Source organism: Bradyrhizobium iriomotense, from assembly GCF_018130765.1.
GTDB lineage: Bacteria > Pseudomonadota > Alphaproteobacteria > Rhizobiales > Xanthobacteraceae > Bradyrhizobium > Bradyrhizobium iriomotense_A.
The window spans coordinates 1-57671 of sequence record NZ_JAFCJZ010000030.1; the positions used below are offsets into that span (position 1 = coordinate 1).

Here is a 57671-nt window from a genome sequence, read left to right on the forward strand (position 1 = left end):
GCGACCGACTGCATGTTGGAGGAAGCCTGCTCGGAGACGCCGGCGACCTGGCTCGACAGGCTCTGCGTGGTCTCGGCAGTGCGGGTCAGGGTGGATGCCGCCGATTCCAGCTGCACGGCGGAAGCCGAGACATTGGAGACGATGGCGCCGACCGCGCTCTCGAAATCATCGGCAAAGCGGATCAGCTCAGCGCGGCGGCTGGCGGCCTGTTCGCGGTTCTGGACTTCGCTGGCGGCGGCATCGCGCTCGGCTTTGGCGACGGCCTGAACCTTGAACTCCTCGACAGCGCCGGCCATCTCGCCGATCTCGTCCTTGCGCCCCAAGCCGGGCAGCACGACGTCGAAATTGCCCGAGGCGAGCTCGCGCATCGCCTTGCACATCGCGATCATCGGACGCGAGATGCCGGTGCCGAGCAGGAAGGCGAGCAGCGCACCGAGCAGCGTGCCGCCGACGGCCAGCATCAGCACGAGCTGCTCGGTCTTTCCGATGGTCGCTTCCGACTCCGAATCCAGCCGCTGCTGCTCGGCGACGAGGTCCGCCTTCATGGCGGTCGCGCCTTGCAGGATCGCGCCGGCCGAGCCGCTCATCTCGGTCACGAGCTCATCGACCATCTTGGCATTGGCGATCAGCTTCTCCAGCGCTTCGCGATAGGCCACCAGGATGGTCTTGGCGTCCTTCAGGCCGGCGACGATCTTGTCGTCCATGGAATAGACCGCGCCGAGCGAGTTCTCGACGAATTTCAGCCGCGCCAGCGCGCTGGTGGCAATCGTCTGGTCGGACGTCAGCACGAAGTTGGTCGCCGCCGCGCTCGCGGTCTGGAACTGGGCGTTGACCTGCTTGGTGCCGAACTCGATCGCCTGCGCCTCGGAATCGGAGGCATTGTTGCCGATATCGTCGAGCTTGTATTTCAGGAGATTGGCCTGGCGCGTCAGCTGGTTCTGCACCAGCAGCGCGCTGTCGCGCTTGGCCTGGAGCACCTTTGCGAAGGTCGCGGAGAAATTGGAAAACTCCTTGGCGAGCTTGCCGAGGCTCTCCTGCCGCGCCGGCTTCTTGGCGCTCTTGACGGCATGGTCGATGGCGCTCTTCAGGCTGGCCTCGGCGTCCAGCGCTACCTTGGCATCGTCTTCCTTGCCGGTGGCGACGAAATATTTGACGGCCGAACGGTAGGCGAGCAGCTCGCGGTCGATGGTACGGGCGAGGTCGGCTTCGGAGACGCTGGCGCGGTAGGATCCGACCCCCAACGACACCCGCTCGAAACCGAAATAGGCGAAAGCCATGCTGCCGGCCGAGATCACCAGTACTGCGGCAAAGCCGAGAATGATCTTGGCGCGGAACCGGAGGGTCGGAAATAGTGTACGCTTCGATGGCGACGCGATACGCCCGGACATTCCCAACCCCCAGTCTATGTTCTTGCGACGATTCTGCGGCCCGGGAAGCAGCCCCTTCCGAACCGTGCGGAAAATTAAGGCAGAATCGTCAAGGGGTGGTAAATCCGTCCGGTCTGCATCCTGGCCGGGGAAAGTTCGTCCGGCCGTGCGCGCCCAGGCGCCGTGTTGCGGCTATCGGGAAAACGCCTTACTCTCGAACACTTATCAGGCACTTGGCGTTAGACCGAGCTGGTCCTCGAGGGGAGAAACGGAGTGGGGCAAACCGATTTTCGGTTTGGCGGTGCGTCTGGCGTTGCCGTGGCCAAGTCGAAGGCTGCGAGCGTCGATGAAGCCGTGGCTGAACTGGCGGCCCAGCTCCCCTCCGACGAGCTGGCACTGATCCTGGTGTTCCTCTCCCCCAGCTACGACCCCCATCACTTCATCGCCGAGATCACCCGGCAATTCGATGAGACCCAGGTCTGCGGTTGCACCACTGCGGGCGAGCTTGCCCCTGATGGCTGGGACGAGAACAGCGTCGTGGCGCTGGCGTTCAGCCGTGCCGACTTCTCCGCGGCGGTGCGGCCCATTTTCAACCTCGACAGTTTCCGCGTCGAGGACGGCCGCAGGATCGGCGGCGAGCTCCGGCACGAGCTGTTGCGCGCCACCCCGCAGGTCGACCGCGGCAGTCCCTTCGGCCTGGTCCTGATCGACGGCCTGTGCCGCCGCGAGGAAGCGGTGATGTCCGCGCTCTATGCATCGCTCGACGACATTCCGGTCGTCGGCGGGTCCGCAGGCGACGGCATGCGCTTCGAGAAGACCTTTGTGTTCGTCGACGGCAAGGCACACACCAATGCCGCCCTGCTGATCCTGTTGAACACATCCTTGCCGTTCCGCGTCTTCAAGTGCGACAATTTCGAGCCGCGGGCGCAGAAGATGGTCGTGACCGAGGCCGACATCGAAAATCGCATGGTCAGGGAGCTGAACGCAGAGCCTGCCGCACTGGAATATTCGCGCGTGGTCGGCATCCTGGACGCCAAGCTCGATCCGTTCTCCTTTGCGTCGCACCCGGTCCTGGTGCGCGTCGGCGGCTCCTATTACGCGCGCTCGATCCAGCGCGTCGAACCAGACGGCTCGCTGCACTTCTTCTGCGCCATCGATGAGGGCATGGTGCTGACGGCGGCGACGTCGCGAAGCCTGGTTGGCGCGACCCGCGAGACGTTTGCCGACATCCGCGACCAGATTGGAGACGTCTCGCTCTATATCGGTTTCGAGTGCCTGCTCCGCCGGCTCGATGCCGAGCAGCATCAGCTCACCCGCGACATGTCCGAATTGTACCGGCAGAACCGGGTCGTCGGCTTTCACACCTATGGAGAGCAGTTCGGCTCCATGCATGTGAACCAGACCTTCACCGGCGTCGCGATCGGAAGGCGTCCGTCGTGACGGACATGTGGCAGGGCCCCGATGCGGTCGACCAGCTGCGGCGCGAGGCCGCCAAGCTGAAGAAGATCAATGCCGCGCTGATGTCGCGCGTCGAGCGCTCGATGGACCAGCAGCTCAACGCCTTTTCATTGTTCGAAACCGCCATTGCGCTCGACCACAAGGTTCGCGACCGGACGCACCAGTTGCGCGAGGCGCTGCATTCGGTCGAGCGCGCCAATGAGGGGCTCTACCGCGCCAAGCAGCAGGCCGAAGCCGCAAGCTCGCTGAAATCCTCGGTGCTGATCTCGGTCACCCACGACCTGTTGCAGCCGCTCAACGCGGCGCGCCTGACCCTGTCCGCGCTGACCGAGATGATGGAATCGCAGGAGGCGGGCCTGCTCATCGACCAGGCCGACCGCTCGCTGCTGATGCTGGAGGACCTGCTGCGGTCGCTGCTGGAGATCGCCAAGCTCGACGCCGGCGCGCTCAAGCCCGACGTGCACGCGATCGCGCTGGCGCCCTTGTTCGAGCAGCTCCGCAACGAGTTCGAGCCGATCGCCGCGCGGCAAGGCCTGTCCTTGCGCATCCGCACCTCGCCGCTGGCGGTGATGTCGGATGCGATGATGCTGCGACGAATCCTGCAGAACCTGCTTGCCAATGCCATTCGCTACACCCGCAGCGGCGGCGTCGTCATGGGATGCCGGCCGCGGGGCGACCAGATCTGCGTCCAGGTGTCCGACACCGGACCCGGAATTGCGCAAGCCCAGCAGGAGGCGATCTTCCGCGAATTCCAGCGCGGGGAGGCCATTGCGACCGACCAGGCCGGCTTCGGGCTTGGCCTCTCCATCGTCCGCCGCTTCGCCACCGTGCTCGGGCACGAGGTGCGGCTGTCGTCGCAGCTCGGCAGGGGATCGACCTTCACCCTGGAGCTGGAGCCGGCCGACCTCTCCGACGTCGGCGACGAGGTGCAAGAGGTCAGGCTCGCCGAGCGGCACTACAACTATAGCGGGCTCGAAGGCGCCAAGATCCTGCTGATCGAGAACGATCCGAACGGCTCGGAGGCGATGGCCGCGCTGCTGGAGGGATGGGGCTGCGACGTCGCGACCACGCGATCGGGCGCGGACGCACTCGTGCGCCTGAGCGAGCTCGGCGGCGCGCCCGATGCCGTGATTGCCGACCTCCATCTCGACCACGGCGAGAGCGGCCTGTCGGCCATCGCCGCCGTCCGGGAGCAGTTGAAGCTCGACACTCCCGCCATGATCATCACGGCCGACTATTCCGAAAAGGCGGCGAAGGAGGCGAGCCTCTACGGCCTCGAAGTGCTGAAGAAGCCAATCAAGCCCGCCGAGATGCGGGCGCTGCTGTCGTTCCTGCTGAGCTAGCCGGCGCGGACGGTCTTCGCCTCGTTCCGCTTGCGGGCGGGGCTATCGGGCATAGCCAAATAGCCAAGACAAAAATGTCGAAAACAACCCCATGCACAGTAGGCAGGGCCGGTCACTCTTCCTCCATCGCCTTGATTAAATTGTCGCGGAGCCTGACGACGCTTTTCTGCAGCCGGGCGAACTCATCCGGCTTGAGTCCGCTCGACTTCACGAGATTCATGTGCATGCCTTTCTCGCGAAGGCGTCGGCCGGCGTCGGTGAGACTGACGCGCACCTGCCGCTCGTCGGCGGGATCGCGCTGGCGGCGCAAATAGCCCATCGCCTCGAGCTTTTTGAGGATCGGCGTCAGGGTGTTGGATTCCAGGAACATCTTGTCGCCGAGTTCGCTCACGGTTTGGTCGTCCTGCTCCCACAGCGCCACAATCGCGATCCACTGCGGGTAGGTCAGGCCGAGTTCATCGAGGCCCGGCTTGTAGGCTCGTCCGTAGGCGAGGTTGGCCGAATAGATCGCGAAGCACAGGAAATCGTCGAGGCGCCGGTCGCCCGCGGCCGGTTTCGGCTCCTGATTGGTCATTGAATCGTCTCTGGAATCGGCCCTGGGACCGTTGTTCAGGCTCATTGGGGCGCCCTTTCCGACACGGACATGTGAAGTTCCGCATGCATATATATCGTGTCCGATTAAATCGGAAGGGTTGACATTGAGGCCTGGCGGCACTTTATACAGCGCACGCGAATATATCGGATACGATCTAATTTAGGAGAGTGCCATGACTGCCCAGAATGCAAACAAGACCACCCGAGCGCCAACGATCGACATGAAGCTCGAGGTCGTCGTCATCCCTGTTTCCGACGTCGATCGCGCCAAGAAGTTCTATGCGAACCTCGGATGGAGGCTCGATGCCGATTTCGCGGGGCCTGACGACTACCGCGTCATCCAGTTCACACCGCCCGGCTCCCCCTCCTCGGTCATCTTCGGCAAGAACGTGACCGCGGCGGTACCCGGCTCCGCCCAGGGCCTGTACCTGATCGTCTCCGACATTGAAGCCGCGCGAGACGATCTGCGCGTTCGCGGCGTCGAGGTCAGCGAGGTCTTCCACGCTGCAGGCGACGTGCACACCGGACAGGACGAGCCTTATCTGTTCGGGCGCCGCCGGATTGCTGGTCTGGATCCCGCGCGCACCAGCTATCGCTCGTACGTCTCGTTCAACGATCCCGACGGCAACGGCTGGCTGTTCCAGGAGATCACCGCCCGATTGCCGGGACGCGTGGAGACAGCAGGCACGACATTCACCTCCTCGACCGAGCTCGCGAGCGCGCTCCGGCGTGCCTCCGCGGCACATGGTGAGCACGAGAAGCGGAACGGCGGTCAGCACGATGCGAACTGGCCGGACTGGTACGCCGACTACATCGCCCGCGAGCAGGCCGGCCAGCCGCTGCCGGTCTGAGCCGCGGCTGCAACGTCACCCAGTTGAACGAGTGAGGGAGAGTCCCAATGCGTGCGCAATCAGTTTCGGAAATCATCAACCCGGACCGGCGCCAGCTCATGCTTACCGCTGCGATGGGAATTGCCGCCGCGGCGGCCGCAAGTGTTCTTTCCACGCACCCGGCGACGGCGGCCACAAGTGACGAAATCCGGCCTTTCCGGATCAATATTCCGGAAGAGGCGCTGATCGATCTGCGCAGCCGCATCAACGCGACGAGGTGGCCGGAACAGGAAACCGTCGCCGACGAGTCGCAGGGCGTACAGCTTGCGATCCTTCGGGACCTCGCGCGCTACTGGGCGACGGACTACGACTGGCGGAAGATCGAGGCAAAGTTGAACGTCCTGCCCCAGTTCATCACCGAGATCGATGGGCTGGACATTCATTTCCTTCACGTTCGTTCGAAGCATGAAAATGCCCTGCCGCTCATCGTCACGCATGGATGGCCCGGTTCGATCATCGAGCAGTTGAAGATCATCGATCCTCTCACCAATCCCACGGCGCACGGCGCGAGCGCATCGGACGCTTTCCATATCGTGATCCCGTCCGTTCCCGGCTACGGGTTTTCGGGCAAACCGACCACCAGCGGCTGGGGCCCCCCTCGCGTCGCGCGCGCATGGGTCGAACTGATGAAGCGCCTTGGCTACACCCGCTTTGTCGCGCAAGGCGGGGACATCGGTGCTCTCATTTCCAATGCGATGGCCGAACAGGCGCCGCCGGAACTGCTGGGCATCCACACCAACTTCCCCGGCACGATTCCGCCGGAGATCACCAAGGCGTTGCAGAGCGGTGAGGCACCATCCGGTCTCTCTGCCGACGAGCAACGCGCCTTCGACCAGGTGAAGGATTTTCGCGCCAGGCATTTTGCCTACGCCGCGATGATGGCGACGCGGCCGCAGACGCTCTACGGCTTGGCGGATTCGCCGGTCGGCCTTGCCGCTTGGATTCTCGACCACGGTGACGGTGATGCGCAGCCGGCGGCGGCGATCACTTCGGCCGTGCTCGGGCGCACCATCAATGGGCACTCCGCAGGCGACGTCACGCGCGACGACGTCCTCGACGACATCACACTCTACTGGCTGACGAACACCGCGATCTCGGCGGCCCGCTTCTATTGGGAAAACAAGGGAATGAGCGCACTGAACGCGGTCGGCATCTCGATTCCCGCCGCCGTGAGCGTCTTTCCAGGCGAAATCTACCAGGCTCCGCGCAGCTGGACCGAGCGCGCCTATCACAAGCTCATTCACTACAACAAGGTCGACCAAGGCGGACACTTTGCAGCCTGGGAACAGCCGCGACTTTTTGCGGAAGAGGTCCGCACAGGCTTCCGGTCGCTGCGCAAATCGATCTGAACATTCTGCCCAAGGGAGCACGAAATGAGCGAGCATCAAGTGAAGAAGAAAATCCTGGCGATCGCGGCGCTTGTCGTCGGAAGCGTTCTGGCTTCCAGCGCGGCACAGGCTCAGCAGGCGGGCGTGACGCGCACCGATCTGCAGCGGCACGATCTCTCTGCCCCCGGTCGCGAAGCCGTCCAGGTACGCGTCGACCTCGCCCCGGGAGTGGCCTTCGGCAAGCACACGCATCCCGGCGAAGAGATCATCTATGTCCTCGAGGGTTCGCTCGAGTACCAGATCGAGGACAAGCCGCCGATCACGCTGAAGGCCGGCGACGTCCTGTTCATTCCGGCCGGAACGGTTCATGCGGCAAGGAACGTCGGCAGCGTCACCGGCAGCGAACTCGCCACCTATATCGTCGAAAAAGGCAAGCCGCTGCTCGCATTGGTGAAGTGACAGCGGCGAGCGACGAAAAAGACCTGGCCACTTCCGTTCATCAAGGAGCTAAAATGAGCAAGCGCCTCGACTACAATCAGATCGCACCGGCAGGCGTGAAAGCGCTGGGCGGCGTCTACGGCTACGTCATGCAGAGCAGCCTTTCCCCTGCGTTGGTCGACCTGGTCTATCTGCGAATTTCCCAGATCAACAGCTGCGCGTACTGTCTCGACTCGCACACGCGCGACTTGCTCAAGAAGGGAGTGAAGATCGAAAAGATCGCGCTGGTACAGGCGTGGAGGGAGGGCGGCAACCTCTTCGATGAGCGCGAACGCGGCGCCCTGGCATGGGCCGAAACGGTGACGCGCGTCGCGGAGACCAACGTGCCGGACGAAGCGTATCAGGCCGCCCGTGCCGTGTTCAACGAACGGGAGCTCGTGGATCTCACGATCGCGATTGGCTTGATGAACGCCTACAATCGCATGGCCATCAGCTTTCGGAACACGCCGCAGGCCGTACTCGAGCATCAGGCGTAGCAGCAGGCCCGAACTCTTCTCCGCCGGGCCTCCTTGGCCTCCAGATCACCTCGACCTGCACGCCGATCTCGCAACGGGATGAAAGGACACTGACCATGTCACAGCGGATCAACGACAACCCTATCGGTTTCTTCGAGATCAGCAAAGACATCACGCTCAGAAGGATGGTTCTGCGCAGCGCGAGACCGAGGGGGACCGTTCTCTTTCTGCACGGCTTTCCAGAGACCCTGTATGCCTGGAAGGATATCGGCGCGGCCCTCGCCGATGACTACGAAGTCCATGCCTTCGATTGGCCGGGCTACGGTCTTTCATCGAGGCCCGCGGTCGACAGGTTCTCCTACGCGCCGAAGGACTACGCGCATGTTCTGGACCAGTACATCGCGAAAGCAGGCATCGACGCATCCAGGCTCACGATCTACGCAACGGACATCGGAGCCCTGCCGGCACTCCTGCTGGCGGTGGAAAAACCTGATATCGCAAGGGCCATCATCGTTGGCGACTTCGCCCCGTTCAACAGGCCGCAGTTCATGTCCGAGAATCTGCAAAATCTGAAGGCGGGACCTGCCATGGAGCAGGTCCGCGCTAACATGAACAGGAATCGCGACGAGATCCTGGAAAACGTCTTCACAAGAGGCTTGCCCAAGGAAGCGCAGTTCGAAGTTGCGCGGGAATTCAGGGACGACATGTCCCACGGATGGAGCCACGGCGCCATGACGACCGTAGACGCTTTCTCCCATTACTACTCGCACTTCACGCGAGACCAAGACCACTTCGAATCGCAACTCGCTCGGCTCAAAACTCCGTTGAAGGTGGTTTGGGGTGAGAAAGATCTCTACATCAAGAAGGAGATGGGAGCAGAACTCGCTGAAAGGGTCCGCGCGGAATTCGCGCTTCTCCCCGGCATTGGACACTACCCTCACCTCCAAAATCCGGAGGGAACCGTCGATGAGGTTCGCGCCTCGTTCCGATGACTGACGCCTGGCTATCCCGAGGGCGGATCGGCCTGCGAACGCTCCCGCTTCGGGCCGGTGCCCTCGGCTGCCAGCGTCGCGAAATCGATCCGAGACATTTCGACGATCGCCTTGGTGCGGCTCAGCACGTTGAGCTTGCGCAGGATGTCGGAGACGTGGACCTTCACCGTGGTCTCGGAAATCTTCAGCTCATAGGCGATCTGCTTGTTCTGCAGGCCGCGCTTGAGCATCTCGAGCACGCGCAATTGCTGCGGCGTCAGATCGTGCAGGCGCCTGATGAGATCCTGCGCGGGCCCGGCCGCGCGTTGCGGGCGGACAAGTCCGCGATAGGCGGAGGGGACACAGACCGAGCCGCGCAGCACCTCGCCGATCGACTGCGCCAGATCCTGCTTGGACGACGATTTGAGGATGTAGCCGGAGACGCCGAGCGACAAGGCGCCGGACATGATCTGCGGATCCTGATGCCCGGATACGATGACGACGGGGATCCTGGGAAATGCCTTGCGGATGCGGATGATGCCCGAAAGACCCGTGGTGCCCGGCATCGACAGATCGAGCAGGATGAGATCGAGCCCGGTGGTCACTGCTCCCTGCTCGAGCGCACCGTCGATCGACGTCGCCTGAAGGATCTCGGCCGCCGGCGCCACCATCTGGAGCGCGCCCTCGAGGGCTTCGCGAAACAGCGGATGATCTTCGACAATCAGAAATCGCATCACGGATGCGCCATTCCCTGATTATTGCCCAAATTATTGCCGGGTTCGAGGTCGAAACGAGAATGTCCCAGCCGGGTCAAACCGACTTGATCCAGGTCAAGCACGACGTCAAGCACGACATCGCGCGTCATTGCGGCCGCCCGCGGTCGGCGCGCGCATAGGGCCGGGCCTTGGGATCGGGCAAGTCCATCTTGCCGATCTCGATGATCGCCTTGTTGCGGCTGAACAGACCGAGCTTGCGCAGGATCTCGGTGATATGCGCCTTCACCGTGGATTCGGCGAGCTGAAGCTCCTGCGCGATCTGCCGGTTCGGATAGCCGCGCCGCAGCAGATCGAGCACGCGAAGCTGCTGCGGTGTGAGCTCGCGCAGCTTGACCTCGAGCGCCTTGCTGGCCTCGGCCCGCCGCCGCTGCGGCGCCGCCACGAAGTCCTTGGGCACCGACACCGATCCCTTCAGCACGCCCTCGATCGATTGCGCCAGTTCGCGCTTCGACATCGACTTCGGCAGATAACCGGCGGCCCCCAGCTCCAGCGCCTCGCGGACGACGCGCTGGTCCTCGTCGCTCGACACGATGGCGACGGGCAGGCGCGGATAGGCCTCGCGCAACCGCAGAAAGCCGGAGAAGCCGGTCGAATCCGGCAGCAGGAGGTCGAGCAGCGCGAGGTCGATGCCCTCGCCCTGCTCGGCCGTCAGGATATGAAGGGCATCCTCGATCGACATCGCCTCGAAGATCCGCGCCTCCGGCAAGGCCAGTCGCACCGCATTGCCGAGCGCCTCGCGAAACAGCGGATGATCGTCGATGATCAGGAAACTGGTCATGGCGCCTTCACAGGACTGCACCGCCGAATAATGCACCGTACAGGCATCCACCGCCGGAGCGGAAGAGGCCGAACCATGCGGCACCCGTCCGGCACCGGGATGGCACCGGATGGACGCTAGCACATCCTCCCGATCGGGCTCGGTCAAGATCGTTCAGTCGTTCGATTCGGACTGGACCGTCAGCAGGAAGGAATAGATGTTGTCAAACTGGTCGTCGGTGAAGACCTCCTTCCAGGCCGGCATGCCCTTGGCCGGCCGGCCCTCATGCACGGTCGTCCAGAACTTCTCGCGCATCTCGTCGCCGTAACGGTGACGCAGCAGCCGTAGATCGATCTTCCGCTCGCTCTGGATCGCGTCGGGACCGTGGCAATGCGCACAGGTTCCGTTGAAGATCTCCTTGCCCGCGCCGACAGCCTCCGCGCCTGGCGCGGCCGCGTCGCCCTTGGTCTCGGTCGCCACCACATTGGCGACCTGCGCCACGCTGGTTCCGGTTCCGGTCCCCGTCGTCGTTCCCGCCGGCACCGTCCGGCCCTCGCCGAAGCGAACCGGCTCGCCAGTCGGCAGGCCGTATTTCGCTGCGAGCTCGCCGATCGTCCTCTGAAGCTGCGGCAGCACGGCATCGACGCGATCACGCAGGTCCGTCGAGGTCTTCGCAAAACCGATGGCGGCGTCCCATGACAGGCCTTCGCCTTCGGTGAGCTCGATCTGATAGCGACTGTTGTAGCTGGTCTTGTTCAGCCAGCCGGCGACCGGCCCCCAGATGAAGGCGACGTCGGCCCTGCCCTGGTCGAGCGCCTGCATGCCTTCCTCGGGCGACAGCACCGTCACCTTCTGGATGTCGTCGCGGCTCGCGAGCAGGTTTTGCGGCGTGCTGGCGAACTGCACGGCAACACGTTTGCCCTTGAGGCCGTCGATGCCGCCGAGGGCCAGCCCCTTGGCGGCGACGAGGGCATAGCCCTCCTTCGCGACGGTGCTGGAGAAGATCACGGCCGGTCCCATGAAATCCTCGGACCGCGGCAGCCCGATCATGGCGTCGCATTGCTTGCCGAGCAGGGTGACGCGCACGGTGCGCTTGCCGAAATAGGATTTGTACCAGTCGTAGGCGATCGGCCGGCCGAGCGCCTGCGCCAGCGCCTGCCCAATCTCGACATAGAAGCCCGGCTGCGACGGACTATCGCTCGAGAATGGAAGGTTGGTCGGATCGGCGCAGAGACGGAGCGGCTGTGCCTCGTCGGCGTGTAGCGGCGAGGCCGGAACGATCAGCGCCGCGGCGGCACATGCGAGCAAGGCCGAGATGGAGCGGCGTCGGCTCGCACCGATGGCAGAATGATTGGCACGCATCCTCGTCTCCCATAGCGTTGTTGGGCCGGAGTTCGTTGAGCCAGGCGCGGCGGCATCAGGCGTCGGCCGATGCCGCGACTAAAGTCTGGAAAAAGCGCGCGCGTATCCCGTCACCTCGAGAGGATACGCGCGCGAGTGGTCACTGGACGGAGAACACGAAGAGCGAACCGCCCTCGGGAGCTGCGGCCGTCATCTTCTTTCCTACCTCGCCCAGGAACGCCGGCAGCGCAGCCGTGCGGCCGACAACGATGGCGACATATTGCTTGCCGTCGACCTGGTAAGTCACCGGACCCGCGCCGATGCCGGAGCCGAGATTCTTGCTCCACAGCACCTTGCCGGACTTCGCATCGATGGCACGGAAGTCGCCATGGATGTTGCCGGCAAACACGAGGCCGCCGCCGGTGGTCAGCGTGCCGCCGTTGAACGGCAGGTCTTCCTTGATCGACCAGACCTTCTTCTGCGCGACCGGATCCCAGGCCACGAGCTCGCCGAGGAAGCCGCCGGGGCCTTCCTTGGTCGGGAATTCGGCGCCGAGATAGAACACGCCGCGCTTGTAGGCGACATCGGAGACCGACCAGTCCATGCAGACATTGTTGGACGGGATGTAGACGAGTCCGGTCTGCGGATTGAACGACATCGGCTGCCAGTTCTTGCCGCCGATCAGGTTCGGGCAGATGTCCTTGGCGGGATGATTCGGCCCGGGCCGCTTGTCGGGATCCTCGACCGCGCGCATCGTGGCGACGTCCCATTTCTTGGCCCAGTTGGAGAACACGTATTTCTCCGCCGACAACACCTTACCGGTCTCGCGGTTGGCGACGAAGAAGTAGCCATTGCGATCCGCCTTCATCAGCGCCGGAACTGTGCTGCCGCCGATCTTCAGATCCGCGAGCACGGCTTCATTGACGCCGTCATAGTCCCAGGCATCGGCCGGCGTGGTCTGGATGTGCCACTTGATCTTGCCGGTGTTGGGATCGAACGCCACCGTCGAGGCGGTGTAGAGGTTGGTCAGCTTGCCGAAATTGCCGTCGCCGGTCGACCGCACCGCGGTGTTCCACGGGCCGGGATTGCTGGTGCCCCAATATACCGTGTCGCTCTTCGGATCGTAGGAGCCGACCAGCCAGGCCGCGCCGCCGCCATGCTGGGCGGAGTCGCCCTTCCAGGAGTCGCCACCGGGCTCATCCGGCGAAGGAACGGTGAAGGTCTGCCACAGCTGCTTGCCGGTGTTGATGTCGAAGGCCTGCAGCGAGCCGCGCACGCCGTATTCGCCGCCGCCGAAGCCGGTGATGACCTTGTCGCGCACGACAAGCGGCGGCGAGGTGATGACCGACCCCTGCTTGTAGTCGACCACCTTCGCCGTCCACAGCGCCTTGCCGGTCGCGGCATCCAGCGCCGTCAGCTTGCCGTCGAGGCGGCCGACGAAGATCTTGCCGTCGGCATAGGTGACGCCGCGATTGTTCACGTCGCAGCAGGCGTATTGCAGCACGTCCTCGGGAATGTCGGGCTCCCAGGTCCATTTGCGCGCACCGGTGGCCGCATCGAGCGCATAGACGTATTTCGGGCCCCAGGAGCTCGAAACGTAGAGCGTGTTGCCGATGACGATCGGCGAGGATTCGTTCGAGCGCAGCGACGCCAGCGAGAACGAATAGGCGAGCGTCAGCTTGCCGGCGTTCTCGGTGTTGATCTGCTTCAGCGGGCTGAAGCGCGTGTTGCCGTAGTCGTGGCCGGCGACGGCCCACTGGTTCGCATCCGATTGCGCCTTGAGCACGGTCTCGTTGGCGCGAGTGCCGGATGTAACGGCGGCGAGCATCGCAATCATCGAGATGCCAGCCAAGAAGCCCTTCGTTCCAAAGGTCATGTATTCCCTCCGCGATGTTGTTGTGCACGCCTCGTTGGGCGCCTGAGCGCGCTGCGCTCGTGATGTGCAGTTTGCCTGCGAGCCATCGTTCGAAATTACAGCATCGCCTTTTCGCGCTTAGTATAGGCGGAAGGTAGTAGTGCATATCATCGGCAGCTTTCGCCGCTCATCTCGTTGTCCTGACTTGCGTCTTGCCCGTATTTTTCAGCCCGAAATGCGGCATCGGATTACGGCAAGACCAAGACTCAACCGTCGTCCCGGACAAACCGAGCGAAGCGACGTGCAGATCCGGGACGACGACTGAGGTGAGAGGGTACCGCGCGCATCGGTCAGGATGATGGCGCTACCACCGCCGCAAAACTTTCGAAGAAGTTCGCGGCGAGTTTTCGCGACGTCGAGTCGATCAGCCGCGAGCCGAGCTGTGCGAGCTTGCCGCCGATCTGCGCGTCGGCCTCGTAATGCAGGATGGTGACATCGGGCGATTCTTCTTCCAGCCTGACCTTCGCGCCGCCCTTGGCAAAGCCCGCGACGCCGCCGGCGCCTTCGCCGACGATGCGGTAGCCGTTGGGCGCATCGATATCGGTCAGCGTCACCTTGCCGCTGAACGTCGCCTTCACCGGGCCGACCTTCAGCACCACGGTCGCCGTCATCTCCGTCGGCGATGCCATCTCGAGCGATTGGCAGCCGGGAATGCAGCGTCTGAGAATATCGGGATCGTTGAGCGCAGCCCACACCGTGGCCTTCGACGCCGGGATCCGCTGACTGTCGTTCATCTGCATCGCTTCCACCCCTTTTGGCTGTTGCTTGTACGGTTCGACTAGGGGGGCGCCCGGCTGCGATCAATCGCCAGGAAGTACTAGTCCTGCTTTGCCGCGTCTCATTCATTCAAAGGCATTGCGGGGCGCGACCAACGGGTCCGCGCGAAGCGCGGCCCGATGACAGACTCCGTTGCGCGCCAGGAATGGCGGAATGGGGCGTCGGCGTCGCAACACCCGGACGTCCCGGCCGGCGACGTCTCGCTGCATCGCAGCGAACAAAATCAATGACTTAGATAGCTTCCGCCTACTACCAAGATCGCGATTACAAGGGCGTGAGCGCGTGCTCCTATTCGTGACAAGGAACTAGGCATCAAAGGGAGGAGCGACGCGCGAGGCGCGCGACGTCCAAGGCCAGCGCTCAAGGCCAGCGCTTCGCGCGATAGCGGTTGAGCGCAGGCCGCATCTGACGACATGGACACCGTTTTCGCAAGCTCATTGCAAGGTCGCGCCATGCGCTGGTGACGGCGCGACATGTCGTGACCGAATCGTGCGTCTGCGACAGCCGCCACGATGACCTTTCCATGACGCGCGGCCACCAAAATCCCAGTTGCAAAGTTCCGTTCGCGCTGTCTCTAATTAGAATAACTACAAACATTCGGGAGGTACTCACGTGTCTACAGTCAAACTGACGGTGAACGGCAAGGCCGTTGCTGTCGATGTCGAGGACCGCACGCTGCTGGTCCATCTGCTGCGCGATCACCTCAATCTGACCGGGACCCATGTCGGCTGCGACACCAGCCAGTGCGGCGCCTGCGTCGTGCACATGGACGGCCGCGCGGTGAAATCCTGCACCATGCTGGCGGGCCAGGCCGACGGCGCCAACGTCACCACCATCGAGGGTATCGCCAAGGGCGACGAGCTGCACCCGATGCAGGCCGCCTTCCGCGACAATCACGGTCTGCAATGCGGCTATTGCACCCCGGGCATGATCATGTCGGCGATCGACATCGTGCATCGTTACGGCGGCCAGCTCGACGAGGCCACCGTTCGTCATGAGCTCGAGGGCAATATCTGCCGCTGCACCGGCTACCACAACATCGTCAAAGCCGTGCTGGATGCAGCCGGCCGCATGAAGGTCTCGCAGGCGGCCGAGTAAGCGGCGCGCCTCGAAAGAAGAACCACCGCCGCAGCTGCCGATGGACAGCGCGGTCAAAACAATTTCCGGTCGGGAGGACCAGACATGGGTGTTGAAGGCATCGGCGCGCGCGTCGTGCGCAAGGAAGACAAGCGTTTCATCACCGGCAAGGGCCGGTATGTGGACGACATCAAATTGCTGGGCATGACCCATGCCCATTTCATCCGCAGCCCGCATGCGCATGCCAAGGTGAAGGGGATCGACTCCTCCGCCGCGCTGAAGATGCCGGGTGTGGTCGCAGTGCTCACAGGCCAGCAGCTCGTCGACGACAAGGTCGGCAACCTCATCTGCGGCTGGGCCATCACCTCCAAGGACGGCAGCCCGATGAAGATGGGCGCCTGGCCGGCGATGGCGCCGGAGACGGTGCGCTTCGTCGGTCAGGCCGTCGCGGTCGTGATCGCCGACAGCAAGAATCTGGCGCGCGACGCGGCGGAAGCCGTCGTGGTCGATTACGAGGAGCTTCCCGCGGTTGCCGACGTCCACGCCGCCATCAAGGCCGGCGCGCCGCAGCTTCATCCCGAGGCTCCCGGCAACCAGGTCTATGACTGGGTGATCGGCGACGAAGGCGCGACGGATGCCGCCTTCGCCAAGGCCGCCAATGTCGTGAAGCTCGACGTCACCAACAACCGCCTCGCGCCGAACGCGATGGAGCCGCGCGCGGCGATCGCCGACTACGACGCGGCGGAAGAGCATTTCACGCTCTACACGACGTCGCAGAACCCGCACGTCGCCCGCCTCGTGCTGTCGGCGTTCTACAACATCGCCCCCGAGCACAAGCTGCGCGTGATCGCGCCCGACGTCGGCGGCGGCTTCGGCTCGAAGATCTTCATCTACCCGGAAGAGATGGTGGCGCTGTGGGCCTCCAAGAAGGTCGGCCGTCCGGTGAAGTGGACCGGCGACCGCACCGAGGCCTTCCTCACCGACGCGCATGGCCGCGACCATGTTACCCATGCCGAGATGGCGTTCGACGCCAACAACAAGATCACCGGCTTCAAGGTGAAGACCTACGCCAATTTCGGCGCCTACATGTCGCTGTTCTCGTCCTCGGTGCCGACCTATCTCTACGCGACGCTGCTGTCGGGTCAGTACAACATCCCGGCGATCCATGCCGAGGTGATCGGCGTCTACACCAACACCACGCCGGTCGACGCCTATCGCGGCGCGGGCCGTCCCGAGGCGAGCTATCTGATTGAGCGGTTGATGGAGACGGCGGCGCGGCAGCTGAAGGTCGATCCGGCGGCGCTGCGCCGGGCCAACTTCATCACCCAGTTCCCGCACCAGACGCCCGTGATCATGGCCTATGACACCGGCGACTTTAACGCCTCGCTCGACGCCGCGATGAAGGCGATCGACTATGCCGGCTTCGCCGCGCGCAAGGCGCAAGCAAAGTCGCAAGGCAAGCTTCGCGGCATCGGCGTGTCCTGCTACATCGAGGCCTGCGGCATCGCGCCGTCGAAGGCTGTCGGTAGCCTCGGCGCCGGCGTCGGCCTGTGGGAATCGGCCGAGGTACGCGTCAACCCGGTCGGCACCATCGAGATCCTGACGGGCTCGCACAGCCACGGCCAGGGTCATGAGACGACGTTCTGCCAGCTCGTTGCCGATCGCCTGGGTGTTCCCATCAGCCAGGTCTCGATCGTCCACGGCGACACCGACAAGGTGCAGTTCGGCATGGGCACCTATGGCTCGCGCTCGGCGGCCGTCGGTCTCACCGCGATCCTGAAGGCGATGGAGAAGGTCGAATCCAAGGCCAAGAAGATCGCAGCGCATGCGCTGGAGGCGTCGGAAGCCGACATCGTCATCGAGAACGGCGAGTTCAAGGTGACCGGCACCGACAAGGCGATCGCCTTCCCGATGGTCGCTCTCGCAGCCTATACCGCGCACAATCTGCCTGACGGGATGGAGCCCGGCCTGAAGGAAAGCGCCTTCTACGATCCGACCAACTTCACCTTCCCGGCCGGCACCTATATCTGCGAGCTCGAGGTCGATCCCGGCACCGGCAAGACCTCCTTCGTCAACTTCGTCGCGGCCGACGATTTCGGCCGGCTGATCAACCCGATGATCGTCGAGGGCCAGGTCCATGGCGGCCTGGTTCAAGGCATCGGACAGGCGCTGCTCGAGCACGCGATCTACGATGTCAACGGCCAGCCGGTCACGGCCTCGTTCATGGACTACGCCATGCCGCGCGCCGACGATGTGCCCTCGTTCAACCTCTCCCACACCACGACGCTGTGCCCGGGCAATCCGCTGGGCATCAAGGGTTGCGGTGAGGCCGGCGCGATCGGGGCGTCAGCGGCCGTGATCAACGCGATCACGGATGCGATCGGCAAGAACAACCTGGAAATGCCCGCAACCCCGGATCGGGTGTGGCGCACGATCAACGCGGCTTAAGAGGGAGGAACGAAGATGTACCAGACAACCTATCATCGCGCCTCCTCGGTCGACGAAGCCGCCAGCCTGTTCGGCAAGAGCAGCGAGGCGAAATTCCTGTCCGGCGGACAGACGCTGCTGCCGGTGATGAAGCAGCGGCTCGCCAGCCCATCGGATGTGATCGATCTCGGCAAGATCAAGGAGCTGATCGGCGTCGAAGCCGCCGGCGACACGCTGACCATCAAGGCCGCAACGCCGCATTACGACGTCGCCACCAGCGACGTCGCGAAGAAGGCGATCCCGGCGGTTGCGTATCTGGCCTCGCTGATCGGCGATCCCGCCGTGCGCTATCGCGGCACGATCGGCGGCTCGCTGGCCAACAACGACCCCGCCGCGGACTATCCGGCCGCGACGCTGGCGCTGGGCGCGACGATCAAGACCAACAAGCGCTCGATTGCCGCGGACGACTACTTCAAAGGCCTGTTCTCGACGGCGCTTGAGGACGGCGAGATCATCACCGCCGTCTCGTTCCCGATTCCGGCGAAAGCGGGCTACGCAAAATTCCCACATCCCGCCTCGCGCTTTGCGCTCACCGGCGTGTTCGTTGCCCAGACCAAGTCGGGCGACGTTCGCGTGGCCGTGACCGGTGCGTCACAAAGTGGCGTGATGCGGGTTGGCGCCATCGAAGCTGCACTGAAGGCGAACTGGTCGCCTTTGGCGATCGACAGCGTCAACATTCCGGCGAGCGGACTTCTGTCCGATATCCACGGCTCGTCCGACTACCGCGCCAATCTGATCAAGGTGATGGCGCAGCGCGCGGTGGCTGCGGCGGGCTGACAATCCCGCTCCAGCGTCTCGACACAAATTTTCCGCGGCGCGCACTCCGGTGCGCGCCGTTTTATTTTGCGCATGCGGCATGAAAACCGCTTGCCTCGCTGGCGGGAAGGCGAGAAAAGTTAATCAGCCGATTAACTCGCCCCCAAGAGCAACGTGAGGCGTTTGCCGGATCACCGGCACTTGCCCGCGACCCGAGGAAACAACAACGTGCTCGATAAATCAGCTCCCACCTCCTCCGTCCGCACCTCCGGCCCGCTCTCGGGCTTCCGCATCGTCGAATTCGCCGGCATCGGGCCCGGCCCGTTCGCCTGCATGATGCTGGCCGACATGGGCGCTGATGTCGTCACGCTCGACCGCGTCGGTGCGAAGAAGAGCATGAAGTCGGTGGCGGGCCGCGGCCGCAAGGTGATCGAGCTCGATCTCAAGGACAAGGCGGCGATTGCAGAGGTGCTCGACCTGCTCGCCAGCGCCGATGCGCTGGTGGAAGGCTTCCGTCCCGGCGTGATGGAGCGGCTCGGGCTCGGGCCTGACGTGGTGCTCGCGCGCAATCCAAGACTCGTCTACGGCCGCATGACCGGCTGGGGCCAGGAAGGCCCGCTCGCCAATGCCGCCGGCCATGACATCAATTACATCTCCATCACCGGCGCGCTCGCCGCGATCGGCACGAAGGAAGCGCCGGTGCCGCCACTCAACCTCGTCGGTGATTTCGGCGGCGGCGCGCTCTATCTCGTCGTCGGCGTGCTCGCGGCGCTGCTGGAAGCATCGAAGTCCGGCAAGGGGCAGGTGGTCGATGCCGCGATGTGCGACGGCGCGGCATCGCTGATGTCGTTCTTCTTCGACATGACCACGCTCGGGCGATGGACCGAGGGCCGCAACCAGAACTTCCTCGACGGCGGCGCGCACTTCTACGGCGTCTACGAATGCGCCTGCGGCCACTTCGTCTCGATCGGCTCGATCGAGCCGCAATTCTACGCGCTGCTGCGCGAGCACGCGGGCCTGACGGATGCGGATTTCGACGCGCAGATGAACCCCAAGGCCTGGCCGGCGCTGAAGGAGAAGCTGAAGGCGGTGTTCAAGAGCAAGACGCGCGAGGACTGGTGCAAGATCATGGAAGGCACCGACATCTGCTTCGCGCCGGTGCTGACCATGTCGGAGGCGACAAAACATCCGCACATGGTCGCCCGCAACGTCTTCGTCGAGCGCCACGGCGTGAAGCAACCCGCACCGGCGCCGCGGTTCTCGCGCACGCCGTCGGCCGTGCGCGAGCCGGAGGCGGCGGAGATCGCCGCGGTGACGAAGGCGTGGGCGGGGCGTTAGCCTCCCGCTGTCGCATCACACTCCGCCGTCGTCCCGGACAAGCGGAGCTCCCGACAACGCGCCGCGTTGTCTGGAGCGGAGCGCTGATCCGGGACCCATAGCCACATGGAGTGGTTTAGCGAAGACTCGTGGTTGTCGGCTCGCGCTACCACACAATCCTGTGGTTATGGGTCCCGGATCTGCGCGCGCTTTGGGCGCGCTTGTCCGGGACGACAGCTTTGGATGATGCGCGAGCGTGGCTATCGCGCCACCTTACGCCGCGTTCCCCACCTTCAGCACCCCGCGCCGGATCTGGTCTTCCTCGATCGATTCGAACAGGGCCTTGAAATTGCCCTCGCCAAAGCCGTCGTCGCCCTTGCGCTGGATGAACTCGAAGAAGATCGGGCCGATCGCGTTGGCCGAGAAGATCTGCAGCAGCACCTTGGTCTGGCCGCCTTCGACCACACCTTCGCCGTCGATCAGGATGCCGTTCTTCTGCAAGCGCGCGAGGTCCTCGCCGTGCTTGGGCAGGCGCGTGTCGACCTTCTCGAAATAGGTGTTTGGCGGCGACGGCATGAACGGCAGGCCTGCCTCGCGCAGGTCTTCGATGGTGCGATAGATGTCGCGGCAGCCGCAGGCGATGTGCTGGATGCCCTCGCCGCGATAGGTCTTCAGATATTCCTCGATCTGGCCGGAATCGCCGGCGTCCTCATTGATCGGAATCCGGATCTTGCCGTCCGGGCTGGTCAGCGCCCGCGAGAACAGGCCGGAAGCGCGGCCCTCAATGTCGAAGAAACGGATCTGGCGGAAGTTGAACAGCTTCTCATAGAAGCCGGCCCAGACATCCATGCGGCCGCGATGGACGTTGTGGGTGAGATGGTCGAGATAGAACAGGCCGGCGCCCGCGGGCCGCGGATCGCGCGCGCCAAGCCATTCGAACTCGGCATCATAGGCCGAGCCCTTGGCGCCATAGCGGTCGACGAGATAGAGCAGGCTGCCGCCGATACCCTTGATCGCGGGGACGTCGAGCGTCTTCTGCGCCGACGACATATCGGCCGGCTCGGCGCCGAGCGCGATCGCGCGCTCATAGGCCGCCTTGGCATCGACGACGCGAAACGCCATCGAGGGCGCGCAGGGGCCGTGCGCGGCGACGAACTCGTAGCCGTGGGTGCCGGGCTCCTCGTTGACGAGATAGTTGATGTCGCCCTGGCGGTAGACGGTGATCTTCTTGGTCTTGTGCCGCGCGACGGGCGCATAGCCCATCAGCTTGAACAGCGCGTGCAGCTCGCCCGGATTGGGGTGCGCATACTCGACGAACTCGAAGCCGTCGGTGCCCATCGGATTGTCGGCGCTGATCGCGGCCGGCGGTGCATCGTGCGGAAACGGACCCATGCTGCTCTCCCAAATGGCTGCTGGAAGGAACTATCCTTCATAAGACGCGCAAGGAGCGTGCAAACAGGATGGGATTTGGCTATTGTGTGCACGATCTATGCATAAAATGGACGAAATACGCATGATCTCCGTGGACGCCTTCGACCTCAAGATCCTGACCGCACTGCAGGACGACGGCCGCCTCACCAACCAGGAGCTGGCTGAGCTCGCGGGCCTGTCGGCCTCGCAATGCTCTCGGCGGCGGATGCGGCTGGAGGAGGAGAAGGTGATCTCCGGCTATCATGCCGATCTCTCCAGCGAGGCGCTCGGCTTCGGCGTCATCGCCTTCATCCAGGTGGGGCTGGCGACCCACTCGCCGGACAATTCAAAACGCTTCCGCGCACTGGTGAACCGGATCGACGAGATCCAGGAGGCCTATTCGCTCACAGGCGATGCCGACTATGTGTTGAAAGCCGTGCTGCGCGATCTCAAGGGTCTCTCCAACCTCGTCAACGACGTGCTGATGCCGCACCAAAGCGTGGCGCATGTGCGCTCCTCGATCGTGCTCGACAGGTTGAAGGAAAGCGCAAAGCTCCCGCTGAGGGATTTGAAGGCTGGCTGAAATCGAGGGAACTACGGCATTCGCGCTGCGCGCGCGGTCTGCGATGATCCCAGTCAATCCGGGAGACTCTTGTCATGGCCCTCCAGCTGCGACCGAACTGTGAATATTGCGATTGCGACCTGCCGCCGAATGCGACAAACGCGCGGATCTGCTCCTATGAATGCACGTTCTGCGCGGACTGCGTCGAGACAAAACTCTTCAACGTCTGCCCGAACTGCGGCGGCGGCTTCGCCCCGCGCCCGATCCGGCCGACGCAGGAATGGCGGCCGGGCGTGTGCACGACCAGGCAGGTGCCATCGGACAAGCGGGTGCATCTGAAGTACAGCGTCGACGACGTCGCGGCGCATTGCGCGCGGGTGCGCGACGTGCCGCCGGAGAAACGGTGAACTCGTAGGGTGGGTTAGCGCAGCGTAACCCACCACTTCCGCTGCCGCGGACGCCAAAGAGGTGGGTTACGCTGCGCTAACCCACTCTACGAAGCCCGAACGCAATCACTCCGCCGCCAAAATCGTCCCCTCGACCTCGCCGAAGCCGACGCGATAGCCGTTGCCCTGGCACCAGCCGCGCATGACGAGGCTGTCGCCGTCCTCGAGGAATGAGCGCTTCACGCCACCAGGCAATTCCACCGGCTCGGTGCCGTTCCAGCTGATCTCGAGCAAGCTGCCGCGCTGGTTCTTCTCGGGACCGGAGATCGTGCCGCTGCCTAGGAGATCGCCGACATTCATGGCGCAGCCGCTCGAGGCGTGGTGCATGAGCTGCTGCACCGAGGACCAGTACATGTACTTGAAATTGGTGCGGCTGATGCTGGCAGGCGCATTGGCACCGGCGGCGCGCAAGGACACGTCCAGCTCGACATCGTAGTTCTGGGGCTTCATCTGCTTCAGATAATCGAGCGGCACCGGCTCCTGCTCCGGTCCCTTCAGGCGGAACGGCTCCAGCGCCTCGCGCGTCACCACCCACGGGCTGATCGAGGTCGCGAACGCCTTGGCCAGGAACGGGCCGAGCGGCACGTATTCCCATTGCTGGATGTCGCGCGCGCTCCAGTCGTTGAGCAGCACGAAGCCGAAGATCATCTCTTCGGCCTGCTGCTCTGTCAGCATGCCGCCCATCGGCGAGGGCTGGCCGACCACCACGCCCATCTCCAGCTCGAAATCGAGCCGCTTGCACGGCCCGAAGCTCGGCACATCGACGTTCGGCGGCTTCAGCTGCCCGCGCGGCCGCTTCACCTTGGTGCCGGTGACCACCACGGTGGAGGCGCGGCCGTTATAGGCGATCGGCATGTGCAGCCAGTTCGGCTGCAGCGCGTTGTCCTTGCCGCGGAACATCACGCCGACATTGGTGGCGTGCTCCCTCGACGAATAGAAATCGGTATAGCCGGAGACCGCGAAGGGCAGATGCAGCCTTGCATCGCGCATCGGCACCAGCGCGCGGCTGCGCAGCTCCTCGTTGTCGCGCAGCTCAGGATGGTCCGCGCGCAGGAGCTCGCTGATGCGAGCCCGCGTCTTCGTCCAGACCTTCGGCCCCAGCACCATGAAGGGATTGAGCGAAGCGCCCGAGAACACGCCGAGCGGGCCGACATCGAGCCGGGAATCCTGCTCGAGCTCCCAGAGATCGAGCACGTAATTGCCGATCGCGACGCCGACACGCGGCGTCGGATTGGCCGCGGTCGAGAACACGCCATAGGGCAGGTTCTGGATCGGGAAGTCGGAAGAAGGATCGACCTCGATGAAGGAGCGGAGGCTGGGGTCGTTGGGGTGGGATGTCACTTTTGGCCCGGTCCTTTCTCCCTTCTCCCCTTGTGGGAGAAGGTGGCGCGAAGCGCCGGATGAGGGGTCTGTATCGGCGAATTCAATTGCAAGAGAGTCGCTCGCGGAGAGAGACCCCTCACCCGTCTCGCCGCTACGCGGTAGCCGATGCAAAGCATCGGCGTTCTTAAGAGACGGCGGCCAAGGGCCGCCTATGCCACCCTCTCCCACAAGGGGAGAGGGGAAGAAAGCTACGGCTTGCTCGGATCGAAGCGCTTTTCCAGACCCTTCCAGCAATCGGCGTAATCGTCCTGCAGCGTCGACGACTTCGCGGCATGCGCGGTGACGCGCTGCGGGTAGCGGGTTTCGAACATGAAGGCCATGGTGCCCGTGAGCTTCACCGGCTTCAGCTCGCCATTGCTGGCATGCTCGAACGCATCGCGGTCGGGGCCGTGCGGCAGCATGCAATTGTGAAGCGAGATGCCGCCCGGCACGAAGCCTTGCGGCTTGGCGTCATAGACGCCGTAGATCAGGCCCATGAACTCGCTCATGATGTTCATGTGGTACCAGGGCGGACGGAAGGTGTTGTCGGCGACCATCCAGCGCTCGGGGAAGATGACAAAGTCGATATTCGCGGTGCCCGCGGTCTCCGACGGCGAGGTCAGCACCGTGAAGATCGAGGGATCGGGATGGTCGAAGCCGATCGCGCCGACGGGTGAGAAGGTGCGCAGATCGTATTTGTAGGGCGCGTAATTGCCGTGCCAGGCGACGACGTCGATCGGCGAATGCGGCAAGGTCGTCTTGAACAGCGACCCGCCCCATTTCACGAACAGCTCGGTCGGCGTGTCCTTGTCCTCGTAATACGCGACCGGCGTCAGGAAGTCGCGCGCATTGGCGAGACAGTTGGCGCCGATCGGGCCGCGCTCCGGCAGCGTAAAGGCGCCGCCGTAGTTTTCGCAGAGATAGCCGCGCGCCGGGCCATTCGGGATCTCGACCCGGAACTTGACGCCGCGGGGGATCACCACGATCTCGCCGGGCTCGGCGTCGATGCGGCCAAACTCGGTGACGAGGCGAAGGTTGCCCTGCTGAAGCACGAACATCAGCTCGCCGTCGGCATTGTAGAAATGCTGGTCCACCATCGACTTGGTGACGAGGTAGACATGCGCGGCCATGCCGGCCTGCGTGTTGACGTCACCGGCCGTCGTCATGGTCTGCACGCCCTGGACGAAGGTCACGTCCTCCTTCGGCAGCGGCGTCGGGTCCCAGCGCAGCTGTGCGATCGGCAGATCGTATTCATGGCACGGCGCCGAGCGCCACAGCCCCGCATCGGCCTTCTCGAAGCGGCCTGAATGCTTCACCGAGGGCCGGATGCGATAGAGCCAGGAGCGCTCATTGGTGCCGCGCGGCGCGGTGAAGGGCGAGCCCGACAATTGCTCGGCGTAAAGCCCGTAGGCGCAGCGCTGCGGCGAGTTGCGCCCGATCGGCAGCGCGCCCGGCAACGCCTCGGTCTCAAAACTGTTGCCGAAGCCGGACATGTAGCCCGGCGTCACCTGGGCCGAGCTTCGGACAATCTGATCAGGCGAGGTGTTGATGTTCATGACTATCCTCCTCCTTGCAAGGCAGCCCACATTTCCTGGTCGCGCTTGTCGGTCCAGATCACGGGATCGTCGATCCCCGACGCTTCGTCATAAGCGCGCGACACGTTGAACGGCAGGCAGTGCTCGTAGATGGCGAAGCTGTGGAATTTCGGATCCATCACCTCGCGCGTCGCCGCCATCGATTCCTTTAAGCTGCGGCCCTTGGCGACCGAGATTTCGGCAGCGCCGTACAGCGAGGTGACGAAGTCGCGCGTCATCGCGATGGCTTCGCGCACGGTGGCGGTGCCCTTCAGCGCATCGCCTCGACCCGGCGCGATCGCCTTCGGATTGAAGTTGCGGATCTCGTTCAGCGTCAGCGGCCATTCGCGCAAATGCGCATCGCCGCAATAACAGGCCGAGTGGTATTCGATGAGGTCGCCGGAGAACATGACCTCGGCATCCGGCACCCAGGCGACGATGTCGCCCGAGGTGTGGCCCGCCCCCAGCTGCATCAGCCGAACCTCGCGTTTTCCCAGATAGATCGACATCTCGCCTTCGAAGGTCAGCGTCGGCCAGGTCAGGCCGGGAATGCTTTGGGCATCCTGGAACAGGCGCGGGAAGCGGCCGTATTCGGAATCCCAATCCTGCTTGCCGCGCTCTTCGATGAGACGATAAGTCTCCTGCGAAGCGACGATGCCTTGCGCCTTGTAGGCGGAGGCCCCGAGCACGCGCACGGCGTGATAGTGCGACAGCACGACATATTTGATCGGCTTGTCGGTGACGGTGCGCACGCGCTCGATCACCTTGTTCGCCATCGCCGGCGTTGCCTGCGCGTCGAACACGAGGCAGCCGTCGTCGCCGACGATCACGGCCGTGTTCGGATCGCCCTCGGCGGTGAAGGCATAGAGATCGGTGCCGATCTCGGAGAAGGTGATTGTCTTCTCGGAGAGATCGCCGGTGGATGCGAAGTTCTTCGCCATCAATTCGTCCTTACGAGGTTATTGTTGTTGCTGTTGTTGCTGCTGACCGTTGACCATGCGGCGCCTGGCGAGCCCGATCGCTTCCCGCAGCACGTCGATGTCGCCGATATGGTTGGCGAGAATCAGCACCAGCGCCGCATCGAAATCGGCGCTCTGCTCCTCCGTGAGACCGCGATGCGCCTCGACGATGGCGCGGAAGGCGTCGTCGGGGCGCGCGAAGTTCGAACTGGTGGAGAGCGGCATATAAACCTCAATTCAAGCCTTGAGCTCGCGACAGCGCAGCCGCAACTGCTTCGCGCGTCGGATGGCGGAAGCGCGCCGCGACATAGCCGTCGGGCCTGAGCAGATAAGTCGTCCCCGGCTCGGCGTCGTAGCGCTTCGCGACGAGGCCCTGGGAGTCGGCAAGTCCGCCGGCGCCGCCGATGCGGATATCCCTGACGCCGTCAGGCGCAGCGATCGCGGCGCCATTGCTGAACGACAACAAGGTGAAGTCCGTTCCACCCTTGCGGAAGGCGTCCGTCAGATAGGCCTGATCGCCAACGGGGGCGTCGAGCATGGAACAGCCCGGTGATGGACCGCCGCGCCATGCATCCGCATCGCGCGACGACAGCGGCGTATCATAGCTGCAAGGCACCGACAGCCGGCCGCCATTGACCATTCGCTTGCCGAACTCGGTCTCCTTGGCCAGCGACAGTACCGCCTTGCGCAGCCGCGCCTCCTGATGCGAGTTCGGCGCCATGAAGTCGGTCGAGCGCGTCGACTCGCGGATGTTCTCGTCCGCCGCCATGCTGCGTTCGACGTGGTAACTCTCCAGCAGGCTCGCGGGCGATTTACCCCGCAGCACGCGATCGAGCTTCCAGGACAGGTTCTCGGCGTCTTCAAGCCCGGAATTGGCGCCGCGCGCGCCGAAGGGCGAGACCTGATGCGCGGAATCGCCGGCGAAGATCACGCGGCCATGGATGAAGCGGTCCATTCGGCGGCACTGGAATTTGTAGAGCGAGATCCACTCGAACTCGAACTTGTCGTGGCCGAGCATGCGCGCAATTCGCGGCCGCACGTTTTCGGGCTTCTTCTCGAGAACCGGATCGGCATAGCGGTTGAGCTGGAGGTCGATGCGCCAGACATCGTCGGGCTGCCGGTGCAGCAGCGCCGAACGTCCGGCATGGAACGGCGGGTCGAACCAGAACCAGCGCTCGGTCGGGAATTCCGCCGTCATCTTGACGTCCGCGATCAGGAACTGGTCCTCGAACACCTGGCCCGCAAATTCCGCACCGACCATCTGCCGCAGCGAGGACCGCGCGCCGTCGCAGGCAATGACATATTGCGCATTGAGGCGATAGGCGCCCTCCGGCGTCTCGATCGTCAGCAGCGCGGAATCGTTGCGCTGCTCGAGCGCCGTCACCTTGTTGCGCCAGCGCAGGTCGATACCAGGCAGATCGTTGATGCGATCGACCAGATAGGCCTCGGCGTAATACTGCTGGAGATTGATGAAGGCCGGCCGCTTATGGCCGTCTTCGGGCAGCAGGTTGAACTGGTAGAGCTGGGACTCGCCGTGAAAGATCCGGCCGACGCTCCACACCACGCCCTTCTCGACCATGCGGTCGCCGACGCCGAGCCGGTCCCAATATTCCAGCGAGCGCTTCGAAAAGCAGATCGCGCGCGAGCCTTCGCCGATGCGGTCGGCATCATCCAAAAGGACGACGCGCTGGCCGCGCTGGGCAAGATCGATCGCCAGCGACAGCCCGACCGGGCCCGCGCCGACAATCACGACCGGATGCTCCGCGGGGCTTGGCCCGGGGCGGTCCTGATCGGGATGACGGCGATAGCCGAACTGGGTTTTGGCCTGATGCGTATTGGCCGGCGCCATACACTAACCTCGGCTCTGGTCAGAAGAGGACTGATCTGCTAGATAGTCTCACGTGCAACTATTTTGGACCGGAGCCGGCCGGCCGTCAACTGGAAATCGGAGCGCTCTCCTTGGCGAGGACATCCAGCGACATCGCGCTGAAGACACGGCAGGCCGACGAGGCCTCACCTCGGCCGAAGGCGCGGCTCGATCTGTTCAAGTTCGTGCCGTTCCGTCTCAACCGGCTCGCGGCGGAGGTCAGCGCCGCGCTTTCGGTCGAATATCAGGAGCGCCACGGCCTCGACATTCCGGCCTGGCGCGTCATCGCGACGCTCGGCTTTCGCAACGATGCCTGCAGCGCGCAGTACATTTCGCAATGCACCCGCACGCACAAATCCACCATCAGCCGCGCGGTGACCACGCTGCTCAATGAGCAACTGATCGAGCGCGTCGAGAACGAAGCCGACCGCCGCGAATTCCGCCTGCAACTGACGAAGAAGGGCCGCGCGCTCTATGAAGAGCTGTTCCCGCAATTGCTGCGGCGTGAGGACGAAATCCTCGCCTGCCTTTCCGCGCAGGAGCGCAAGCAGCTCTCGGCTCTGCTCGGGAAGATCGAAGCGAGCCTCGACCTGATCCAGACCAGCGAAGAGGCGGATGCGAAGCAGGCGTATTAGGGACTCATAGAGGCGCGGACGTCGGCGTTTGGGGGTCCGGTTGAGGAAGCTTGGTAGGCCCGTGACGGCACTGGCTTGTATAGCGGCGCTACTTGTGGCGTTTGCCGCAACTCGCGCATACGCCGCTGACATAGGTTATCTGGCTCCCCCCGGAGTCGCTGCAAACGAGTTTCCCTCACCGCAGCGCCCTGTTGCACGGATCGTCAGCCCACGCCGCGCCGCCGAAGAGCACCGCGATGCCCTCAACGAGGCCGGTCAAATCGCACGTGTTCTTGAGCTGAAACCAGGCATGACAGTCGGCGACATTGGAGCAGGCAGTGGCTACCACGCGGTCAGGCTCTCGCACCTCGTCGGACCTGCCGGCTCTATCGTTGCCCAGGACGTCACGCGGGATTACCTCATCGAACTCGCCAGGCGAACAGAACGTCTGAAGTTGACGAACGTGCAATTCGCGCTCGGCGAACCACACGACCCGCGTCTACCCGCTTCCTCGCTGGATGCCGCAATCCTTGTGCATATGTATCACGAGATCGCCCAACCCTATGCGTTCCTCTACAATCTCGCGCCTGCCTTGAAGCAGGGTGCGCGGGTCGGAATTGTCGATCTCGAGCTTCCGACGCCGAAGCATGGCACGCCAATTGAGCTCTTGCGCTGCGAATTGACTGCCGTCGGCTATCGCGAGGTCGCCACATATCAGCTCGCAGGGAACGGAGGATATTTGGCGGTATTCTCTCCGCCGGAGGTAGCGGCGCGAAAATCTCCCCGCGATATCGTTGCTTGCAGGGATCCTGCCGGCACTCGCTGACACCACGTCGCCGCCCGTCTCAGAAGCTGAACATGTCCGATGAAGAGGTCAGACCGGAGGTGCCCGCTGAGACTCAAAGCGGCGCTTTTGACCCAAGGCGGAAATTAACGGTTGGCGATCAACATGCTCAGCATGGGTTCGGCGCAACCTCCTCAACTGCCCTATTTGGGGCACAACGGTAGAGAACTCGGCCTGATGCTGAGGGGCACGAAGCCTCTTGCCTATTTCCTGCATTTTGTCCCCCGTGAGTTCGACGTCAATATTCGATATTGGCGGATGTTCGACAGACATGTGGCTGCGGGCCGGTTCATACGACGCGAATTAGTTGAACTGCCACACCGAAGACTGCTCTACGCGTTACCCGACCATGAGTGGCGGATAGACGCCATGCTTGCGCTCCTAAACGAACTCGAAGCATGGTCCGAAGATCACGAACGGTGCTCTTGCGAATTGCTTGGCTACGAGGGCTGGCAGATTAACTATTGGCTGGCACACCGTCGCTCGCGTGCGGATGCTTAGTCCGGTTGTGGCCCACAACGGACCTCCGGCGTTGCTCGTTTGCGCACTGCTTTCAGGTGTACAGCGGATATCAGGCCTGGCTGATCTGAGCCGCAAGAGCGCTCTTGGGCCTGCTCGGCAAGATCGAAGCGAGCCTCAACCTGATCTAGACCAGCGAAGAGGTCGACGCCAAGCAGGCGTATTAGTTGACCCTCATGATGAGGAGGCGCGAAGCGCGGCGCCGCCCAAAACTCAATCGTCGTCCTGGACAAGCAGAGCTCCCGACAACGCGAAGCGTTGTCTAGAGCGAAGCGCAGATCCGGGACCCATAACCACAGGGAGATGTTTGGCGAAGACTCGGAGTTGCCGGCTCGCGCGGCGACTCCTCCCTGGGGTTATGGGTCCCGGATCTACGCGCGCTTTGGCGCGCTTGTCCGGGACGACGAGCATGGGGCAGGCTTCGCCGTCACTTCGCAAACGACCGCGACGGCGGCAGGTGCAGCGCCCAGGCATCGACCTTGTCGCTGGCGCGTGGATAGATTTCCGTCACGATCGGATCGTGGCCGGGGATGAATCGATCGGGGTGGCCGGCGAGGCGTTCGATCGTTTCCCAGCCTTGCGCCATGTCACCGACATTGTAGACGATCGGGAACGGGCTCTTGCGCTGGAGATTGGCGTAGTAATGCGCGGCATCGGACGCCAGCACCACGGGCCCGCGCGCGGTCTCGACCTTCACCACCTGCAGACCGTCGGAATGACCGCCGACACGGTGCACGGTGATTCCGGGCGCGACCTCGCCGTCGCCGGAATAGAAGGTGACGCGCTCGCCATAGACATGGCGCACCATCTGCGTGACGTGCTCGACCGAGAACGGATGTCGCAGCAGTCCGTTGCACATGCACCGCCCCGTCGCGTAAGCCATCTCACGCTCCTGGAGATGGAAGCGCGCATTCGGGAAGCGGTCGAGATTGCCGGCATGGTCGTAATGCAGGTGCGTGACGATGACGTTGCGAATGCTCGAAGCTGTGACGCCAAAGCTCTCCAGCGCATCGACTGGATTGAGCGTCAGCTTGCGCGCCCGCGCGCTCGCCTCCTCGGCATTGAAGCCGGTATCGACCAGAATGTCGCGGCCGTGCCCTCGGATCAGCCAGACGAAATAGTCGAGATCCTGCGCCGCGCTGTCATGCGGATCGGGTGCAAGAAAGTTCATGCTGGGGGTGCGCGGCGACATCGTCGCGTAGCGCAGGGCGTAGATTTCGTAGACGTTTCCCATGGCTCTTGGCTTTGCTTTTTTGTGAGGGGAGCTGAACGAGCGGACGCACCAAGCCATCGTCCGCCGCAAAGGTCAAACACCGGAGATTGCAACGCCGGCAGACCTGCAATGTGAGACCAATCACATTTTCGTCGCCAAGAGTCCCCTAAACATGACTCCCCTAACACTGCTGCAACATGGCCGCTGCAATGGCCAACCAGGTCGGATCGAACACAAACATAACAGCCCGTTCATTCCGCTACCGGCGCGACCCTGCGTTGCGGTCAATCGTCGCGATAATGCCGAATCTCCAAGAGGTTGACGCCCCCTCCCCCCGGTTTGATAATGCAGAGAGCGTAAGTTAAGGTCGCCGCGGCGCAAGCTGGAACGGCGCCTTTTTGGCTGGACCGCGCTGATTATGAAAATTCGCTTCCTTTTCCTTCTCCCTTTGCTCGTTTCGCTCGTCCCGACTGCGCCATCCCTGGCGGCCGGCGACCGCTATGCGCTGGTCATCGGCAACGCCAAATATCCGGATGCGGATGCTCCGCTGAAGGAACCGCTCAACGATGCGCGCGACATCGCCGACGAGCTCAAGCGCGACGGCTTCTCGGTCGAGATCGGCGAGAACCTGACCGGCGACGGTATGCGCCGCGCATTCGACAAGCTCTATGGCAAGATCAAGCCGGGCTCGGTGGCGCTGGTGTTCTTCAGCGGCTTCGGCATCCAGTCGGCGCGCCAGAGCTACATGCTGCCGGTCGATGCGCAGATCTGGACCGAATCCGACGTGCGCCGCGACGGTGTCAGCCTGGAGACCGTGCTCGGCGAACTCAACACGCGCGGCGCCGGCGTCAAGATCGCGCTGATCGATGCCTCCAGGCGCAACCCGTTCGAGCGCCGGTTCCGCAGCTTCTCGGCCGGCCTTACGCCCGTCATCGCGCCGAACGGCACGCTGGTGATGTATTCGGCCGCGCTGGCCTCGGTGGTCTCGGACGCCGGTGGCGACCACAGCCTGTTCGTGCAGGAACTGCTCAAGGAAATCCGCGTCCCCGACCTGATGGCCGAGGAGACGCTGAACCGCACCAAGATGGGCGTCACCCGTGCCTCGCGCGGCGAGCAGGTGCCATGGATCTCCTCCTCGCTGGCCGAGGATTTCTCCTTCATTCCGGGGGCCGCCGGCTCGCGCCCGACGACAACGACGACGGCGCCCCCGCCGCCTGCGCCGCCCGTCGTCGCCAACAACCCACCGCCGGCACCACCCGCGCCGCCGTCACCGCCAGCATCGCCGGCGCCCTCGAAGCCGGCTGACACGGTTGCTGCGCCTGCCCCTTCTCCGCCACCGCCGCCCGCACCGGCTCCGTCACCGAAGCCGCAGGTCGAGGCAGCCCTGCCCCCGCCGCAACCGCCGGCGAAACCGGCCGATCCCGCGCCCGCACCGAACGCGGATGGCGGGCCGAGCGCGGCGGCCCTGGCGGAAGATCCCACCATCAAGGGCCTGACGGCCAAGCTCGCGGCCAATCCGGATGACGTGAACGCGCTGTACCGGCGCGGCCAGGTCTATGCCAGCAAGGGCGCCTACAACCTCGCCATTAAGGATTTCGACGACACGCTCCGGATCAATTCGAAGGACGTCGAGGCCCTGAACAACCGCTGCTGGACCCGCACCGTGGTCGGCGACCTCCAGGGCGCGCTGAAGGATTGCAACGAGGCGTTGCGGTTGCGGCCGAACTTCGTCGACGCGCTGGACAGCCGCGGACTGGTCAATCTGAAGTCGGGCGCGGTCAAGAATGCGATCGCCGATTTCGACGCGGCCCTGAAGATCAATCCGCGCCTGACCTCCTCGCTCTACGGCCGTGGCCTCGCCAAGCAGCGTAACGGCTCCGCCCAGGAAGGCGCGCTCGACATTGCCAATGCCAAGGCGATGGATCCGAACATCGTTCAGGAATTCGCAAGCTACGGAGTACGCTAGTATTTTTTTGAGTTCAGGCCGCAGACGGCTCGAACCCTTGGCGGCCCACGGAAGACTAACGGTCGGATGCCCCAGGCGGCCTTTCCCGGGGGGCCTATTGCAGGAATTTTGGAACCGCGCGGGCACGCTGCGCAGGAGGGACTAGCTATGAGATTGGCTGCAAAGGGACTGACCGCGATCCTGTCCATCATGGCCATTGGCGCGACCCTGTCGCTGCCGGCCGCCCCCGCATGCGCCGGCGATGACGGCAACAGCAAGAACGTCACCGAGGACGAGATCGTCCGCGCGCTGGCGCCGCCGGCGAAGAAGCCGCTGACCCGCGGCCTCTCGATCGCCGCCCCGCAGGCCGATCCTGCTCCGAATGCGGCCGAGACCAAGCTGATCCAGTCCGTGCGCGGCCGCTCGACGCGCTCGCTGTCGTCGACCGAGCGCGAGGAGATCGCCTCTGTTGCCAAGGACAAGCCGAACATCGATCTCGAGATCACCTTCGACTACAACTCGGCCAATATCAGCGCCAAGTCGATGTCCTCGGTGCAGGCGCTCGGCCGCGCGCTGACCAGCCCCGACCTCAAGGGCTCGACCTTCGTGGTCGCCGGCCACACCGACGCCGCCGGCGGCGAGGCCTACAACCAGGACCTGTCGGAGCGCCGCGCGGATTCGATCAAGCGCTACCTGATCGAGAAGTACAGCATCTCGGCGACGGACCTCGTCACCGTCGGCTATGGCAAGAGCAAGCTGAAGGACCCGAGCCAGCCCATGGCCGAGGTCAACCGCCGCGTGCAGGTGGTCAACATGGAAAACAAGACCACGGCCTCGAAGTAGGCACGACGCAATCCTTTGAATGACCAGTCGTGATGTGGTGTAAAGTCTCGCTTCCGAAGCGCGTCCCGCAGCCTTGCGGGACGCCGCTTTATTTCAGGGAAATGCTCTTCATGGGCCTCGTACGGACGGCCGTGAGCCAGGCCAGGATGATCCGGCGATGAACCTCTCCCAATATCTCAAGCCAGCCGGAACCGTGGCCTTCGTCGTGGCCCTCGGCGTCGGCTATTATCTGTTCGAGCATCGGCGCCGCCCCGAGGTGAAGGAGACGCCGAGCACGGCGCTCGTCATCGTGACGAAGTCGACCAATGCCTGCTTCTCCGATCTCGTGCGAGTGACCGGCTTCTTCGTGCCGCGCCGCGAGGCGGTCGTCGTCGCCGACCAGGAAGGCTCCAGGGTTACCGACCTCTTCGTCACGGAAGGCACTCTGGTCACCGACAACCAGGAGCTGGCGCGCCTGACCGCACCGCCGCAGATTCCGGGTCAGCCGCAGCGGCCGGGCCCGCAAGGTCCAATCTCGCTGAAGGCGCCCGCGCCGGGTCTCGTCACCGAGGTCCGCACCATCGTCGGCGCGCCCGCTTCCCCGCAGGCCGGCCCGATGTTCCGCATCGCCGTCAACAACGAGATCGAGCTCGATGCTCAGGTTCCGGCGGTCCACATGCCCAAGCTCAGCCCCGGCGCGACCGTGCGCATCAGCCGCGACGACGCGCCCGACCTGATCGGACGAGTGCGGCTGGTCGCGCCCGAGATCGACCGCACCACGCAGCTCGGCCGCGTCCGCATCAGCGTCACCAACAATCCCTCGCTGAAGGTCGGCGTGTTCGCGCGCGCCTCGATCGACGCCAAGCGAAGCTGTGGCGTCGCGGTTCCCAAGACCGCGATCGACCATCTCACCGTGCAGGTCGTCAAAGGCAACACGGTCGAGACGCGCAAGGTGCGGGTCGGACTGTCGTCCGACACCGCGACGGAAATCCTGGAAGGGCTCGAGGTCGGCGAAATCGTCGTGGCCGACGCCGGCTCTTCGCTCCATGACGGCGACCAGATCAAGACCATGTTCGCCGATGAACTCGATCGCACGCGGGTACGCTGATGGCTCTCAATATTTCGGCATGGTCGATCCGTCATCCGCTGCCATCGGTCGTCTTCTCGATCATCCTGCTGGTGCTCGGCTGGACCTCCTTCGTGAAGCTCGCTGTGACGCGGCTGCCTTCGGCCGACATTCCCGTGATCTCGGTCGCGGTGTCGCAGTTCGGCGCTGCGCCCGCCGAGCTCGAATCCCAGGTCACCAAGACCATTGAAGACGCGGTGTCCGGCGTCGAAGGTGTCAGGCACATCACCTCGCAGATCACCGACGGCCTGTCGCTGACCACCATCCAGTTCGCGCTGGAGACCAACACCGACCGCGCGCTCAACGACGTCAAGGACGCCGTGACGCGCGTGCGCTCGAACCTGCCGCAGAACGTCACCGAGCCGCTGATCCAGCGCGTCGACGTGATCGGCCTGCCGATCGTCACCTATGCCGCGATCTCGCCCGGCAAGACGCCGGAGCAGCTGTCCTATTTCGTCGACGACGTGGTCAAGCGCGCGCTGCAGGGCGTGCGCGGCGTCGCCCAGGTCGAGCGCATCGGCGGTGTCGAGCGCGAAATTCTGGTCTCGCTCGATCCCGACCGCCTGCAGGCGATGGGGCTGACCGCGGTCAATGTCAGCCAGAGCCTGCGCGGCACCAATGTCGACGTCGCCGGCGGCCGCGCCGAGATCGGCAAGAACGACCAGGCGATCCGCACCTTGGCCGGCGCCAAGACGCTGGGCGATCTCGCCGGCACCATGGTTCCGCTGTTCGGCGGCGGCGAGGTGCGGCTGGACGATCTCGGCACCGTCACCGACACCATCGCCGACCGCCGCACCTTCGCCCGCTTCAACGGCGAGCCGGTGGTCGCGCTCGGCATCAAGCGCTCCAAGGGCGCCAGCGACGTGAAAGTCGCCGCCGCGGTGCAGAAGCGCATCGACGCGCTCAAGGCGGCCTATCCCGACGTCGACCTCAAGCTGATCGACACCTCGGTCGAATACACCAACGGCAATTACGAAGCGGCAATCTCCACCCTGTTCGAGGGTGCCATCCTCGCGGTCGTGATCGTGCTGTTGTTCCTGCGCGATTTGCGCGCCACCATCATCGCCGCGATCTCGCTGCCGCTGTCGATCTTCCCGGCGTTCTGGGCGATGGACCTGCTCGGCTTCTCGCTGAACCTCGTCAGCTTCCTCGCCATCACGCTGTCGACAGGTATTCTCGTCGACGACGCCATCGTCGAGATCGAGAACATCGTCCGGCACATGAACATGGGCAAATCGCCCTACCGTGCCGCGCTGGAAGCCGCCGACGAGATCGGCCTCGCGGTGATCGCGATTTCGCTCACCATCATCGCGATCTTTGCGCCGGCGAGCTTCATGTCGGGCATCGCCGGGCAGTTCTTCAAGCAGTTCGGCATCACCGTCTCGGTGCAGGTGTTCTTCTCGCTGCTCGCCGCGCGCTTCGTCACGCCGGTGCTGGCCGCCTACTTCCTCAAGCATGGCCATCACGAGGAGCCGCCGCCCGGCCGCATCTTGCGGTCCTATCATGGGATCGTGTCCTGGTCGGTGAAGCACTATTTCATCACGGTGCTGATCGGCTTCGGCATCTTCGCCGTCTCGATCTGGAGCATCACGCTGCTGCCGCAGGGCTTCCTGCCCGCACAAGACAGCGCGCGCTCGCTGCTGGCGCTCGAGCTGCCGCCCGGCACCCAGCTCGCCTACACCGAGAAGGTCACCGAGGACATCGTCGCGCGGCTGCGCAAGCGGCCCGAGGTGAAGAGCATCTTCGTCGACGGCGGGCGCGTTCCACCAGGCACCCAGGAAGTCCGGCGCGCCGCCCTGATCATCAACTACACGCCCAAGGCCGATCGCGACATCACCCAGCGCGAGCTGGAATTCTCGATCAGCCAGGAGCTGGAGAACATTCCGGACATCCGCTTCTGGTTCCTCGACGAGAACGGCCTACGCGCGATCTCGCTGGTCGTCACCGGTGTCGACGCCAACATCGTCAACAACGTCGCCAGCGAGCTCGCGACGCAGATGAAGCGGATTCCGACCATCTCCAACGTGATCTCCGAAACCACGCTGGAGCGGCCCGAGCTGCGCATCGAGCCGCGCGCCGATCTCGCCGCGCGCCTCGGCGTCTCGACTGAGAGCCTGTCGCAGACCATCCGCGTCGCCACCATCGGCGACGTCGGGCCGGCGCTCGCCAAGTTCGACGTCGGCGACCGCCTGGTGCCGATCCGCGTGCAGCTCGAGGACGCCGCACGCGGCAATCTGAAGACGCTCGAGCAATTGCGCGTGCCGCTCGGCGAGCATGGCGAGAAGGGTGGCGTGCCGCTCTCGGTGATCGCCGACGTCAAGCTCGACCAGGGCCCGACCAGCATCAACCGCTACGACCGCGAGCGGCAGGCGACCGTGGCCGCCGACCTCGTCGGCTCCGCCGCGCTCGGCGATGCCACCAAGAAGATCTACGACCTGCCCGTGATGAAGACCTTGCCGAAGAGCGTGAAGGTCTCTCCCTCCGGCGATGCCGAAAGCCTGAACGAACTGTCCGACGGCTTCGCCACCGCGATCACGGCGGGCCTGATGATGGTCTATGCGGTGCTGGTGCTGCTGTTCGGCACCTTCCTGCAGCCGATCACCATCCTGTTCTCGCTGCCGCTCTCGATCGGCGGCGCGATCGCGGCCCTGCTCATCACCGGCAAGCAGCTTACGACGCCGGTGTGGATCGGCATCCTGATGCTGATGGGCATCGTCACCAAGAACGCGATCATGCTGGTGGAGTTCGCGATCGAAGCGATCCGCGACGGCAAGCCGCGCGAGGAGGCCATGATCGACGCCGGCATGAAGCGTGCCCGCCCGATCGTGATGACCACGATCGCCATGGCCGCCGGCATGATGCCGAGCGCGCTCGCGGTCGGTGCCGGCGGCGAATTCCGCTCGCCGATGGCGCTCGCGGTGATCGGAGGCCTGCTCTTCTCGACCATCCTGTCGCTGGTGTTCGTGCCCGCGATGTTCATGGTGATGGACGATCTCGGCGCCCTGATCTGGCGTTTCGGCAAGCGGCTGATCGTGCACAGCGAGGATGCGGAGACGGAACGTCATCACGGGGCAGCGGAAGCGCCGCCCGTGCCAAAGAACATCGTCCATCCGGCCGCGGAGTAGGATTCGCGCGATGGGCGGCCATGTGCCGCCCCGTGCCCGCGGTCTGAATTACTGACGTTGCATTACGTGCCGGAGGCAGCCTAGCTGCCCCCTACTCATTCCGCGCGATCGCCGTCAGCTTGGTCATGTTCCGCAGCAATATCCGGCCGCGCTGGAGATCGAGGATCGCTTCCTTGCGCCAGGCCTGGAGCTGGCGGTTGACGCTCTCGCGGGCGGCGCCGACGAAGACGCCGAGCTGCTCCTGCGAGATGTGCACCTCGGAGCCGAAATCGGCGGCGAGCGCGCACAGCCGGCGCGCCAGGCGCACCGGCAGCGGCTGCAGCATGGACTCTTCCATGCGCTCGCTCTGCCAGCGGATGCGCTGGCACAGCAGCGCGATGATCTTGATCGCGACCTTGGGCTCGCGCTCGAGGAAGCCAAGAAAGTCTTCGCGCCGCAGCACGAACAATTCGCTGGCCTCACCCGCGGTCGCATCCGCGGTGCGGTCCTGGCCATCCAGCACCGCGACTTCGCCGAACAGGTCGCCCGGCCCCATGAAATTCAGCGTCAGCCGGCTGCCGTCGGAGGCGCCGGTCTCGATGCGGACCTGGCCGCGACGCACGCCGAACAGTGCGTCCCCGGCATCGCCCTTCTGGAACAGCACCTCGCCGTTCGCCAGATGCTGGGTGTGGCAGAGATTGGACAGGCGCTGGAGCTCGTCCGCGCCAAGATCGGCGAACATCGGGTTCATCTTCAGGATGACCGCAAATTCGGCCTGTTTGCTCATTTGAACGTCCTTGTGAATTTGCTTGTCACTTCACCGGCAAATCGCTTGGAACCATCAACTTCAGGATCGCGTAAAACCGCGCCGGAGAAGTGTGTCATAAGTCACATAACTTTGCAGCACCCCCTGACTATTTTTGACCGCTTGGAGCCGCTTCCCGTCCGGGGATAAACTCACACGCAAGGGACGGGTGAGCAGCCGTTTTCGGCGCCGTTCGTCCGTCGTTGGAAAGTCGACATGAGAGCAGTGAAATTCGCCGGCGCCGCGGTCGCCGCTGTCATTATCGTGATCGTGCTTCTGCTCGTGGTCGGAATCCCCTCGGGCTTCCTGACCTCGACGATTGCCTCGCGGGTCGAGAGCGCGACCGGCTATCGCCTGTCGATCGACGGCACCACGAAGATCAGCCTGTGGCCGACGCTGAACGTCACGCTGAACGATCTCACGCTCCAGGACCCCAAGGACCGTAGCGGCATCACGCGTCTGACGGTCGACAGCGTGCAGGCCGACATGTCGCTCTCCAGCGTGTGGTCGGGCACCCCCAGGATCAGCGAGCTCGTCGTCACCCATCCCGTGCTCTACCAGCCGCTGCTGCGCGAGCGACTGCCGAACGCCGGCGCCGCGTCGAAGCCGATCGCGATCGACACGGCCGGGGCGACCATCGACCGCGTCAAGCTCATCGACGGCGAGGTCGCATTCGCGCGCCTGCGCGACCGCGTCGAGGGCCGCGTCAGCGCCATCAACGCCGACGCCGTCGTCGGCCGCGACCGCAGGGTTGACATCACCGGCACCGCGCGCGTCGGCGATCACCCGACCAAGTTCGACATCAAGGCGACGGCGCCGATGCCGCCGGCCGAGCGGCCGACCGTTCCGGTGGATTTCGCCATCGACATGCCTGACGTGCTGAAATCCCAGCTCACCGGCCATGCCGAGATGCGCCTCAATGGCGATGTCGTGATGATCAACGGCGTGAGCGGCAGGCTCGGCGACGGCGCCTTCAACGGCTGGGCCTCCGTCGACATCGCGAGCAAGCCTCTGGTCAAGGTCGATCTCGATTTTCAGCGCCTCGCGATGCCGTTGGCGAAAACGCCTGACGGCGTATCGGGGCAGCCCTGGAGCAATGCGCCGATCGATGTGTCCGGGCTCAATTATGTCGATGCGCAAGTGAGGATCTCCGCGAACGAGGCCGTGATCGGCGATGCGCGCCTTGCGCCGCTGGCGCTCGATGCGAAGCTCGCCGGCGGCGTGCTGAAGGCGGGCACCGCCAATCTCGGCGCCTATGGCGGCCAGGTCTCGGGCGAGGTGATCCTGGATGCGACCACGGGCGCGCCGAGCTTTGCCATGCATTCCGACCTCGTCGGCGTGCGCGCGCTGCCGCTGCTCCAGGGCCTCGCCGAATTCGACCGGATCGACGGCAAGCTGCAGGCCAAGCTCGCCCTGCGCAGCGCCGGCACCAGCCAGCGCGCGCTGATGGCGAACATGCAGGGCACGGCCTTCGTCAATTTCCAGGACGGCGCCATCCGCGGCATCAATGTCGCGCAGATGATCCGCTCGCTGACGACGGGCACGCTGTCCGGCTGGCAGGACAACCAGAACAGCAGCCAGAACAGCAACCAGGAGCAGAGCACGGATTTGTCGCAGCTCTCGGCCTCCTTCCGCATCGACAAGGGTCAGGCGGTGACGACCGATCTCAACCTGATCGGGCCGCTGGTGCGCGTCACCGGCGCCGGCACCATCGCGCTCGACACCAAGATGATGGGCTTTCGCGTCGAGCCCAAGCTGGTGATGACGACCGAGGGCCAGGGCCGCACCTCCGACCCGGTCGGCTTCGGCATCCCCGTGATGATCCAGGGCAGCTGGTCGCAGCCGAAGATCTACCCCGACATGGCCGGCATGCTGGACAATCCGGACGCTGCCTATGCCAAGCTGCGCGAGATGGGCAAGGGCCTGTTCGGACCTGATGGCGCGGGGCTCGGCAATATCTTGGGAAGCCTGGGTAGTAACCTTGGTCTTGGCGGCACGACCGCGCCGGGTGGCGGCAATGCAACCGGCAATACGACTCCGCAAGCGCAGCAACCGGGGCAGAACAATCTGCTCGGCGGCCCCTTGGGCGAGGCGATCGGCAGTCTGATCCAGCAGGGGCTTTCCAGTGGTGCGGGAACCGGAGCCAATACCGGCCGCAGCCGCAGTCTGCCGGCAACGCCGTCGACCCCGGCGCCGCAGGCTTCGCCCGCGTCCCCCGCCCAGGAGGACCCGCCGATGGCGCAGCAGGACAGCCAGCCGATGAATGACGTGCTGCGGCAGCTCTTCAATCGATGATTTCACGCCCATCCCCTTACATCGGCTTCCCCGCCTGCTGCTTCCTCCGAACGGATGAGGCTGCGACAATTCACCACCCTTCGACCCGTTCCGGCGTCCACGACGGGTAACCACGCCGGCGGTCCACCCGTCCGCCGGCCCAAATTGTGCTAGAAGGGCAATTGGGCTGCACGGCCCGTAGCGCGCACCGTTAATGGCGGCGCGAGAGGATCCGGATGGCTGGGGCGAACGACAAGACACGGTTTCTGCGCGAGGGCCTGTTCGCCAAATATGTCGTCTCCCTCGTCGGCCTCGTCGTGTTCGTGCTCGCCGTCAACGGCGCGATGGAGACCTGGATCTCCTATCGCGCCACCAAGACACAGCTGACCGGCGGGCTGGAGGACAAGGCGCAAGGCGCCGCCCGGCGGATCGAGCAGTCGATCTCCGAGCTCGAACGCCAGATCAGCTGGGTGACGCGGGCGAGCCAGGACACGCTCGAGAAGCGCCGCGCCGACTATGCATCGCTCCTGCACCAGGTCTCGGTCGTTAACCAGCTGTTCCAGCTCAACGGCGAGGGCCGCGAGGTGCTGCGCGTCTCGCGGCAGTCGACCACGACCGGCGGCAATGCCGACCTCTCCCGCGACATGCGCTTCACCGACACCGTCGCGCGCGGCGTCAGCTACGCGCCGGCCTGGTTCTCCGACCGGACGCCGTTCATGTCGATCTCCGTCGCGCATTCCGGTTTCAACGCCGGCGTCACGGTCGCCGAGATTGACCTCAGCTTCCTCTCCGACTTCCTGTCCGACGCCCAGGTCGGCAAGGCCGCCTTCGCCTATGTGGTCGACCCGCGCGGCCGCGTGCTGGCGACGTCCGCCAGAGGTCCCGATGTCGGCAAGGATTTGTCGAAGCTGCCGCAGGTGGCAGCCGCGATTTCGCCCGGCGGCGCGCCCGAGACGTCAGGCACCGACTTCAACGGTCATGCGGTGCTGACAGCTGCGAGCACCGTGCCGAAGCTCGGCTGGAACGTGATGTTCGAGCAGCCGACCACGCAGGCCTTGACGCCGATCCGCGACCAGCTGGTGCGCGTCGCGCTTCTGATCGGCATGGGGCTAATGGTCGCGATCCTCGCCGGCACGCTGCTGGCACGCCGCATGATCATTCCGATCACGGCGCTGCGCGACGGCGCGCACAAGCTCGGCGAAGGCGATTTCAGCCACCGCATTGACGTGCATACCTCCGACGAGCTGGAAGATCTCGCCGGCCAGTTCAACCGCATGGCCACGCAACTCCAGGAGACCTATTCGAGCCTGGAGACCAAGGTCGAGGAGCGAACCCGCGACCTCGCGCAGTCGATCAACGAGCTCAAGGTGCTGGAAGAGGTCGGCCGCGCGGTCTCCTCCTCGCTCGATCTCAACGCCGTGCTGCCCACGATCGCAGCCCGCGCGATCGAGATCACCCATGCCGATGCGGTGCTGATCTACGGCTATGACGCCGAGACGCGCCGCTTCAACCTGGTCGAAGCGGGCGGCATCGACAGATCGGCCGAGGACGCCCATGTCACCATCGAGGAAGGCGACAACATCCTGAGCGATGCCGCCAGAAGCGGTGAGCCGATCGCGATCGCCGATCTCGACCAGGCGGCCGGACAGCCGCTGCGCGAGGCCGCGATCGCGGCCGGCTTCCACTCGGTGCTGGTGGTGCCGCTGGTCGACCAGCAGGGCACGCTCGGCGCGCTGGTGGTGCTGCGACGCGCCGGTGGCGAGTTCGCCGGCAGCCTCATCGGCCTGATGCGCACCTTCGCCAACCAGGCCGTGCTGGCGATGCGCAACGCGCGGCTGTTCACCGAGGTCGATCACAAGAGCCACGCGCTGGAGGCGGCGCACGAGACCGTGCGCGCCCAGGCCGACAAGCTCAAGCAGCAGACCGAGCAGCTCAAGGACTGGAACAAGTCGCTGGAGGAGCGCGTCAAGACCCAGCTCGGCGAGATCGAGCGCATCCGCAAGCTCGAGCGTTTCCTGGCGCCGCAAGTGGCGCAGCTGATCGCCTCCTCCGACAGCCCCGAGGGGCTGCTCACCAGCCAGCGCCGCGAAGTCACGGTCGTGTTCTGCGACCTGCGCGGCTTCACCGCGTTCACGGAAGCGACCGAGCCGGAAGAGGCGATGAACGTGCTGCGCGAGTATCACGCGGCGCTCGGCAAGCTGATCTTCAAATACGAAGGCACGCTCGACAAATATGCCGGCGACGGCGTGATGATCCTGTTCAACGCGCCGATCCAGTTCGAGGACCACACCCAGCGCGCGGTGAAGATGGCGGTGGAGATGCGCGACACCATCGGCCCACTCACCGAGCGCTGGCGCAACCGCGGGCATAGCCTGGGGTTCGGCATCGGCATCGCACTCGGCTATGCCACGCTCGGCCAGGTCGGCTTCGAGCAGCGGCTGGAATATGCCGCGATCGGCAGCGTCACCAACCTCGCCTCCCGCCTCTGCGGCGAGGCCAAGCCCAACCAGATCGTGGTCAGCCGCCGCGTCTACGGCATGGTCGAGCCCTGGGTCGAGGCCCGCGCGCTCGACGACCTCCAGCTCAAGGGATTCAATCACCCGGTGCTGGCGATGGAGATTTTGAGCTGGCGCGAGGAGGTGGAGAATGTGGTGGATGCGGCCGCGGCAGCGCGACGGCGCGGATAGCCACCAACAAAAAATGCGAAAACAACCCCATGCACAGTAGACGGGTGCTGCAAGATCCATGACTTGGGACAGGGTGCAAAGCCTGGCTTACCAGCAGCTTTGACACGTCGGGCAAAACACCGGCAGAGTGGCAGCATCCCCCGCCCCACCCACGAACCACATCTCTCCTCCCCGCGACTAACCATCGCCTCAACGGCGAGGCGGATTTCGTGGGAGACGAGCTGTGGCATTTGCCTTGCCTTCGCGTGCGTATGATTTGCAGATGCTGGACCGGCCCGCTGACCGTGCGCGTGACCAGGGCTGGGTCTATGGGCTGCCGCCGGGCATCAGCAGCGAGCAATGGCCGCTCGATCCCGTCACCGGCTATCCGCTGATGCATGGTTTTACGCTTCTGCTGCCGGACGATTATCGCGTGCATGGCGAGGACATCGTCGCTGTCTCGTTCTTCGCCACCGCGCCCGATCACAATGACGGCGGCGCGCCTGACGATCCCGAAATCCGCGAGGCCGTGATGACGCGCCCCTCGCATCCGCGGCTGTCGCGCATGACCGACATTCTCGACTACGAATACGCCGCGCTGCTGCTGAGCAAGGCCGAATATGACGGCGCGTTCGCGACGCCGCCGGCGCCGCTTGCGCTGGCGACGGCTGACCGGCCGCGCTGGCTCGACGTCGGCGGCGCCAGCGCCTTCTTCGAGGCTGCCGCGCCTTACGCCAAGAAGATGTTTGCCAGCCCGCCGCGCGCCGATCTCAGCGAGACCCGCGCGATTGGACTATCGCCGCGCACGAGCGATCCCAATGCCGGCAAGGGACCGCAGGACGAGCACACCAGGCGCAATCCGCCGACCGGCTATCAGCCCTATTACTACTATGTCGGCGGCGTGCCGAGCCGCGACAATTTCCGCCTGCACGACTGGAGCAAGGACCACGCCCACAACCATCTCGGCGGCACCATGCGGCCGTGCCAGGCGGTGCCGGAGATGAGCCCGTTCTATGTCGAGTTCGAGGAATATTTCGGCGGCTACAATTTCGGCGGCGGCAACGCGCAGCTCGACTTCAGGGACATGAAGTTCGACTGGGCGTGCGGGTGATCAAGCCTCGGTTGGTCTGAGACTTTGACACGTCGGGCAAAATACTGGCAGGATAACATGATCGGATAATCAGGCTAGTTTCTCGCCAAGCGCCTTAGCGACATTGCGGAATCGTTCCAGCGCGGTCTCCAAGCTTTCGACAATCTCGGCAGCCGCCTCGTCCGGTGACGGCAGCAGATCGGGATCGTCGAGTGCATGATCCTTCAACCAGAAAATATCGAGATTGACCTTGTCGCGCGCGAGCAGGGCTTGCAGCGGGAAGCGCTTGAATTTTTCGGCTTCCTCGCGCTTCGCGCGATGACCTGATCGATAGCAGGCAATGAAATCGTCGAGGTCAGCATGAACCATCGGCCGCTCTTTCAGAGTGAAACGCTGGTTGGTCCGGAGGTCGTAAATCCAAAGGTCCTTGGTTGCTGCCTGCTCTGAAGGCGGCTTCTTGTCGAAGAATAGTACGTTCGCCTTGACGCCTTGCTTGTAGAAGATGCCTGTGGGCAATCGCAGCAGCGTGTGAAAGTCGAAGTTCTGCAGCAGGCGGCGGCGAATGGTTTCGCCGGCGCCGCCCTCGAACAGGACGTTGTCCGGCAGTACCACTGCGGCCTCACCGTTCGGCGCCAGCACCGTCATGATGTGCTGGAGGAAGTTGAGCTGCTTGTTGGAGGTGGTGACGAAGAAATCCTGCCGGTCGTAATCCTCCCGCTCGCTGTCGATCTCGCCGTCGTCGCGGACGATGCGATAGCTCTGCTTCTTGCCGAAGGGAGGATTGGTGAGCACGACGTCGTAGGTCTTGCCGCCCACACCGAGAAGGGCATCCTTGGCTTCGACGATGGAATCGACGCCGGTGATGCCGTGCAGATAGAGATTCATTGCAGCAAGGCGGACGACTTCGGGGACGATATCGACCCCTGAGAACTTGTTCTTCAGCGCCGAGTAGACGGCGCGGTCGCGCGCCTTCTTGTGCAGCTTCATGTGCTCCCAGGCGGCGAGCAGAAATCCGGCCGTACCGCAGGCGGGATCGTGGACGGTCTGGTGCGGCTCGGGATCGACCACCTCCACCATGGCTTCGATCAGAGGCCGCGGCGTGAAATATTGGCCGGCGCCCGATTTGACGTCCTCCGCGTTACGGGCGAGCAGGCCTTCGTAGATGTTGCCCTTCACGTCAACGGGAAGCCCGAGCCACGTCTCGCTGTCGATCAGGCCGACGAGCCGCCTGAGCTTGGCGGGGTCCTGAATCTCGCTCTGCGCCTTCAGGAAAATCGCGCCGATGATGCCGCCCTGCTTCGACAGCTTCTCGAGCAGCTTCGCATAGGTCTCGCTCAGCGCCTCGCCGGAGAGGTCCTTGATGTCCTCCCAGTGTGCGCCCTTGGGCAGCATCGAGGCTTCGCCGATCTGGGTGACGCGCTCCTCGTCCATCTTGAGGAAGAGGAGATAGGAGATCTGGCTGATATAGGCCTGATAGGAGACGCCCTGGTCGCGCAGGACGTGGGCGAAATTCCAGACTTTGGCGACGAGGGTTTGGGCGTTCACGGCGCGCTTTCGATGAAGGGGTTGACGATGGTGAGGGCACCGAACTTGCGGCCATGCTGCATGTCTTCGGTCAGGACAGTGTCGCAGCCGGCTTCGAGCGCGGCAGCGACGATCAGCGCGTCGTAGAAGCTCACGCCGTGATCGCGAGCGAGCGCGAGAGCGGCTTCATGGGTCGATATTGCGATGGGCTGCACACGGCCCGACCGGCTTCGCACCAGTGCGAGCATTGCCTCGATATCGGGCCATGTCCATTTGAGCTTGGTTCGGGCAACGTTGACGAACTCGTTAAGCACCTGGACGCTGATCGCGCCTCCCGCCGCCAGCAACCGTTCCGCGATTGGACGGCGCGGATCATCGGACAACGCGGCATAGACGAGAACATTGGTGTCAAGGAAAGGAGTCACCGCGCGTTGGCGTCATCGCGATTCCAGGCGAAGTCCTTAGGCCGGGGCTTTTGCAGCGCGCGCAGCTTGTCCAGGAAATCGCCCTCGCCGACCTTGTCCTTGGAAACCACGATGGTTTGCTCGTCCACTGAGGTGACATGGACGTGATCGCCCTCGGCGAGACCGAGCTTCTCGACCAGCTTCTTGGGCAACCGGACCGCAAGGCTGTTGCCCCATTTGGAAATCTGCATCGGCGACCTCCTGATTGCCCGCCAAGACATGTATATCATAGACAGGATATCATTTTCTTCAAGACCCCGCAGACGCCCGCGTTTTGACCCTGCCGCGCGCCGTTCGCGCGCTGACTGGGGCGTCAGAGACCCGCGACAGCAGGGCGCTCGCGGGCTCATCCGCAGGATCTTGCGGGACGAGGCGGCCTTCGAAGGCGGCCTTGAGGATGGATTGCTTGAGCCGGGCGGCGTCGGCGGCTTCGGCGTCGAGCAGGGCGAGGGTATCCGCAGAGGCAGCTAAGGCATCCGAGACGCGGCGGAGAATTTCAGCAGCCTCGGCGGGAGGCGGAACTGGGACTGGCAACAGGCTGATCTTCGACAAACTAATTGAAGCGAGATTGGTCGTTTGCTTGCCTTCTGTGATGAAGAATTTCCGTCCCATCTCATTTGCGTAGTGCGACACAAAGAAGGGATTGAGGGAGCTTGACCGCAGTCGAACTCGAAAGACGTGGTTTTGATGAATCATGTCTGGAATTGCGTCGTCCCAAACCCAGCCCCTCCCAATCTTGTCCCGATCGCCTCCCTCATTAAGCAATAGGTCACCTCGAACAAGCCGCAACTTCTCCAAAGTTGCTTGCTCAACTGTGATAGATTTTACCTCCGAGAGATCGATGTATCCACGCTGTACGTTGGCGACACGCAGGTATGGAATTGTGACAGGGGTTAATGGCTTTCGTTTTTTGTCGACCGTTGCACCGCCGACGATTTCACCGATCTGAGCCAAGGTCGTCCAGGCCCAACCGTCAGGGAGTGCCGGTAAGGTCGCGATATCGGCAAGCGAAACAGCGCCATCAGTCTTTCGGCGGCTAGTGGAGAGCTTCCCCGTACTCTTCGCTGCAAGGCGAGCGAGAACATCATGACCGGTTTCACTGATTGAATTCGCTGCGCGCCAATCCTTGGTCAGTTCGCCCGTGACGGCCGCTTTCAGCAATGCGCGACGGAAAATTTCAAGGCCTTTGCGCGCTTCCGCCAACGCTACTTCACCCTCGGCGATCTCGGCGAATAGCGCATCTAGCTGTCCCACGATGCGGCGTTGTTCCGCAGGCGGGGCGAGCGGAATGAACAGATTCTCAACGAATGTCCGGGGCAATTCCTGCTGGTTCGTGGAGCCGACGTGCCCATCGACCACTAGATGCTGCACCCGCGACGTCTCGATAAAATACCCTAGATAACTGGGATCGATCGAGCGTGGGCGAACGATGGTCACGTGAGAGTCGACGGTCAGCTCAGGGACGGTCCCGTCGTAGACGGTTGCACGTCCGATGGTGCCGGTGCCAGTGGAGTTCCATAGCAGGTCACCAGCTCTGATACGGAGTTCAGGCGCCAAACGATCGAATGCATCACGAGCGGTGAACTTGAAATGCTTCTGTTCGAGCCTATGCCATCGAATGCACTTCTGATTGACGACGGGCACTCCGCCGCTCTGAACGTAAGTCGGCCCGCGCCCTCGTCCAATAAAGCTACAAAGTGATCTAAGAGGAGCCCAGCACCAACCCTGCGGCAATAGCACCTCGTCGACCGGCCCCGGACTTGCTTGCATCACTGCTCGATCTATCACGCTACCAACACATCCGTCAGTTCATCTAACAACGCCGGCAGCCGCACGCCGAACAACGCCCGCGCTCGCACGATGCCACCGCGCGCGGAAAATTCCGGTGCGTCCATCATGTCCTCGGCGCGGATTTCGATGTTGACCGCAAGATGGTCGCGAATGGCCATCAACCAGTTCCTCTGCTCGTCGCTATAGCCACGCCCGGCCTTTTCCTCGCGCCCCAGCCAGAGATTAAAGCGTCCGGCGACGAGCGATGACAACGGCTCCAGCTGCTCGCTATCTCCGATCGCATAGCGCACCAGCATGACGATGTCCGCCAGCGTACCGGCGGGATTGCCGCGCACCTTGTCGGAGGCCAGCCGCTTATAGGCGCGCCAGATGTCGGGAGGTTCCAGGAGCCAGGGTGGACGTCTCAACGCCTCCCTCAAATCATCCACGGCCTCGTAGGTCAATCGCCGCTGTGCATAAGGCAGGCGGTAGAGAATCTGAAGCGCGGTGAGTTCGTCGCGGCGCTCCTCCAGGAACCGCTTGAACCGCGCAACGGTATCGGTCGCCTTCTTCTCGTCCCAGCCGGACGACACCACGGCATCGGTCGAAACCGTATCGATGCGGATGTCGGCGGCGGCTTTGACCTCCTTGAGCAATCGCCGCAGGGCGGGATCGTCGAAAACGGTCGCGGCTTCATCCTTGGCGGCTTCGCGCGCCTTCTTCTGCTCCGGCTCAGGGGCATCCTTGGGGATGCGCGCCGCCAGCACATCCGGATCGATGGCGTTGAGGAGGCGTGCGGCGAGGCCGCCGAGATCGATACCGCCCGAGGCCTTGGTGATGGAGGCGCGGTCCTTGTCGCTGATGCGCCGATCGAGCGCAGCCAGGCGTCCGGCCAACGTTGCAAAGGCATCGTCGTCGCGCCGCCCGGCGGCGATGTCGTCGATCAGCCGGTCGAAGGACACGGCGCGCTGGCGCTCCAGCGGCTGGGATACCGTCTTGAGGCTTTCGGTGACGCCGACAGCATCGATCAGCACGAAGCGCGTCTTGGCCTCGGCATCCGGCGTGACCTCACGCAGTTTTTCGATCGAGATCGTCCGCGCGCCGCGGCCCTTCATCTGTTCGAAATAGAGTTCCGACTTGACGTCGCGCAGGAAGATCACGACCTCCAGCGGCTTCACGTCGGTGCCGGTCGCGATCATGTCCACCGTGACGGCGATGCGTGGATTGTAGTCGTTGCGGAACGCGCGGATCAGCCCCTCCGGATCGCCGCCATCGGTCTTGTAGGTGATCTTCTTGGCGAAATCGTTGCCCTTGCCGAAGACCTCGCGGACGAGATTGGTGATCTCCTCGGCATGGTGATCGTCCTTAGCGAAGATCAGGGTTTTGGGCACCTCGCTGCGTCCCGGGAAAAGTTCGGTGAAAAGCGTATCCCTGTACGACTCCAGCACAGTCCTGATCTGGTTCGGCACAAGCACCGACCGATCAATCTGGTCGGGCGTATAAGTAAAGTCCGCATCCAGCTTTTCATAGCGTTCCGCGCGCGTGCGCTTGTCGCGAACAGGCAAATCATAGCCGGCCTTTACAGTGCTGCCGCGCTCGCCGATCTCGGTGCGGATGCGGAAGATCTCGAAGCCGACGTTGACGCCGTCCACGACGGAGCGCTCATAAGGATATTGCGCGACGAGGTTCTTGCCGAAGAAGCCAAGCGTGTGGAGCGACGGCGTCGCGGTGAGGCCGACGATGAAGGCGTCGAAATAGTCGAGCACCTGACGCCAAGTGCCGTAAATCGAGCGGTGGCATTCATCGGTGATGATGAGGTCAAAACTCTCGATCGGAATCGACGGATTGTAGACGACGAGCCGCTCGACTTCGCTGCGCGAGGCTTCGAAGGATGAGGCCTCCTCCTCGTCCTCAGACAATTCCCTGCCCGTCAAAACAGAATAGACGCGCTGGATGGTCGCAATGACCACTTCGGCGTCCTTGTCGAGGCCGGCGGCGCCGAGCTTCTGCACGTTGTAGATTTCAGAGAACGACCTGCCGGTACCTGGCGGCCGATAGGCCAGATATTCGTCGCGGGTCTGGCGCACGAGATTGGCACGGTCGGCAAGGAAGAGAATGCGCTTGAAGCCGGCATGTGCCAGCAGGCGATAACTCAGCGTACAGGCTGTGAACGTCTTGCCGGCGCCGGTGGCCATCTGCACCAGAGCCCGAAGCCGGTTCTGCTTCATCGAGCTTTCGAGCGCGGAGACGGCATCGATCTGGCAGGCGCGCAGACCGTCGGTGACGACGGCCGGCATCGTCTGGAGCCTTCCGCGCAGCGTGAGCGGTTGCTTCAGCCAGAGTTCGAGGGTCTCCGGCCGGTGGAAGGAGAACAGGCGCCGCGACGCCGGATCAGGATCGGCGTGGTCACGGAAGATCGTCTCGGTCCCAGACGTCACATATTCGAACCGGACCTGCCCCTCCTCCCGCACGAGGTGTTTTGGGGCGCCGGCAATGTACCGGGAAGCCTGCTCCGAAAATCCGGACAGGGTCACTCCCTCCGGCTTCGCCTCGATGACCCCACACAGCTTGCGGCCGACAAACAGGGCGTAATCGACCGGGCCGGAATCGGTTTGGAATTCGCGGATGGCCACACCGGCCCCGGCGCCGAGGTTCATGTCCTCCTTGGACTGGATGATCCACCCGGAAGCGGCCAATTGCCGGTCGATCAGCGACCGCGCCTTGTCCTCGGGGTGGAAGGCGAATTCGTTCATCAGCAACTTTTAGGCGAACCGGCGCCCGGCCGGAAGCCCCTACAAAAAGACCCCAGCTTTCGCCGGGGTCTTCGAATTGGGTGCAGGGCGGGGATTTGAACCCCCTGACGTGGTCTCTCAGCGTCCGTGGTCCCCTCGGGAGAACCCGTTGGCTAGCGTGATTTGAGTCACCGACTGGCCCTGCAGCGCCACGTCCAAATTCAAGCTAACTTCAACGAACATTTTCATGCGCATCTCCATGGCCAGATCAAAATCGCAGGACAAGCCCGTGAACAACCACGCCGCCGTGGGGAAAACCCAGAAAACCAAAGACTTCAGTACTGAGCTGTCTTCGCCGTCAATATAGCCGTGAATGGACGCATCGCAACGAATTGGATCTATTTTTTGAGGTCGAGGCCTCACTACACCCCCCGCTTCGGCCCGATCGCCTCGAAGCCGGCCTTCTGCTCGTCGCTCAAGTCCGCCTCGAAATCGTCGAGCGCGTCGGTGACGCCGGTCACCGCCTGCAGCATCGTCGCCAGCCGTGCCTTCACGGCGGCGAGGCGGGCGAGCGGGGTCGCGGCGGCCTCCGCAGGGCAGGCGCTCAGCGTCTCCATGGTGCGCAGCGTGGTGTCCTGGAGCACCTCGAGGCGGGCGCGGGCGGTCTCGTCCAGACGAAGCGTGGCGGCGATGTCGCTCGCGGGCCATTGCTGCTGCACGAGCTGCTCATATTGGCGCTGCGCCTTCTCGTCATAGCGTGGATCGTAGTCCGGCCGGCAAGCAGCAGTGGCCTGCGCGTCCTTGGGCTGGCGAGACGCCAGCGCTGCGCGACGATCATTGGCGAGAGCATTGAGCCTGGCCTTCTGGTCGTCGTTGAGGAGACCAGCAAACTTCGCGAGCGGCGCTTCGATCGCATCCGTCGCCTTGATCATGGCCGCGATGCGCTCGCGCATCAGGCCGAGGCGCTCCAATGCGGTCGCGGGCGCCTGCGCCGGACAGGCGGCGCGGATGGTGTCGCGCGCTGCATTCCAGGCGGCGGCGAGTTCGTCGAGCGCTGCGCGCTGCAGCTCATTGGGTGCTACGACCGCGGCGATGCGATCGACGGGCAATCCGCCGGTGTCGCTGGCATCGCAAATCATCTCGGTCGAGGGGATCCTTCGCGCGCGCCGGCCCTGCTGCGCAGTGTAGGCGGCAAGCTCGGTGGCCGCATAGGGTGAGAAGATCGCGGCATAGATGTCGCCATAGCCGTAGAGCGAGAGGCTGGTGGTGTCGGCGAAGATGACCGCATTGGCGAGATCGTCATGTGCGAACGGCCAGAATACCGGGCCGGCCCAGCCATAGCTGCCGTCGGGGTGACGCCACCAGCCCTGCGGGCTGCGCCCACCGTGCCAGCCCGACAGCGCGGCTTGCGCCGTGAGCGCGGCACGCAGGATGTAGGGATTGGCGGGCTGGCCGCGCTCGGCGCCGCGCGGATCTTGCGACCGCAACGCAGCGGAACGGTAGCCGCCGCCCCGCACCGCCATGCGGGCATGGCGCAGGCGCGACAGGCCAATCACGTGACCAACGGCGAAACGGGCGACACCGAGCGGGCCGCCGCGCAGCCCGAATTGCGCCTGCGCCGTATTCGGCAGCAGCACTGCCGCAATCAGAAGGGTCGCGCCAGCGAGCACCAGTCCCATGCGTCCCGACATGACCGCCGATTTGGCCACTTCCTGGCCCTCCTCCCGCATGACGCGCGCACTGCGCCTCACCCACAATGACGCGCAGGGGAACCAAATGTTCCGGAGGTGGACGCGCAAAGCGTCGCGGGGAGCCGCGCTAACCTCGCCCCGCTTGCGGGGAGAGGTCGGATTGCATCGAGGATGCATGTGAGGGGGTACAGGTCTCTCGACAATCGCCCGTGTGGAGAGAGGCCCCTCACCCCAACCCTCTCAGGGCGAGCGTAGCTCGTCCCGCCCCCGTAAGAACGGGGAGAGGGAGAGGAGAGACCGCGCTCACCGCGGCGCCTTCGGCAGCACGAATGTCTGGCCAGGGTAGATCAAATTGGGATTGTGGATCTTGTCGCGGTTGGCGTTGAAGATCACCGCGTAGCGGGCGCCGTCGCCATAGGCGAGCCGGCTCAGCGCCCACAGGCTGTCGCCGCGGGAGATCACCCGGCTGCCGCCCGCTTCAGTCGGTGTGGCGCTGAGGGCGTCGGCCGGCGAGGCCGATGCGACCGTCGTGGCCGCCGGCGCGCGTGCCATGCTCCTTGGCTTGCCGGCTCCCATCATCCTGGGCCGAACCGAGGACGGCGTTGAAGCGAGGCGCGGAGCGGCCGACGGCAGCGACGCTACGACATCCGACTTGTCGTCGGGCTTCTCGGCCTGCTTCGCAACCGGCGCGGGGCGCGCGGGCGGCGGTGCGGCCTCCGCAATGACCACCGGCATGGTCCGGCTGGACTGCGTGACGGTGCCATCGGGCGCCCTGGCGCGCAGAGTCAGCTCGTAGCTGCCGGCGGGAAGCTGCGGTGGCGTCATGACGAACTGGCCCGACGCATCCGCCGTGACCGAATGAAGCGGCTGGCCGTCGCGCAGCAGCTCGACCTTTGACCCCGGCGCGGCCTGGCCCGCGATCACCGCCGCCTCGCCATGATCGTCGATGCGGGCGACGTCGAACCGGGGCCCGGCGTCGGTCGCGGCCGGCGGCGGCTTGACCGGCGCGAGATCGGCGAGCGCGGCCGTGACCTGCTTCTGGGTTTCGGTCACCGGCTTCGGCGCTGCGGCCGGCGCGGGCTGTGCTGCGGCGAGCTTCGGTTCTTCGGGCTTCGGCTCTGCCTTGGTTGCGGCCTTGGGCTCGGACTTGGGCTCAGCCTTGGGCTCGGGCTTGACGGCGATCTCGGTGCCCGCTCCGCCCGGCAACAGCCGGCGTAGCTCGGCGGGACCGATCACAAGGACGGTGCCAACCAATGCGAGCAGGCAGAACGCAATGAGGGCCTTGGTTGCGGTCATCATCAGAGGTCGAACCCTTGCAGGCAAATCAGCCGATGACCGCAAAGTGCGCCGATTTGGTTTCGGCAGCAAGTCGCTCAAAGGGATGATCGCCCATCGTTCCCGCACGCCGCGGATGAACCGGCGCGGCCCCTTCGGCGTCAAATGAGCGAGGCCGCGCAGCGGCTATTTTTCAAGGATTTTTCCATGACCGCATCCTTTCGCACCGCGCCATGGCTGGCGCTCGCCCTGATGCTCGCCGCCGCCCCCGCACTCGCGGCTTCCGGCCCGCCGCCGGGCTACATCCTCACCGACAATGCCGACCTTGCCTTCACCTCGCCCGACGGCGCCACCAAGCTCGAGCAGTACATGAAGGACAGTGAAGACCTTTTCGAGGTCAAATGGCAGGTCTGGGCGCGGCGCGGCAACCAGATGACGGAGCTGAAGCCCGAGCAGGGCTATGGCGCCGGCTTCCGCTTCACCAGCGACTCGCAATGGCTGGTGCGCATGCAGAAGACTGGCTCGGGCTCGCAGGACCTCTTTCTCTACCATGTCGAGAACGGCGCCTTCGTGAACGCAACGAAGAAGTCGCTCAGCGATCTCGCCTGGGCCTATTTCCACAGCCGGCCCGACACCAAGAACATGAAGCTCGACTACCACATCTCGGCCAATCTGATGAAGGGCACCGAGGATGCCTATCGCTGGCTCGGCGTCGACTGGCCCAACAACCGCTACCTTGTGATCTCGCTGTCGGGCGCGATGGACAAGCATCCGAAGAATGTCGCTGTGAAGGGATTGGGGGACTGGAAATGCCGCTATGACCTCAAGACCGGCAAGTTCGACGTCCCGGCGATGTTCGCCAAGGACAATGCGGAAGCGCTGAACTGGGAGATCAAGCGGTGAGGCGACTTGAATCGTAGGGTGGGTTAGCTGGCGGCTGCGCGAAGCGCAGTCCGCTGGCGTAACCCACCACTGTTCGCGTCCGCGGGAACAGAAGAGGTGGATTACGCTGCGCTAATCCACCCTACAGACTACGACATGGAACCAACCCCCTGATTCCACTCCGATTCATATTTTCCTAACCGTCCATGGTAACGGGGTCTTGTCGGTTTTGCTGCATCTTGCATCCCACGGGAGGGCTGGATGGGCACATCGATCCGATGGACCGCGCGGATGCGCGCGCTGCTGCGCCGTTGGTGCGGGGCGCCGCTGACATGGCTGATCGCCGGCGGCTTCGTGCTGATGCTTGCGACCGCCATCGGCACCGCGCTCACCGTCGACCGCTTCCGGCAGAACGCGATCGAGAGCGGTCGCGATAGCCTCGAGAGCGCGGTGCGGCTACTCACCCGGCACTACGACCGTGAGTTCGCGGATTTCGCCGTGTTCCAGAAGAGCGTCATCGCCGAGCTCGAGAGCCATGGCATCGAGTCCGCCGACCTGTTCCGCAGCCAGATGAGCACGCTCGCCGTGCACGAAGCGCTGCGCGCAAAGGCCAGCGGCTGGACCGACGTCGCCGGCGCCAATGTGTTCGATTCCGAGGGTGTGCTGATCAATTCGTCGCGGCGCTGGCCGGTCACCGACGTCTCGGTCGCCGACCGCGGCTATTTCAATCGGCTCAAGAACGATCCGATCGCGCAGGAAGAGATCGAGGTCGTTCCCGGTCGGCTCGGCAACGGCCCTGCCATCGTGTTCGCGCGGCGCGTCTCCGGGCCGCACGGCGAGTTCCTCGGCATCGTCTCGCGTGCGATCGCACCGGAACAGATCGAATCTTTCTTCGCCTCGACGGGCCTCGGCGAGGATTCCTCGATCGCGATGCACCACCAGAACGGCCAGCTGCTCGCGCGCATCCCGCATGTCGATGCCATGATCGGGCAGAATTTCCGCCAGGGCACGCCGGAGCAGATGGCGGTGTTCGAGCGCACCTTCGTGACGACGCAGCTCGCGAGCCCGATCGACGGCAAGGACCGCATCGTTGCCTCGCGCCTCCTGACAGGCGAGCCGTTGGTCGTAGTCGCGACCAGATCGCTGGACGCGACGCTCGCCACCTGGCGCACGCAGACGAAATTCTTCGTCACCGTCGCCGTGCTGTCGATCGCCCTGCTCGTGCTGACGCTGTTCCTGATCTTCCGCCAGGTGACGCGCCGGCTCTCGCTCGAGAAGCAGCGGCTCGACACCGCGATGAACACGATGACGCAGGGCCTCCTGATGTTCGACCAGGACGAGCGGCTGATCGTCTGCAACCGGCGCTACATCGAGATGTACGGCCTCTCGGCCGACATCGTGAAGCCCGGCGCCTATTTCCGCGACGTGATCCAGCACCGCCACGACACCGGCTCCTTCGACGGCAACGTCGATGCCTATTGCGACGGCATCCTGGGCAGCGTCGACCAGACGCACAGCACGATCGTGGAGACGGGTGACGGCCGCCTGATCGAGATCAAGAACCAGCCCGGCACCGCCGGCGGCTGGCTCGCCACTCATGACGACGTCACCGAGCGCATCCGCGCCGACGAACGCATCGCGCATATGGCGCATTACGATGCGCTGACCGATCTGCCCAACCGCGTGCTGATGCGCAGCCATCTTGAGCGCCGCGTCGCCGAGCTTGACCAAGGCAGGCCGTTCGCGATCCTCTATATCGACGTCGACGAGTTCAAAGGCGTCAACGATTCGCTCGGACACGAGGTCGGCGACGAGCTGCTGCGACAGGTCGCGAACCGCCTGCGCGCCTGCGTCAGCGGCAACGACCTCGTCGCGCGGCTCGGCGGCGACGAATTCGCCATCGTCAAGGCCGGCACAAGCGATCAGGCCGAGTTGATGGCGCTGGCGGACACGATCCTCAAGACGCTGCGTGCGCCGGTGAGCTGCAAGGGCCAGGAGATTGCGACCGATGCTAGCATCGGCAT

At 64.2% G+C, this 57671-nt stretch carries 48 protein-coding genes (1 of these 48 running past the window's edge); 25 read left to right on the forward strand and 23 right to left on the reverse strand.

What is annotated here, in order from left to right:
* Positions 1 to 1388, reverse strand: a 1388-nt coding sequence (locus JQ635_RS34965) for a HAMP domain-containing protein (RefSeq protein ID WP_211414315.1), incomplete at its 3' end; no start/stop codon positions are given.
* A gap of 252 nt (positions 1389 to 1640) precedes the next feature.
* Between JQ635_RS34965 and JQ635_RS34970 the strand changes: the two genes are divergently transcribed.
* Positions 1641 to 2807: an FIST N-terminal domain-containing protein gene (locus tag JQ635_RS34970; protein ID WP_211414316.1), complete on the forward strand. Its 1167-nt coding sequence runs from the start codon at positions 1641 to 1643 to the stop codon at positions 2805 to 2807.
* A 5-nt stretch (positions 2808 to 2812) separates the two neighbouring features.
* Positions 2813 to 4168: a hybrid sensor histidine kinase/response regulator gene (locus JQ635_RS34975; protein WP_211414382.1), complete on the forward strand. Its 1356-nt coding sequence runs from the start codon at positions 2813 to 2815 to the stop codon at positions 4166 to 4168.
* Between the two features lie 112 nt (positions 4169 to 4280).
* Here the strand turns inward: JQ635_RS34975 and JQ635_RS34980 are convergent, their stop codons facing one another.
* Positions 4281 to 4742: a MarR family winged helix-turn-helix transcriptional regulator gene (locus tag JQ635_RS34980; RefSeq protein WP_246583960.1), complete on the reverse strand. Its 462-nt coding sequence runs from the start codon at positions 4740 to 4742 to the stop codon at positions 4281 to 4283.
* 193 nt (positions 4743 to 4935) lie between these two features.
* On the opposite strand from JQ635_RS34980, the gene JQ635_RS34985 reads away from it, so the two are divergent.
* The 5 genes from JQ635_RS34985 to JQ635_RS35005 all read left to right on the forward strand — a co-directional run bounded on the left by JQ635_RS34985 (position 4936) and on the right by JQ635_RS35005 (position 8925).
* Positions 4936 to 5613 (forward strand): VOC family protein, encoded by a 678-nt coding sequence (locus tag JQ635_RS34985; protein WP_211414318.1) that lies wholly within the window; start codon positions 4936 to 4938, stop codon positions 5611 to 5613.
* A gap of 47 nt (positions 5614 to 5660) precedes the next feature.
* Complete coding sequence (locus tag JQ635_RS34990) at positions 5661 to 7001, forward strand: epoxide hydrolase family protein (RefSeq protein ID WP_211414319.1); 1341 nt, start codon at positions 5661 to 5663, stop codon at positions 6999 to 7001.
* A gap of 24 nt (positions 7002 to 7025) precedes the next feature.
* Positions 7026 to 7439: a cupin domain-containing protein gene (locus JQ635_RS34995; RefSeq protein ID WP_211414320.1), complete on the forward strand. Its 414-nt coding sequence runs from the start codon at positions 7026 to 7028 to the stop codon at positions 7437 to 7439.
* A 53-nt stretch (positions 7440 to 7492) separates the two neighbouring features.
* Positions 7493 to 7954 (forward strand): carboxymuconolactone decarboxylase family protein, encoded by a 462-nt coding sequence (locus tag JQ635_RS35000; protein WP_211414321.1) that lies wholly within the window; start codon positions 7493 to 7495, stop codon positions 7952 to 7954.
* A gap of 95 nt (positions 7955 to 8049) precedes the next feature.
* Complete coding sequence (locus tag JQ635_RS35005) at positions 8050 to 8925, forward strand: alpha/beta fold hydrolase (RefSeq protein ID WP_211414322.1); 876 nt, start codon at positions 8050 to 8052, stop codon at positions 8923 to 8925.
* Between the two features lie 11 nt (positions 8926 to 8936).
* Here the strand turns inward: JQ635_RS35005 and JQ635_RS35010 are convergent, their stop codons facing one another.
* The 6 genes from JQ635_RS35010 to JQ635_RS35030 all read right to left on the reverse strand — a co-directional run bounded on the left by JQ635_RS35010 (position 8937) and on the right by JQ635_RS35030 (position 14433).
* Complete coding sequence (locus JQ635_RS35010) at positions 8937 to 9638, reverse strand: response regulator (protein WP_211414323.1); 702 nt, start codon at positions 9636 to 9638, stop codon at positions 8937 to 8939.
* On the reverse strand, positions 9638 to 9769 hold the full coding sequence (locus JQ635_RS39290; RefSeq protein ID WP_283826925.1) for a hypothetical protein: 132 nt from the start codon (positions 9767 to 9769) through the stop codon (positions 9638 to 9640). Before JQ635_RS39290 ends, JQ635_RS35010 begins: the two co-directional genes overlap by 1 nt.
* Positions 9766 to 10458 (reverse strand): response regulator, encoded by a 693-nt coding sequence (locus JQ635_RS35015; protein WP_211414324.1) that lies wholly within the window; start codon positions 10456 to 10458, stop codon positions 9766 to 9768. Before JQ635_RS35015 ends, JQ635_RS39290 begins: the two co-directional genes overlap by 4 nt.
* A gap of 153 nt (positions 10459 to 10611) precedes the next feature.
* The gene (locus tag JQ635_RS35020) at positions 10612 to 11799 is read right to left on the reverse strand and encodes a c-type cytochrome (protein ID WP_211414325.1); all 1188 of its coding nucleotides are present in this window, start codon (positions 11797 to 11799) and stop codon (positions 10612 to 10614) included.
* Positions 11800 to 11938: 139 nt separating this feature from the next.
* Positions 11939 to 13654 carry a PQQ-dependent methanol/ethanol family dehydrogenase gene (locus JQ635_RS35025; RefSeq protein WP_246583961.1) on the reverse strand — a complete coding sequence of 572 codons (1716 nt, stop codon included), beginning with the start codon at positions 13652 to 13654 and terminating at the stop codon, positions 11939 to 11941.
* Positions 13655 to 13983: 329 nt separating this feature from the next.
* The gene (locus JQ635_RS35030; protein WP_211414326.1) at positions 13984 to 14433 is read right to left on the reverse strand and encodes an SRPBCC family protein; all 450 of its coding nucleotides are present in this window, start codon (positions 14431 to 14433) and stop codon (positions 13984 to 13986) included.
* A gap of 649 nt (positions 14434 to 15082) precedes the next feature.
* Here JQ635_RS35030 and JQ635_RS35035 point away from each other — a divergent pair.
* From JQ635_RS35035 to JQ635_RS35050, 4 genes are all read left to right on the forward strand, one after another.
* Positions 15083 to 15568, forward strand: coding sequence for a (2Fe-2S)-binding protein (locus JQ635_RS35035; RefSeq protein ID WP_211414327.1), 486 nt, complete (start codon positions 15083 to 15085; stop codon positions 15566 to 15568).
* An 84-nt stretch (positions 15569 to 15652) separates the two neighbouring features.
* Positions 15653 to 17995: a xanthine dehydrogenase family protein molybdopterin-binding subunit gene (locus JQ635_RS35040; RefSeq protein WP_211414328.1), complete on the forward strand. Its 2343-nt coding sequence runs from the start codon at positions 15653 to 15655 to the stop codon at positions 17993 to 17995.
* Between the two features lie 15 nt (positions 17996 to 18010).
* Positions 18011 to 18811: an FAD binding domain-containing protein gene (locus tag JQ635_RS35045; protein ID WP_211414329.1), complete on the forward strand. Its 801-nt coding sequence runs from the start codon at positions 18011 to 18013 to the stop codon at positions 18809 to 18811.
* 207 nt (positions 18812 to 19018) lie between these two features.
* Positions 19019 to 20128 carry a CaiB/BaiF CoA transferase family protein gene (locus tag JQ635_RS35050; RefSeq protein WP_211414330.1) on the forward strand — a complete coding sequence of 370 codons (1110 nt, stop codon included), beginning with the start codon at positions 19019 to 19021 and terminating at the stop codon, positions 20126 to 20128.
* A 252-nt stretch (positions 20129 to 20380) separates the two neighbouring features.
* Here the strand turns inward: JQ635_RS35050 and hppD are convergent, their stop codons facing one another.
* The gene (gene hppD / locus JQ635_RS35055; protein ID WP_211414331.1) at positions 20381 to 21499 is read right to left on the reverse strand and encodes a 4-hydroxyphenylpyruvate dioxygenase; all 1119 of its coding nucleotides are present in this window, start codon (positions 21497 to 21499) and stop codon (positions 20381 to 20383) included.
* Between the two features lie 121 nt (positions 21500 to 21620).
* Between hppD and JQ635_RS35060 the strand changes: the two genes are divergently transcribed.
* Together JQ635_RS35060 and JQ635_RS35065 are read left to right on the forward strand one after the other, a co-directional pair.
* Positions 21621 to 22100, forward strand: coding sequence for an Lrp/AsnC family transcriptional regulator (locus JQ635_RS35060; RefSeq protein ID WP_080138400.1), 480 nt, complete (start codon positions 21621 to 21623; stop codon positions 22098 to 22100).
* A gap of 74 nt (positions 22101 to 22174) precedes the next feature.
* Positions 22175 to 22486 (forward strand): DUF1272 domain-containing protein, encoded by a 312-nt coding sequence (locus tag JQ635_RS35065; RefSeq protein ID WP_211414332.1) that lies wholly within the window; start codon positions 22175 to 22177, stop codon positions 22484 to 22486.
* 105 nt (positions 22487 to 22591) lie between these two features.
* On the opposite strand, the gene fahA is transcribed toward JQ635_RS35065, so the two are convergent.
* The 5 genes from fahA to JQ635_RS35090 all read right to left on the reverse strand — a co-directional run bounded on the left by fahA (position 22592) and on the right by JQ635_RS35090 (position 28269).
* Positions 22592 to 23866 (reverse strand): fumarylacetoacetase, encoded by a 1275-nt coding sequence (gene fahA / locus JQ635_RS35070; RefSeq protein WP_211414333.1) that lies wholly within the window; start codon positions 23864 to 23866, stop codon positions 22592 to 22594.
* Between the two features lie 230 nt (positions 23867 to 24096).
* A complete protein-coding gene (hmgA, locus tag JQ635_RS35075) occupies positions 24097 to 25443 on the reverse strand; it encodes a homogentisate 1,2-dioxygenase (RefSeq protein WP_211414334.1) in 1347 nt (448 codons plus the stop codon).
* A gap of 2 nt (positions 25444 to 25445) precedes the next feature.
* On the reverse strand, positions 25446 to 26402 hold the full coding sequence (locus JQ635_RS35080) for an MBL fold metallo-hydrolase (protein ID WP_211414335.1): 957 nt from the start codon (positions 26400 to 26402) through the stop codon (positions 25446 to 25448).
* A gap of 18 nt (positions 26403 to 26420) precedes the next feature.
* Positions 26421 to 26645 carry a DUF2783 domain-containing protein gene (locus JQ635_RS35085; protein ID WP_211414336.1) on the reverse strand — a complete coding sequence of 75 codons (225 nt, stop codon included), beginning with the start codon at positions 26643 to 26645 and terminating at the stop codon, positions 26421 to 26423.
* Positions 26646 to 26652: 7 nt separating this feature from the next.
* On the reverse strand, positions 26653 to 28269 hold the full coding sequence (locus JQ635_RS35090; RefSeq protein ID WP_211414338.1) for an FAD-dependent oxidoreductase: 1617 nt from the start codon (positions 28267 to 28269) through the stop codon (positions 26653 to 26655).
* A gap of 110 nt (positions 28270 to 28379) precedes the next feature.
* Between JQ635_RS35090 and JQ635_RS35095 the strand changes: the two genes are divergently transcribed.
* The 3 genes from JQ635_RS35095 (at position 28380) to JQ635_RS35105 (ending at position 30246) form a co-directional block, all read left to right on the forward strand.
* Complete coding sequence (locus JQ635_RS35095) at positions 28380 to 28922, forward strand: MarR family winged helix-turn-helix transcriptional regulator (RefSeq protein ID WP_211414339.1); 543 nt, start codon at positions 28380 to 28382, stop codon at positions 28920 to 28922.
* A 61-nt stretch (positions 28923 to 28983) separates the two neighbouring features.
* Positions 28984 to 29727, forward strand: a complete 744-nt coding sequence (locus JQ635_RS35100) for a class I SAM-dependent methyltransferase (protein ID WP_211414340.1) — start codon at positions 28984 to 28986, stop codon at positions 29725 to 29727.
* A 111-nt stretch (positions 29728 to 29838) separates the two neighbouring features.
* Positions 29839 to 30246 carry a hypothetical protein gene (locus JQ635_RS35105; RefSeq protein ID WP_246583963.1) on the forward strand — a complete coding sequence of 136 codons (408 nt, stop codon included), beginning with the start codon at positions 29839 to 29841 and terminating at the stop codon, positions 30244 to 30246.
* Positions 30247 to 30691: 445 nt separating this feature from the next.
* Here the strand turns inward: JQ635_RS35105 and JQ635_RS35110 are convergent, their stop codons facing one another.
* On the reverse strand, positions 30692 to 31498 hold the full coding sequence (locus JQ635_RS35110; protein ID WP_211414341.1) for an N-acyl homoserine lactonase family protein: 807 nt from the start codon (positions 31496 to 31498) through the stop codon (positions 30692 to 30694).
* A gap of 397 nt (positions 31499 to 31895) precedes the next feature.
* Between JQ635_RS35110 and JQ635_RS35115 the strand changes: the two genes are divergently transcribed.
* The 4 genes from JQ635_RS35115 (at position 31896) to JQ635_RS35130 (ending at position 38495) form a co-directional block, all read left to right on the forward strand.
* Complete coding sequence (locus JQ635_RS35115) at positions 31896 to 33443, forward strand: caspase family protein (RefSeq protein WP_211414342.1); 1548 nt, start codon at positions 31896 to 31898, stop codon at positions 33441 to 33443.
* A 147-nt stretch (positions 33444 to 33590) separates the two neighbouring features.
* The gene (locus JQ635_RS35120) at positions 33591 to 34265 is read left to right on the forward strand and encodes an OmpA family protein (RefSeq protein WP_211414343.1); all 675 of its coding nucleotides are present in this window, start codon (positions 33591 to 33593) and stop codon (positions 34263 to 34265) included.
* Between the two features lie 157 nt (positions 34266 to 34422).
* Positions 34423 to 35352 (forward strand): efflux RND transporter periplasmic adaptor subunit, encoded by a 930-nt coding sequence (locus JQ635_RS35125; RefSeq protein WP_211414344.1) that lies wholly within the window; start codon positions 34423 to 34425, stop codon positions 35350 to 35352.
* Positions 35352 to 38495 (forward strand): efflux RND transporter permease subunit, encoded by a 3144-nt coding sequence (locus tag JQ635_RS35130; RefSeq protein ID WP_211414345.1) that lies wholly within the window; start codon positions 35352 to 35354, stop codon positions 38493 to 38495. The genes JQ635_RS35125 and JQ635_RS35130 overlap by 1 nt, the downstream gene beginning before the upstream one ends.
* 91 nt (positions 38496 to 38586) lie before the next feature.
* Here JQ635_RS35130 and JQ635_RS35135 read toward each other — a convergent pair whose 3' ends face one another.
* The gene (locus JQ635_RS35135) at positions 38587 to 39261 is read right to left on the reverse strand and encodes a Crp/Fnr family transcriptional regulator (protein WP_026312449.1); all 675 of its coding nucleotides are present in this window, start codon (positions 39259 to 39261) and stop codon (positions 38587 to 38589) included.
* A gap of 234 nt (positions 39262 to 39495) precedes the next feature.
* Between JQ635_RS35135 and JQ635_RS35140 the strand changes: the two genes are divergently transcribed.
* The 3 genes from JQ635_RS35140 to JQ635_RS35150 all read left to right on the forward strand — a co-directional run bounded on the left by JQ635_RS35140 (position 39496) and on the right by JQ635_RS35150 (position 45330).
* The gene (locus JQ635_RS35140) at positions 39496 to 41574 is read left to right on the forward strand and encodes an AsmA family protein (RefSeq protein WP_211414346.1); all 2079 of its coding nucleotides are present in this window, start codon (positions 39496 to 39498) and stop codon (positions 41572 to 41574) included.
* A gap of 215 nt (positions 41575 to 41789) precedes the next feature.
* Positions 41790 to 44240 carry an adenylate/guanylate cyclase domain-containing protein gene (locus tag JQ635_RS35145; protein WP_211414347.1) on the forward strand — a complete coding sequence of 817 codons (2451 nt, stop codon included), beginning with the start codon at positions 41790 to 41792 and terminating at the stop codon, positions 44238 to 44240.
* A gap of 223 nt (positions 44241 to 44463) precedes the next feature.
* Positions 44464 to 45330, forward strand: coding sequence for a hypothetical protein (locus JQ635_RS35150; protein WP_211414348.1), 867 nt, complete (start codon positions 44464 to 44466; stop codon positions 45328 to 45330).
* Positions 45331 to 45399: 69 nt separating this feature from the next.
* Here the strand turns inward: JQ635_RS35150 and JQ635_RS35155 are convergent, their stop codons facing one another.
* The 7 genes from JQ635_RS35155 to JQ635_RS35185 all read right to left on the reverse strand — a co-directional run bounded on the left by JQ635_RS35155 (position 45400) and on the right by JQ635_RS35185 (position 54789).
* Entirely contained in the window at positions 45400 to 46854 is a 1455-nt protein-coding gene (locus JQ635_RS35155) for an N-6 DNA methylase (RefSeq protein ID WP_211414349.1), read from the reverse strand.
* A complete protein-coding gene (locus JQ635_RS35160) occupies positions 46851 to 47258 on the reverse strand; it encodes a PIN domain-containing protein (protein ID WP_211414350.1) in 408 nt (135 codons plus the stop codon). The genes JQ635_RS35155 and JQ635_RS35160 overlap by 4 nt, the downstream gene beginning before the upstream one ends.
* Positions 47255 to 47488, reverse strand: a complete 234-nt coding sequence (locus tag JQ635_RS35165) for an AbrB/MazE/SpoVT family DNA-binding domain-containing protein (RefSeq protein ID WP_211414351.1) — start codon at positions 47486 to 47488, stop codon at positions 47255 to 47257. Before JQ635_RS35165 ends, JQ635_RS35160 begins: the two co-directional genes overlap by 4 nt.
* A gap of 58 nt (positions 47489 to 47546) precedes the next feature.
* Positions 47547 to 48941: a restriction endonuclease subunit S gene (locus tag JQ635_RS35170; RefSeq protein ID WP_211414352.1), complete on the reverse strand. Its 1395-nt coding sequence runs from the start codon at positions 48939 to 48941 to the stop codon at positions 47547 to 47549.
* A gap of 140 nt (positions 48942 to 49081) precedes the next feature.
* Entirely contained in the window at positions 49082 to 51820 is a 2739-nt protein-coding gene (locus JQ635_RS35175) for a DEAD/DEAH box helicase family protein (protein WP_211414353.1), read from the reverse strand.
* A 401-nt stretch (positions 51821 to 52221) separates the two neighbouring features.
* The gene (locus JQ635_RS35180) at positions 52222 to 53490 is read right to left on the reverse strand and encodes a Spy/CpxP family protein refolding chaperone (protein ID WP_211414385.1); all 1269 of its coding nucleotides are present in this window, start codon (positions 53488 to 53490) and stop codon (positions 52222 to 52224) included.
* 303 nt (positions 53491 to 53793) lie between these two features.
* On the reverse strand, positions 53794 to 54789 hold the full coding sequence (locus JQ635_RS35185; RefSeq protein WP_211414354.1) for a LysM peptidoglycan-binding domain-containing protein: 996 nt from the start codon (positions 54787 to 54789) through the stop codon (positions 53794 to 53796).
* Between the two features lie 183 nt (positions 54790 to 54972).
* Between JQ635_RS35185 and JQ635_RS35190 the strand changes: the two genes are divergently transcribed.
* Together JQ635_RS35190 and JQ635_RS35195 are read left to right on the forward strand one after the other, a co-directional pair.
* A complete protein-coding gene (locus JQ635_RS35190; RefSeq protein WP_211414355.1) occupies positions 54973 to 55668 on the forward strand; it encodes a hypothetical protein in 696 nt (231 codons plus the stop codon).
* Between the two features lie 240 nt (positions 55669 to 55908).
* Positions 55909 to 57671, forward strand: partial view of a bifunctional diguanylate cyclase/phosphodiesterase gene (locus JQ635_RS35195; protein ID WP_211414356.1) — the 5' portion only. The gene runs 898 nt beyond the window's last position; only the first 1763 of its 2661 coding nucleotides appear in the window; its start codon is at positions 55909 to 55911; its stop codon lies beyond the right edge, outside the window.

What these genes read in the sequence shown, in the direction of transcription:
- JQ635_RS34975 (WP_211414382.1), top strand. Translation starts at nt 2,813, where the DNA reads ATGTGGCAGGGCCCCGATGCGGTCGACCAGCTGCGGCGCGAGGCCGCC.
- JQ635_RS34980 (WP_246583960.1), bottom strand. Translation starts at nt 4,742, where the DNA reads ATGACCAATCAGGAGCCGAAACCGGCCGCGGGCGACCGGCGCCTCGAC.
- JQ635_RS34985 (WP_211414318.1), top strand. Translation starts at nt 4,936, where the DNA reads ATGACTGCCCAGAATGCAAACAAGACCACCCGAGCGCCAACGATCGAC.
- JQ635_RS34990 (WP_211414319.1), top strand. Translation starts at nt 5,661, where the DNA reads ATGCGTGCGCAATCAGTTTCGGAAATCATCAACCCGGACCGGCGCCAG.
- JQ635_RS34995 (WP_211414320.1), top strand. Translation starts at nt 7,026, where the DNA reads ATGAGCGAGCATCAAGTGAAGAAGAAAATCCTGGCGATCGCGGCGCTT.
- JQ635_RS35000 (WP_211414321.1), top strand. Translation starts at nt 7,493, where the DNA reads ATGAGCAAGCGCCTCGACTACAATCAGATCGCACCGGCAGGCGTGAAA.
- JQ635_RS35005 (WP_211414322.1), top strand. Translation starts at nt 8,050, where the DNA reads ATGTCACAGCGGATCAACGACAACCCTATCGGTTTCTTCGAGATCAGC.
- JQ635_RS35010 (WP_211414323.1), bottom strand. Translation starts at nt 9,638, where the DNA reads ATGCGATTTCTGATTGTCGAAGATCATCCGCTGTTTCGCGAAGCCCTC.
- JQ635_RS39290 (WP_283826925.1), bottom strand. Translation starts at nt 9,769, where the DNA reads ATGACGCGCGATGTCGTGCTTGACGTCGTGCTTGACCTGGATCAAGTC.
- JQ635_RS35015 (WP_211414324.1), bottom strand. Translation starts at nt 10,458, where the DNA reads ATGACCAGTTTCCTGATCATCGACGATCATCCGCTGTTTCGCGAGGCG.
- JQ635_RS35020 (WP_211414325.1), bottom strand. Translation starts at nt 11,799, where the DNA reads ATGCGTGCCAATCATTCTGCCATCGGTGCGAGCCGACGCCGCTCCATC.
- JQ635_RS35025 (WP_246583961.1), bottom strand. Translation starts at nt 13,654, where the DNA reads ATGACCTTTGGAACGAAGGGCTTCTTGGCTGGCATCTCGATGATTGCG.
- JQ635_RS35030 (WP_211414326.1), bottom strand. Translation starts at nt 14,433, where the DNA reads ATGCAGATGAACGACAGTCAGCGGATCCCGGCGTCGAAGGCCACGGTG.
- JQ635_RS35040 (WP_211414328.1), top strand. Translation starts at nt 15,653, where the DNA reads ATGGGTGTTGAAGGCATCGGCGCGCGCGTCGTGCGCAAGGAAGACAAG.
- JQ635_RS35045 (WP_211414329.1), top strand. Translation starts at nt 18,011, where the DNA reads ATGTACCAGACAACCTATCATCGCGCCTCCTCGGTCGACGAAGCCGCC.
- hppD (WP_211414331.1), bottom strand. Translation starts at nt 21,499, where the DNA reads ATGGGTCCGTTTCCGCACGATGCACCGCCGGCCGCGATCAGCGCCGAC.
- JQ635_RS35060 (WP_080138400.1), top strand. Translation starts at nt 21,621, where the DNA reads ATGATCTCCGTGGACGCCTTCGACCTCAAGATCCTGACCGCACTGCAG.
- JQ635_RS35065 (WP_211414332.1), top strand. Translation starts at nt 22,175, where the DNA reads ATGGCCCTCCAGCTGCGACCGAACTGTGAATATTGCGATTGCGACCTG.
- hmgA (WP_211414334.1), bottom strand. Translation starts at nt 25,443, where the DNA reads ATGAACATCAACACCTCGCCTGATCAGATTGTCCGAAGCTCGGCCCAG.
- JQ635_RS35080 (WP_211414335.1), bottom strand. Translation starts at nt 26,402, where the DNA reads ATGGCGAAGAACTTCGCATCCACCGGCGATCTCTCCGAGAAGACAATC.
- JQ635_RS35085 (WP_211414336.1), bottom strand. Translation starts at nt 26,645, where the DNA reads ATGCCGCTCTCCACCAGTTCGAACTTCGCGCGCCCCGACGACGCCTTC.
- JQ635_RS35090 (WP_211414338.1), bottom strand. Translation starts at nt 28,269, where the DNA reads ATGGCGCCGGCCAATACGCATCAGGCCAAAACCCAGTTCGGCTATCGC.
- JQ635_RS35110 (WP_211414341.1), bottom strand. Translation starts at nt 31,498, where the DNA reads ATGGGAAACGTCTACGAAATCTACGCCCTGCGCTACGCGACGATGTCG.
- JQ635_RS35115 (WP_211414342.1), top strand. Translation starts at nt 31,896, where the DNA reads ATGAAAATTCGCTTCCTTTTCCTTCTCCCTTTGCTCGTTTCGCTCGTC.
- JQ635_RS35120 (WP_211414343.1), top strand. Translation starts at nt 33,591, where the DNA reads ATGAGATTGGCTGCAAAGGGACTGACCGCGATCCTGTCCATCATGGCC.
- JQ635_RS35125 (WP_211414344.1), top strand. Translation starts at nt 34,423, where the DNA reads ATGAACCTCTCCCAATATCTCAAGCCAGCCGGAACCGTGGCCTTCGTC.
- JQ635_RS35130 (WP_211414345.1), top strand. Translation starts at nt 35,352, where the DNA reads ATGGCTCTCAATATTTCGGCATGGTCGATCCGTCATCCGCTGCCATCG.
- JQ635_RS35135 (WP_026312449.1), bottom strand. Translation starts at nt 39,261, where the DNA reads ATGAGCAAACAGGCCGAATTTGCGGTCATCCTGAAGATGAACCCGATG.
- JQ635_RS35140 (WP_211414346.1), top strand. Translation starts at nt 39,496, where the DNA reads ATGAGAGCAGTGAAATTCGCCGGCGCCGCGGTCGCCGCTGTCATTATC.
- JQ635_RS35145 (WP_211414347.1), top strand. Translation starts at nt 41,790, where the DNA reads ATGGCTGGGGCGAACGACAAGACACGGTTTCTGCGCGAGGGCCTGTTC.
- JQ635_RS35165 (WP_211414351.1), bottom strand. Translation starts at nt 47,488, where the DNA reads ATGCAGATTTCCAAATGGGGCAACAGCCTTGCGGTCCGGTTGCCCAAG.
- JQ635_RS35175 (WP_211414353.1), bottom strand. Translation starts at nt 51,820, where the DNA reads ATGAACGAATTCGCCTTCCACCCCGAGGACAAGGCGCGGTCGCTGATC.
- JQ635_RS35180 (WP_211414385.1), bottom strand. Translation starts at nt 53,490, where the DNA reads ATGTCGGGACGCATGGGACTGGTGCTCGCTGGCGCGACCCTTCTGATT.
- JQ635_RS35185 (WP_211414354.1), bottom strand. Translation starts at nt 54,789, where the DNA reads ATGATGACCGCAACCAAGGCCCTCATTGCGTTCTGCCTGCTCGCATTG.
- JQ635_RS35190 (WP_211414355.1), top strand. Translation starts at nt 54,973, where the DNA reads ATGACCGCATCCTTTCGCACCGCGCCATGGCTGGCGCTCGCCCTGATG.